Annotated in this window: 58 protein-coding genes and 2 pseudogenes (1 of these 60 only partly in view); 40 read left to right on the top strand and 20 right to left on the bottom strand. The window is 54.4% G+C overall.

Annotation, left to right across the window (positions count from 1 at the left end):
- The 14 genes and pseudogenes from B2U47_RS14265 to B2U47_RS14330 form a co-directional block, all read left to right on the top strand.
- A partial coding sequence (locus tag B2U47_RS14265) for a COR domain-containing protein (RefSeq protein ID WP_296678211.1) occupies positions 1-2,150 on the top strand: 2,150 nt, incomplete at its 5' end.
- Between the two features lie 16 nt (positions 2,151-2,166).
- Entirely contained in the window at positions 2,167-2,583 is a 417-nt protein-coding gene (locus B2U47_RS14270; protein WP_296678214.1) for a hypothetical protein, read from the top strand.
- A gap of 15 nt (positions 2,584-2,598) precedes the next feature.
- A complete protein-coding gene (locus B2U47_RS14275; protein ID WP_296678215.1) occupies positions 2,599-3,435 on the top strand; it encodes an MOSC domain-containing protein in 837 nt (278 codons plus the stop codon).
- Between the two features lie 227 nt (positions 3,436-3,662).
- Positions 3,663-3,941: pseudogene (locus tag B2U47_RS14280) on the top strand (fatty acid desaturase); the annotation flags it as partial.
- A gap of 14 nt (positions 3,942-3,955) precedes the next feature.
- Positions 3,956-4,345 (top strand): thiol-disulfide oxidoreductase DCC family protein, encoded by a 390-nt coding sequence (locus tag B2U47_RS14285; protein ID WP_296678219.1) that lies wholly within the window; start codon positions 3,956-3,958, stop codon positions 4,343-4,345.
- A 2-nt stretch (positions 4,346-4,347) separates the two neighbouring features.
- Positions 4,348-5,172, top strand: coding sequence for a hypothetical protein (locus tag B2U47_RS14290; RefSeq protein ID WP_296678221.1), 825 nt, complete (start codon positions 4,348-4,350; stop codon positions 5,170-5,172).
- Positions 5,173-5,297: 125 nt separating this feature from the next.
- Positions 5,298-5,663, top strand: a complete 366-nt coding sequence (locus B2U47_RS14295) for a DUF2809 domain-containing protein (protein WP_296678224.1) — start codon at positions 5,298-5,300, stop codon at positions 5,661-5,663.
- A gap of 19 nt (positions 5,664-5,682) precedes the next feature.
- A complete protein-coding gene (locus tag B2U47_RS14300) occupies positions 5,683-6,528 on the top strand; it encodes a CvfB family protein (RefSeq protein WP_296678227.1) in 846 nt (281 codons plus the stop codon).
- Positions 6,525-6,998, top strand: a complete 474-nt coding sequence (gene ybaK / locus B2U47_RS14305) for a Cys-tRNA(Pro) deacylase (RefSeq protein WP_296678230.1) — start codon at positions 6,525-6,527, stop codon at positions 6,996-6,998. The genes B2U47_RS14300 and ybaK overlap by 4 nt, the downstream gene beginning before the upstream one ends.
- A gap of 17 nt (positions 6,999-7,015) precedes the next feature.
- Complete coding sequence (locus tag B2U47_RS14310) at positions 7,016-7,699, top strand: alpha/beta fold hydrolase (RefSeq protein WP_296688427.1); 684 nt, start codon at positions 7,016-7,018, stop codon at positions 7,697-7,699.
- Between the two features lie 86 nt (positions 7,700-7,785).
- Positions 7,786-8,289 carry a hypothetical protein gene (locus tag B2U47_RS14315; RefSeq protein WP_296678235.1) on the top strand — a complete coding sequence of 168 codons (504 nt, stop codon included), beginning with the start codon at positions 7,786-7,788 and terminating at the stop codon, positions 8,287-8,289.
- Between the two features lie 13 nt (positions 8,290-8,302).
- Positions 8,303-8,482 carry a hypothetical protein gene (locus B2U47_RS14320; RefSeq protein ID WP_296683801.1) on the top strand — a complete coding sequence of 60 codons (180 nt, stop codon included), beginning with the start codon at positions 8,303-8,305 and terminating at the stop codon, positions 8,480-8,482.
- Between the two features lie 2 nt (positions 8,483-8,484).
- Positions 8,485-8,796 (top strand): hypothetical protein, encoded by a 312-nt coding sequence (locus tag B2U47_RS14325; RefSeq protein ID WP_296683799.1) that lies wholly within the window; start codon positions 8,485-8,487, stop codon positions 8,794-8,796.
- Positions 8,793-9,236: a YdcF family protein gene (locus tag B2U47_RS14330; RefSeq protein WP_296678239.1), complete on the top strand. Its 444-nt coding sequence runs from the start codon at positions 8,793-8,795 to the stop codon at positions 9,234-9,236. The genes B2U47_RS14325 and B2U47_RS14330 overlap by 4 nt, the downstream gene beginning before the upstream one ends.
- Here the strand turns inward: B2U47_RS14330 and B2U47_RS14335 are convergent.
- Positions 9,209-10,318 carry an ISAs1 family transposase gene (locus B2U47_RS14335; RefSeq protein ID WP_296678241.1) on the bottom strand — a complete coding sequence of 370 codons (1,110 nt, stop codon included), beginning with the start codon at positions 10,316-10,318 and terminating at the stop codon, positions 9,209-9,211. The two genes, B2U47_RS14330 and B2U47_RS14335, sit on opposite strands and share 28 nt — an antisense overlap.
- Before the next feature lie 293 nt (positions 10,319-10,611).
- Here B2U47_RS14335 and B2U47_RS14340 point away from each other — a divergent pair, with 293 nt between their 5' ends.
- From B2U47_RS14340 to B2U47_RS14355, 4 genes are all read left to right on the top strand, one after another.
- Positions 10,612-10,914, top strand: coding sequence for a hypothetical protein (locus B2U47_RS14340; protein WP_296678243.1), 303 nt, complete (start codon positions 10,612-10,614; stop codon positions 10,912-10,914).
- A gap of 1 nt (position 10,915) precedes the next feature.
- Positions 10,916-11,194 carry a VOC family protein gene (locus B2U47_RS14345; RefSeq protein ID WP_296678245.1) on the top strand — a complete coding sequence of 93 codons (279 nt, stop codon included), beginning with the start codon at positions 10,916-10,918 and terminating at the stop codon, positions 11,192-11,194.
- 126 nt (positions 11,195-11,320) lie between these two features.
- Positions 11,321-11,443 (top strand): hypothetical protein, encoded by a 123-nt coding sequence (locus tag B2U47_RS14350; protein WP_296678247.1) that lies wholly within the window; start codon positions 11,321-11,323, stop codon positions 11,441-11,443.
- A gap of 67 nt (positions 11,444-11,510) precedes the next feature.
- Positions 11,511-12,173 carry a hypothetical protein gene (locus B2U47_RS14355; protein WP_296688429.1) on the top strand — a complete coding sequence of 221 codons (663 nt, stop codon included), beginning with the start codon at positions 11,511-11,513 and terminating at the stop codon, positions 12,171-12,173.
- Between the two features lie 19 nt (positions 12,174-12,192).
- Here B2U47_RS14355 and B2U47_RS14360 read toward each other — a convergent pair whose 3' ends face one another.
- Positions 12,193-13,134 carry a tRNA-dihydrouridine synthase gene (locus tag B2U47_RS14360; protein ID WP_296678251.1) on the bottom strand — a complete coding sequence of 314 codons (942 nt, stop codon included), beginning with the start codon at positions 13,132-13,134 and terminating at the stop codon, positions 12,193-12,195.
- Positions 13,135-13,319: 185 nt separating this feature from the next.
- Here B2U47_RS14360 and B2U47_RS14365 point away from each other — a divergent pair, with 185 nt between their 5' ends.
- Entirely contained in the window at positions 13,320-14,066 is a 747-nt protein-coding gene (locus B2U47_RS14365) for a tetratricopeptide repeat protein (RefSeq protein WP_296678253.1), read from the top strand.
- 27 nt (positions 14,067-14,093) lie between these two features.
- Here the strand turns inward: B2U47_RS14365 and B2U47_RS14370 are convergent, their stop codons facing one another.
- The gene (locus B2U47_RS14370) at positions 14,094-14,561 is read right to left on the bottom strand and encodes a Dps family protein (protein ID WP_296678255.1); all 468 of its coding nucleotides are present in this window, start codon (positions 14,559-14,561) and stop codon (positions 14,094-14,096) included.
- 181 nt (positions 14,562-14,742) lie between these two features.
- Here B2U47_RS14370 and asd point away from each other — a divergent pair, with 181 nt between their 5' ends.
- The 4 genes and pseudogenes from asd to B2U47_RS17295 all read left to right on the top strand — a co-directional run bounded on the left by asd (position 14,743) and on the right by B2U47_RS17295 (position 18,218).
- A complete protein-coding gene (asd, locus tag B2U47_RS14375) occupies positions 14,743-15,870 on the top strand; it encodes an aspartate-semialdehyde dehydrogenase (RefSeq protein ID WP_296678257.1) in 1,128 nt (375 codons plus the stop codon).
- A gap of 73 nt (positions 15,871-15,943) precedes the next feature.
- The gene (locus B2U47_RS14380; protein WP_296678259.1) at positions 15,944-16,867 is read left to right on the top strand and encodes a restriction endonuclease; all 924 of its coding nucleotides are present in this window, start codon (positions 15,944-15,946) and stop codon (positions 16,865-16,867) included.
- Positions 16,864-17,064, top strand: coding sequence for a helix-turn-helix domain-containing protein (locus B2U47_RS14385; RefSeq protein ID WP_296678261.1), 201 nt, complete (start codon positions 16,864-16,866; stop codon positions 17,062-17,064). The genes B2U47_RS14380 and B2U47_RS14385 overlap by 4 nt, the downstream gene beginning before the upstream one ends.
- A 217-nt stretch (positions 17,065-17,281) precedes the next feature.
- Positions 17,282-18,218 (top strand): annotated as a pseudogene (locus tag B2U47_RS17295) (IS1595 family transposase).
- 45 nt (positions 18,219-18,263) lie between these two features.
- On the opposite strand, the gene clpB reads toward B2U47_RS17295, so the two are convergent.
- On the bottom strand, positions 18,264-20,873 hold the full coding sequence (clpB, locus tag B2U47_RS14400) for an ATP-dependent chaperone ClpB (RefSeq protein WP_296678265.1): 2,610 nt from the start codon (positions 20,871-20,873) through the stop codon (positions 18,264-18,266).
- A gap of 153 nt (positions 20,874-21,026) precedes the next feature.
- Here clpB and B2U47_RS14405 point away from each other — a divergent pair, with 153 nt between their 5' ends.
- Both B2U47_RS14405 and B2U47_RS14410 read left to right on the top strand, forming a co-directional pair.
- Positions 21,027-21,623, top strand: coding sequence for a GNAT family N-acetyltransferase (locus B2U47_RS14405; protein WP_296678267.1), 597 nt, complete (start codon positions 21,027-21,029; stop codon positions 21,621-21,623).
- Positions 21,620-22,483: a carbon-nitrogen hydrolase family protein gene (locus B2U47_RS14410; protein ID WP_296678269.1), complete on the top strand. Its 864-nt coding sequence runs from the start codon at positions 21,620-21,622 to the stop codon at positions 22,481-22,483. The genes B2U47_RS14405 and B2U47_RS14410 overlap by 4 nt, the downstream gene beginning before the upstream one ends.
- Here the strand turns inward: B2U47_RS14410 and B2U47_RS14415 are convergent.
- From B2U47_RS14415 to B2U47_RS14435, 5 genes are all read right to left on the bottom strand, one after another.
- Positions 22,465-24,141 (bottom strand): AMP-binding protein, encoded by a 1,677-nt coding sequence (locus B2U47_RS14415; RefSeq protein ID WP_296678271.1) that lies wholly within the window; start codon positions 24,139-24,141, stop codon positions 22,465-22,467. The two genes, B2U47_RS14410 and B2U47_RS14415, sit on opposite strands and share 19 nt — an antisense overlap.
- A 131-nt stretch (positions 24,142-24,272) precedes the next feature.
- Entirely contained in the window at positions 24,273-25,091 is an 819-nt protein-coding gene (locus B2U47_RS14420; protein ID WP_296678273.1) for an SDR family oxidoreductase, read from the bottom strand.
- A gap of 2 nt (positions 25,092-25,093) precedes the next feature.
- Positions 25,094-27,520, bottom strand: coding sequence for a 3-hydroxyacyl-CoA dehydrogenase/enoyl-CoA hydratase family protein (locus tag B2U47_RS14425; protein ID WP_296678275.1), 2,427 nt, complete (start codon positions 27,518-27,520; stop codon positions 25,094-25,096).
- A complete protein-coding gene (locus B2U47_RS14430) occupies positions 27,517-28,644 on the bottom strand; it encodes a thiolase family protein (RefSeq protein WP_296678277.1) in 1,128 nt (375 codons plus the stop codon). Before B2U47_RS14430 ends, B2U47_RS14425 begins: the two co-directional genes overlap by 4 nt.
- 70 nt (positions 28,645-28,714) lie before the next feature.
- Positions 28,715-29,158, bottom strand: a complete 444-nt coding sequence (locus B2U47_RS14435) for a MerR family transcriptional regulator (RefSeq protein WP_296678279.1) — start codon at positions 29,156-29,158, stop codon at positions 28,715-28,717.
- Positions 29,159-29,283: 125 nt separating this feature from the next.
- On the opposite strand from B2U47_RS14435, the gene B2U47_RS14440 reads away from it, so the two are divergent.
- Genes B2U47_RS14440 through B2U47_RS14450 form a run of 3 tightly spaced genes read left to right on the top strand, consistent with a single transcriptional unit; the run spans position 29,284 to position 33,622 of the window.
- On the top strand, positions 29,284-31,482 hold the full coding sequence (locus B2U47_RS14440; protein WP_296678281.1) for a CHASE2 domain-containing protein: 2,199 nt from the start codon (positions 29,284-29,286) through the stop codon (positions 31,480-31,482).
- Between the two features lie 17 nt (positions 31,483-31,499).
- The gene (locus B2U47_RS14445) at positions 31,500-32,315 is read left to right on the top strand and encodes an RnfABCDGE type electron transport complex subunit D (RefSeq protein WP_296678284.1); all 816 of its coding nucleotides are present in this window, start codon (positions 31,500-31,502) and stop codon (positions 32,313-32,315) included.
- Positions 32,312-33,622, top strand: a complete 1,311-nt coding sequence (locus B2U47_RS14450) for a DUF2330 domain-containing protein (RefSeq protein WP_296678286.1) — start codon at positions 32,312-32,314, stop codon at positions 33,620-33,622. The genes B2U47_RS14445 and B2U47_RS14450 overlap by 4 nt, the downstream gene beginning before the upstream one ends.
- A 49-nt stretch (positions 33,623-33,671) precedes the next feature.
- Here the strand turns inward: B2U47_RS14450 and lysA are convergent, their stop codons facing one another.
- Together lysA and lptM are read right to left on the bottom strand one after the other, a co-directional pair.
- Positions 33,672-34,919 carry a diaminopimelate decarboxylase gene (gene lysA, locus B2U47_RS14455; protein ID WP_296678288.1) on the bottom strand — a complete coding sequence of 416 codons (1,248 nt, stop codon included), beginning with the start codon at positions 34,917-34,919 and terminating at the stop codon, positions 33,672-33,674.
- A gap of 12 nt (positions 34,920-34,931) precedes the next feature.
- Positions 34,932-35,048 (bottom strand): LPS translocon maturation chaperone LptM, encoded by a 117-nt coding sequence (gene lptM, locus B2U47_RS14460; RefSeq protein ID WP_296678290.1) that lies wholly within the window; start codon positions 35,046-35,048, stop codon positions 34,932-34,934.
- Between the two features lie 132 nt (positions 35,049-35,180).
- Here lptM and B2U47_RS14465 point away from each other — a divergent pair, with 132 nt between their 5' ends.
- The 7 genes from B2U47_RS14465 to B2U47_RS14495 are packed head-to-tail and all read left to right on the top strand — an operon-like array spanning position 35,181 to position 42,619.
- Positions 35,181-36,563: an SIR2 family protein gene (locus B2U47_RS14465; protein ID WP_296678292.1), complete on the top strand. Its 1,383-nt coding sequence runs from the start codon at positions 35,181-35,183 to the stop codon at positions 36,561-36,563.
- Positions 36,560-39,052, top strand: coding sequence for a HEAT repeat domain-containing protein (locus tag B2U47_RS14470; protein WP_296678294.1), 2,493 nt, complete (start codon positions 36,560-36,562; stop codon positions 39,050-39,052). Before B2U47_RS14465 ends, B2U47_RS14470 begins: the two co-directional genes overlap by 4 nt.
- 10 nt (positions 39,053-39,062) lie before the next feature.
- Positions 39,063-40,604: a HEAT repeat domain-containing protein gene (locus B2U47_RS14475; protein WP_296683793.1), complete on the top strand. Its 1,542-nt coding sequence runs from the start codon at positions 39,063-39,065 to the stop codon at positions 40,602-40,604.
- A gap of 50 nt (positions 40,605-40,654) precedes the next feature.
- Entirely contained in the window at positions 40,655-40,993 is a 339-nt protein-coding gene (locus B2U47_RS14480) for a UPF0175 family protein (protein WP_296678299.1), read from the top strand.
- Positions 40,990-41,475 (top strand): hypothetical protein, encoded by a 486-nt coding sequence (locus B2U47_RS14485; protein WP_296678301.1) that lies wholly within the window; start codon positions 40,990-40,992, stop codon positions 41,473-41,475. Before B2U47_RS14480 ends, B2U47_RS14485 begins: the two co-directional genes overlap by 4 nt.
- A gap of 30 nt (positions 41,476-41,505) precedes the next feature.
- Entirely contained in the window at positions 41,506-41,820 is a 315-nt protein-coding gene (locus B2U47_RS14490; RefSeq protein WP_296678303.1) for a CU044_2847 family protein, read from the top strand.
- A complete protein-coding gene (locus B2U47_RS14495; protein WP_296678305.1) occupies positions 41,813-42,619 on the top strand; it encodes a trypsin-like peptidase domain-containing protein in 807 nt (268 codons plus the stop codon). The genes B2U47_RS14490 and B2U47_RS14495 overlap by 8 nt, the downstream gene beginning before the upstream one ends.
- Before the next feature lie 22 nt (positions 42,620-42,641).
- On the opposite strand, the gene nadC is transcribed toward B2U47_RS14495, so the two are convergent.
- Entirely contained in the window at positions 42,642-43,475 is an 834-nt protein-coding gene (gene nadC / locus B2U47_RS14500; protein WP_296678307.1) for a carboxylating nicotinate-nucleotide diphosphorylase, read from the bottom strand.
- Positions 43,476-43,548: 73 nt separating this feature from the next.
- A complete protein-coding gene (locus B2U47_RS14505) occupies positions 43,549-44,820 on the bottom strand; it encodes an NAD(P)/FAD-dependent oxidoreductase (RefSeq protein ID WP_296678308.1) in 1,272 nt (423 codons plus the stop codon).
- A gap of 199 nt (positions 44,821-45,019) precedes the next feature.
- Here B2U47_RS14505 and B2U47_RS14510 point away from each other — a divergent pair, with 199 nt between their 5' ends.
- Genes B2U47_RS14510 through B2U47_RS14530 form a run of 5 tightly spaced genes read left to right on the top strand, consistent with a single transcriptional unit; the run spans position 45,020 to position 49,782 of the window.
- Positions 45,020-46,273, top strand: coding sequence for a multifunctional CCA addition/repair protein (locus tag B2U47_RS14510; protein ID WP_349675739.1), 1,254 nt, complete (start codon positions 45,020-45,022; stop codon positions 46,271-46,273).
- Between the two features lie 59 nt (positions 46,274-46,332).
- On the top strand, positions 46,333-46,656 hold the full coding sequence (gene hspQ, locus B2U47_RS14515; protein ID WP_296678310.1) for a heat shock protein HspQ: 324 nt from the start codon (positions 46,333-46,335) through the stop codon (positions 46,654-46,656).
- Entirely contained in the window at positions 46,656-47,351 is a 696-nt protein-coding gene (locus B2U47_RS14520; RefSeq protein WP_296678312.1) for a sulfite exporter TauE/SafE family protein, read from the top strand. The genes hspQ and B2U47_RS14520 overlap by 1 nt, the downstream gene beginning before the upstream one ends.
- Entirely contained in the window at positions 47,333-48,277 is a 945-nt protein-coding gene (locus tag B2U47_RS14525) for an alpha/beta hydrolase (RefSeq protein ID WP_296678314.1), read from the top strand. Before B2U47_RS14520 ends, B2U47_RS14525 begins: the two co-directional genes overlap by 19 nt.
- Positions 48,274-49,782 carry an FAD-binding domain-containing protein gene (locus B2U47_RS14530; protein ID WP_296678316.1) on the top strand — a complete coding sequence of 503 codons (1,509 nt, stop codon included), beginning with the start codon at positions 48,274-48,276 and terminating at the stop codon, positions 49,780-49,782. The genes B2U47_RS14525 and B2U47_RS14530 overlap by 4 nt, the downstream gene beginning before the upstream one ends.
- Positions 49,783-49,793: 11 nt before the next feature.
- Here the strand turns inward: B2U47_RS14530 and B2U47_RS14535 are convergent, their stop codons facing one another.
- The 7 genes from B2U47_RS14535 to B2U47_RS14565 all read right to left on the bottom strand — a co-directional run.
- A complete protein-coding gene (locus tag B2U47_RS14535) occupies positions 49,794-50,600 on the bottom strand; it encodes a TatD family hydrolase (RefSeq protein ID WP_296678319.1) in 807 nt (268 codons plus the stop codon).
- 136 nt (positions 50,601-50,736) lie between these two features.
- Complete coding sequence (locus tag B2U47_RS14540; RefSeq protein ID WP_296678321.1) at positions 50,737-51,813, bottom strand: hypothetical protein; 1,077 nt, start codon at positions 51,811-51,813, stop codon at positions 50,737-50,739.
- 350 nt (positions 51,814-52,163) lie between these two features.
- Positions 52,164-53,180, bottom strand: coding sequence for an FAD:protein FMN transferase (locus tag B2U47_RS14545; protein ID WP_296678322.1), 1,017 nt, complete (start codon positions 53,178-53,180; stop codon positions 52,164-52,166).
- Between the two features lie 19 nt (positions 53,181-53,199).
- Complete coding sequence (locus B2U47_RS14550; RefSeq protein ID WP_296678324.1) at positions 53,200-54,654, bottom strand: dynamin family protein; 1,455 nt, start codon at positions 54,652-54,654, stop codon at positions 53,200-53,202.
- A gap of 5 nt (positions 54,655-54,659) precedes the next feature.
- Positions 54,660-55,478: a hypothetical protein gene (locus B2U47_RS14555; protein WP_296678326.1), complete on the bottom strand. Its 819-nt coding sequence runs from the start codon at positions 55,476-55,478 to the stop codon at positions 54,660-54,662.
- A 246-nt stretch (positions 55,479-55,724) separates the two neighbouring features.
- Positions 55,725-56,408 (bottom strand): tetratricopeptide repeat protein, encoded by a 684-nt coding sequence (locus B2U47_RS14560; RefSeq protein ID WP_296678328.1) that lies wholly within the window; start codon positions 56,406-56,408, stop codon positions 55,725-55,727.
- Positions 56,409-56,454: 46 nt separating this feature from the next.
- On the bottom strand, positions 56,455-56,469 hold the 3' end of the coding sequence (locus B2U47_RS14565) for an AAA family ATPase (protein WP_296678330.1). 609 nt of this gene lie beyond the right edge of the window; the window shows 15 of its 624 coding nt (coding positions 610-624); its start codon lies beyond the right edge, outside the window; it ends in the stop codon at positions 56,455-56,457.

Consider the following 56,469-nt stretch of genomic DNA (forward strand, 5'->3'; position numbering starts at 1 on the left):
TGCGCGACTTGCCCGCGTTGCAAAAACTTACTTGTGGAGCTAATGAGGTCAATGACCTTTCTGTTATTGATGACTTGCTGTTGTCGGGGCAGCTACAAGAGTTTTCTTTTCATGATAGCCCTAAATCCGGTATTCCATCCGCATTGTTAGGTAGTTATCACGGTGATAACTGTCTCGAAAATATTAAACATTACCGCCAAGCTATCCTCTCACACGGCTCGGTGACGCAAAAGCAGCTTAAAATCCAGCTAGTCGGTAACGGTCGGGTTGGCAAAACCACGCTGGCAATTGCGTTGGAAACGGGCAAATCCGTTGAAGAGGATTGTGCCTCAACACACGGCATTACCATTAAAACCATTCCCTTTCCGATGGACAATGGCGACACCATCAACCTGAATGTATGGGATTTTGGTGGGCAAGAAATCTATCACGCCACTCACCGCTTGTTCTTGTCATCAGATTGCCTGTATCTGTTGCTATGGGCTGAGGAAACCGCAGAAAACGATCAAGAGATTCGTCATTCCGTCAATTACTGGCTGGAGGCGATTCACGATCTGGGGAAAAACAGCCCCGTGATTATCGTCAAAAATCAAATGGATCGTGCCAAAAACAAGTCACCAGTACCGCCTGAGTTAGCGATGCATGAGCTTGACCAAGATTATGAATTTGTCGGTATATCAGCCAAAAAGTATCAAGGAATCCGTAAACTGCGCGGCGTTATCGAGGAGTTCTTGGATAACCCAAAACTGCAAGTCCGTGTCGAATTGCCAAACACATGGGTGGCTGCTCAGGAGCAACTGGAAGCACTGAAAACCACCGAAAAGAGCATCGTTTTTTCTCGTTTCCGTGACCTGTGCATAGCGGCAGGTATTGATTACGTGGATTGGTTTGTCGATTACCTGCATAAAATTGGCGTACTGTTTTATCAAAAAAACACCTTCCAGGATCAGGTGATCCTTGACCAAAACTGGGTGATTGATGCGGCTTACCGCGTGTTTGACCCCAATGGCTTCCGTGAAGATATTCAAGACAAGCATGGTAAATTCAAAGGCAAATTTACCCGCTTTATTTGGTCAGAGGTGGATGATGTCGAGCGGCAAATTTACCTCGATTTCATGCGCAAGTGTGACATTTGTTATCAGCCACAGTATCGCGATAATCAAAACAAAGAGATTCCCTTTGCCGAACGTGAATTTATTATCCCCGCGTTATTGCCAGCGGAGAGCAAAACGCAAAAAGCACGGCGTGAACAGTCACAACCGGATGATTGGTTACTGGTGGTGGACTATCCTTTTCTTCACCGTAGCATTATTGAACGCTTGATTGTGCGTTTGGGGGAAACTTACGACAGTGAGGTCTGGCGTACTGGTGTTTTCTGCGAAACAGAATTCGGGGAGGTGTTATTGCACTGTGAGCCAACAGCACCGAATTGCAAGACTTCCAACGCGGGGCAATTGCAGTTTCACATCCGCGCGAATCAGCAACCCCACAAGTTTGTTCAGGTGCTGCGCAAGTTGGTGAAGGAAACCAGCCCGCAACCACCACGTTACAAGGAATACTTACAGCAAGGGCAAAAAGTACGCGATGAACTCCCGCCATTTGCTGACGAGGAAGCGGATACAATCCGTTCGCACCTCGATGTCATTGAACCTGACACAACCGTCAAGCTCTTCATTTCTTATTCACGCAAGGATTATGAACATAAGCTCACCTTGGAAAAACACCTGCGCCTGATCCAGTCCGCGCTCAGGCAGCGGGTTAAACTCGAAGTCTGGAGTGATAACAGAATGCAGGCAGGTGACAGTGTAAATGAACAAATCCTGCCCGAATTGCGCCGTGCCGATTTGATTGTGTTGTTGGTCAGCCCTGATTTTCTCGACCCGGAGCGTTACAGCCGTCGTGTTGAGCTACCGATTGCTCTGGAACGCCACGAGCAAGAAGGTATTCCCGTTATCCCCGTGCTTATCCGTCATACGGCTTATTGGCACGAAACCTTGGGAAATTTAACCGTTGCTACCCACGAAAATGCGGACTCCTTGGAAGATTGGTCTTCCCCCGGCAAATTCTGGGGCAGCGTCGAAATAGGCATCCGCAAGCAAGTCGAAAAGCTGGGAAAACCCCAAGATATGTTACCGTGCGTTGTCACCTGAAAGAGGAAATGAATCCATGCGTTATCTGCCCATGACCACCCTGAGTGCGGTATTGCTGGGAGGCTGTACACCATCAACGCCGTTGCCCGATCCCACCGTTCCCTTGTACGGAAAATGGGGTGGTGTCGGCGTGGAGCTTGACCTGAATCCAGCGGAAAGTAGTCTGCGTTTCGATTGCGCGGCAGGTACGATCACAGAAGCCATCAAACCCAATGCCAACGGCAATTTCACTGCCAAAGGCACATACACCCCTCGCGTGGGACTGCCCATTCTGGATGGGAAGCACCCTACCCCTGAACCGGCAACGTACAGTGGACAACTGTGGGGCAATTCCTTGAATTTGCGAATCCGTAATGCCCAAGGTGAAAACTTCGTAAACTATTACCTATACCTAGAACACGGCAAACCCGCTACCCTGCACCGCTGTTTGTAATCTTATGGAGAAGCCATGCCCACCATCAGCAGCCTGCACGTTTACCCGGTCAAATCCCTACAAGGAATCAGCCTGGATGCCGCCACCCTGACCACCCAAGGGCTGGCATTTGACCGCCAGTGGATGCTGGTGGATGCCAGCGGACAATTCGTCACCCAGCGGCAAATGCCCGCGCTGGCGCGTATCAGCACACGCCTGACGGCAGATACCCTGTTGCTGGAACACGCAGGGTTGCCCCCCCTGACCGTTCCGCTTACACCGTTACCCACGCAGCGTTGCACGGTGGTCGTGTGGCGCGATACCTGTAGCGGTTGCGAGGAAGGTAGCGCAGCATCACGCTGGCTGACACAGGCAGTAGGGCAATGGCAAGGCAGCGATTTGCGGCTGGTACGCTTTGCCCCCGACAGCGTGCGCCCGGTTGACCCCGCATATATGGATGGCGACAGCGCAGATACCGCCTTTTCCGATGGCTACCCGTTTTTGATTGTGTCGGAAGCATCCCTAGAGGCACTGAACACCCAACTGCTTGCCAACGGTGCAGATGCTGTACCAATGGAACGTTTCCGCCCGAATATTGTTCTCAGCGACATCAGCGCATGGGGTGAAAATGACTGCAAAAACCTGAGTGCCAGTGATGGCAGCTATACCCTTGCCATCCGCAAGCCCTGCCAACGCTGCAAAACCACCACGGTTGATCAGCGCAGCGGGGTGATTGCTGACCCCAAAGAGCCATTGCGTACCCTGACAGCGATGAACCCTTACCCGCAATTGAACGGCGCATATTTTGGGCAGAATGCCACCCTGACGGTAGGGAATGGCAGAGTAATCAGGGTTGGCGACCGGCTGGTTTGAAACAGCTTTACCAAAAGTATTCCCGAATGATCAAACCGGAGGTTTCCTGCCCGGCAACACGCTATGTTCCCTGCAAATCCAGCGCAATAACAGGTGAACAATGGTGACAACTTTGCAGTCCTCGGTGCAGTGGCGCGATCTGATGCAATACCAGCCTTGGGAGATCCTCAAGGAACTGAGCTTGCCGTTGCCATGGCTAGTGCTGGAACTGGTCTGCATTTTGGGGCTGGTCAGACAGCGCGGCATTGCAAGGTCACAGTCTGCTGATGCTGGCGGCTTATTGCTTCTCTGCGTTTTTCGCCGTGTGGACAGTGCATCATGATTGCGACCATGACGGCTGGAACAGTGCCCGCACGCTGCGTTCTCCGTGGAAAAGCCTGCTGTTTTACAACATGTTTTTCCACATTGAACATCATTTGTTCCCGGCTGTACCGACCTGCCATTTACCGGAACTGGCGCGACGGCTGGATAAGGCTGGTTACAAGGAACATCATTGGGTGATTTGAATGAGGAGTGCTTCATGCAGAAACCAATAACGCCGATTACCTGTTATCACGATGGTGATTGCCCATTGTGCCGTTTGGAAATACGTGCCATGCAGCGGCTGGATGTGCATCAGGCGATTCACTGGGTTGATATTTCCCAGGATCGGGATGCCCTTGAACAAGCAGGATTGAGTTATGAGCAAACCATGCGGCAGTTGCACGTTGTGGATGGTGGGCAGCAACTACAAACGGGTGTTTACGGCTTTCTCACCCTTTGGGAACAGTTGCCTTATTACCGACGGATGGCAGTAGTCGTGCGTAAAACACCCGGTCTGTTACCCGCGCTCGCTTGGGGTTATCGCCTCTTTGCCAGACACCGTTTGTGGCTGACCGGGCGCACAACCAAGGGTATGCAAGGAGTGTGATTATGCGTTTGTGGTTGGGATTATTCGGTGTTACGAGCTTGATAGCCGCCGGTTTCTGGCTGGATGTGCAAACGGAATTGTCAGAAAACCAGTTGCAGGTTGCGTTTCACGTCAGCAGCATTACAGGTGTTTTGTTCATACTGATGTCACTGTTGGCGGGGCTGCGAATGCGTTGGCAGCAGGTACTAGCTGTGTGTCTGGCTTACGCTATCTGGCGGGTCGCCTATTTTCCGGCATTGGTATTGGCGGGCTACGCCGCTGGTTGGTGGGAAGCATTACACCTTGCGTTGACAGGCAATAGCAGCATTTACCCCGCGTTTCTAGCCTTCATGGCGGGGTTGAATGCACTTGCGATGAGTTTCGGCGGCTGGGTTTTGCTGCGGGTGTTAGGGGTCAGGCCAGTCCAGTTGGGCTGGAAAAACGGTTCGCTGGCATTCAGCAGTCTTTTATTGGGTGTATTGGCAGTTACCGTAGCGTTTTCCCACCCGATGGATTGGCATTCGATTCCTGATACTTCTGCGATTGATGACAAACCATTGCCATCACCTACCCTGCCCGAGATTAACCCGTATGAAACGGCAGCACAGGAAACGGGGTTAAACTGGCGACAACGGACTTTATTCAGGGCGGCAGCATTGACCTATGATTTGGTTCCAGCAAATACGCAATGGTCACGGGTGGTCAAGGGTACGATGGAACAGGAATTTATTGGTACTCGCGATACCAGCACGGCGTTTTGCACCAAAATTCATTACCGTGCTTTCCGGGTAGCGCAACCGTTCGTTAATGGTCAGCAACACACTGCCGTACTGAAGGACTTGCGATGAACCGTACAAGCTGATTATCCTCTCGTTGATTTCCACAAAATCCGCAGAAGTTGCAACAAGCCTGCAAACTTCCTGCAAACCCTTCAGGGATAATGCCCCAAGAACAATAACCCGAAGGAACCGCGATGCGCCTGAACCTGCCAATGCTGATTGCTGCCATCATCCTGTTTGTAGTGGAAGTGATCATTGCCACCAAACTCAACCATTACCACTTTATCCGCGCCTATTTCGGCGATTTTCTGGTGGTGATTTTGGTGTATTGTGCAGTGAAAGCCTTCTGGAAGGTGGAGGCAACGCGGCTCGCAATCGGTGTGTTCGTCTTCGCTGTGGCGGTGGAATTGGCACAATTATTCCGCGTGGCAGATACACTGCAACTGACCGGCTGGGCACGGGTAGTGGTAGGGACAAGTTTCAGCTTTCACGACATCCTGATGTATGCTGCTGGGTGTCTGGTCATCTGGTGGCTGGATACCCGCTTGCGAAACAGTTGACCAACCAAAGGACTATCTCATGTTAAAACCTGGCAAATTCAACCTGCTGCGCGTCACCAAAACTACCAGCTTCGGGGTGTATCTGGATGGCGGAAGTTACGGCGAAATTTTACTCCCCAAACGCTACGTACCTAAAGATTGCCAGGTCGATAGCAAGTTAAACGTTTTCATTTATCTGGATTCGGAAGACCGCCTGATTGCGACGACCGAAACGCCACTGGCACAAGTGAACGAAGTCGCCTGTTTGCAAGTGGTGGCGGTGAACCGCTTTGGCGCGTTTCTGGATTGGGGTTTGCCGAAAGATTTGCTCGTACCGCGCAAGGAACAAGCCATACCGATGCAGGAAGGCCAATCCTACGTGGTATGCGTGTACTTTGATGAGCGCACCGAAACCATTGCCGCTTCCTCGCGTCTGGAGTTGTTTCTCCACGAAATCAACAGCAGCTTCACCCCGCATCAGCCGGTGGAATTGATGATTTACGAACGCACCGAGCTAGGCTTCAAAGCCGTCATTGAGGCAACACACATTGGCTTGCTGTATGCCAATGAGGTGTTCCAGCCGCTGCGAATCGGGCAACGGGTAAAGGGTTATATCAAAGCCATCCGCCCCGACCGGAAAATCGACCTGACCCTGCAACTACCCAGCCCGGTAGTACAGGATGCTTTGGCACAGAAAATTCTCGATCACCTACACGCACGCGGCGGCACATCAACCTTTACTGACAAAAGCTCCCCCGATGACATTTACCGTGAATTTCAGGTGAGCAAGGCACATTTCAAACGTGCCATCGGCTTGCTATACAAGCAGCAACAGATTGTGATGGGCAAAGACCTGATCCGCCTAGTGGAAAAGGCAAAGCCGTGACCCCAGCCATCAACCTCGCCAAAAAAGCCAAAATCGCCTTCAAGGTACACGAATACACCCACGACCCCGACAACGCCGCCTACGGTTTGGAAGCCGCCGAAAAACTAGGGCTTCCCCCCACGCAAGTCTTCAAAACGCTGGTGGTAAACCTGGATGGTAAAGAACTTGCCGTTGGTATCGTGCCGGTCGCCGCGATGCTCAGCATGAAACACCTCGCCAAAGCCGCCCACGCCAAAAAAGCCGACATGGCAGACAAAGCCTTGGTTGCTCGCACCACGGGTTACGTGCTCGGCGGGGTTAGTCCGCTGGGGCAAAAAAAGCTGCTGAAAACCTTCATCGACGAGTCTGCGTTGCAATTTTCCACGATTTACGTGAGTGCCGGGCGGCGCGGGCTGGAAATCGAGCTTGCCCCGCAGGATTTGCAAAGCCTGACTCGGGCGGTGTTCACGCCATTGATACACACCGAGTAACGTTTTGTGGGGGGTGAATGATGGCAATAAAACTCGTCCTTCTCCCCGGTCTTGATGGCACTGGCTTGCTGTTTCAGCCATTACTGGAAGCGTTGGGGGCAGCATTTCCGGTTCAGGTCATTTGTTACCCGCTCGATCAATGCCTGTCGGTGGAAGCACTGGCGGCACAAGTTCGTTCACAAGTGGCGTTCGACACCGACACGGTATTGCTGGCGGAATCGTTTTCCGGCTTGATTGCGGTGGAATTATTGCGGCAAGGTATTCCGCTACACAGCGTCATTTTTTGCGCGTCGTTTGCCAGCGCACCGCATCCGTGGCTGTTGAAACTGGCGATGCATTTGCCGCTGGAGCGTTGGTGGCGGTTGCCATTACCTGAGTCATTGCTGCGATTGTTGGGTATTGATGCACGCTTACAAGCCTTGCTAAAACCTGTGCGGGAGCAAGTGCTGCCCGGCGTGGCGGCGTACCGCTTGCGGCTGATTGCAGCAGCACGCCCGTTTGCCTTGGCGCAACGCTGGGAAATCCCCTGTCATTATTTGCGGGCAGTCAATGATCGGGCAGTGCCGGAGCGGTGTGCAGATGAGTTACGGCGGTACTTTGCCCATGTGGAAATCACCCGCATTGCGCAGTCTGGGCATTTTTTGCTGCAAACCCAACCTGCGGCGTGTGCGGCGGTGTTAAAACGGTTGGTTCTCCACTAAAAATCCGCGTTATTTCCTGAACTGCTACAAAATCGCTGCATGTCTGCACCGGATAATCCTCGCTATCTGAACCACTGATGAGGCGCATGGCAGAGATGGATTTTTCAGCCGAAAACGGTTGGCGCGAACGCTTGATGCGCTGGTTGGTAAAAACACTCCACGGCTTGTATCGCCTTGTTCATTATCGCCATGTAACGGCATGGGATGTAACGCTTGAAGATTTACAACAGCTACCTGCTACCAGCACGGGGCGGGCGTTGGCGGTGTTTTTACAGCAGCACGGTTTCGCGTTAATGCCCAAATTTGAAAGCCATGATTTGTTTCATGTATTACTCGGCTATGGCGTGACGGTGGTTGATGAGGTGCGGATGCAATGTTGTCTGGCTGGCAGCGGGCGACGTACTGCACCGACATTGGTGGTGATTGCGGTTGGTTTGGTGTTTTACCCGGAATACGGCAGGGATTTTTGGCGGCATTATCAGCGTGGAAAAAGCATGGTGAATTTTTCAGGCTGGGATTTTAAGGCGATGTTGCTTGAACCGATAGCGGTTTCGCAGGCTCGAATACACTATCACGGCTCTCAACAATGATGGAGGAATTACCATGAAACACCACGGAAAACACTTATTGCTTTGGCTATGCCTGTTGGGGCTGAATGCTTGTGCTACGGCACACCCCGATTGCGAAAAGGCGGATGCGTTTGGGCATTGCCAGCAGTGGAAAGGGGTTGAGCCGAGTTGTGCCAAACCAGACTTTCTGGGCTTTTGCCCACCGAGCCGATGATTATGGAAACATTACTGGTTTTACTTTTTGTACTGATTTTGGTGGCAATAGGTTCACTCCCCAGCCTGCTGTTCTGGTGGTTGACGTGGAAGCTATTGCCCAAAACGTATTCATTACCACCTTACCGAATGACGTTGTTATGTATCGCGTTGTCCTTTCTGATCGTTATGGTGCTTAATCCTGAACTGGAAGGTGGTGGGCTTTCCATCATGACGTTTATGCTGGTTTTGACGCTGATATGGTCATGCATACTCCTGCCTGCCAGCATTCTGGTGAAGTATTTTTTCGGCAAAAGCAAAAGTAAGACACAATGAAAAAATTACGAAAAATCATTTCATTATTGGTTTTGTTGTATTTCTTAGGTATCGCCGCCATTTGGCTTGACGGCGCAACCACTGGCTATAAAAAATCAGAATACGCCGTGGTACTAGGCAATCAAGTCTACCCTTCCGGCGAACCATCCGAACGCCTGAAAGCACGGCTGGAACGCGCTGCGGAATTATTCCGCGACGGCACTGTGCAAACGATCATCGTCAGCGGCGGCTTAGGTAAGGAAGGTCACGACGAAGCGGTGGTGATGAAGCAGTATCTGGAAACACAAGGCATTCCCGCTGTGGCGGTGATAGCAGATTCTTACGGCAACAATACCCACCTAACTGCATTGAATGCCCACCGATGGGTACAACTCGATCAGCCTGTCATTGCAGGGCGACCGCATATAAATTCTCACGCAAATAAGACCTTGGCGCGGTAGGTATCATCCCACGCGGCTTTGTTTTGCTTTTTTGGCAAACTGAGTTTGGAGCCTTCGTGTTCAAAGAGGTTGATGCACAGGTGGCGGATGCTGGTCATCATGGCGGGGCCATTTCCCTTACGGATACGGCTGGCATCTTCCGAGAAGGTCACATCCAGCCGCCAGTGCAGGGTGTTCTCAATCCCCCAATGCCCACGGACTGCCTTGGCGAACAGTTTGGCATCAGCGGGGATGGAGGCGATGAAGAAACGCTGTTCTACCGTGGTCGTGTCACCTTGTGTGCATTCCCGCTCAACCATGCCGATGCTACGTAACCCTGTCCACACCTCAATATTGGGCAGGGTGGTGAGGTCTTCGGTGATCCAGTAACGGCGGATTTCCAACCTGCCATGATCCTTGTCGAGTTCTTCTGTGTAAGTATGGGGGACAGCATTGAAAGCGTGTTCCCGTGCGGTGGTGAAGTAATCGTCCACCGCTTCATGCAGGTTGCTTTGGTTGCCTTTCAGCCCCATCACGTAATCACCTTGCTGTTCCTTAATCTGTTCGGCAATGGTGCGTTGGCAGCCCATCGCGTCCAGCGTCACAATGCAGCCTTTCAGTTCCAACAGCTCAAGCAGCTTGGGGATAGCGGTGATTTCATTGGATTTCTCATCGGTTGCCTCTTGTGCCAATACCAGACGGTTTTCACACGCCCAGGCCGTCACCATGTGCAAAGGCTTGCCGCCATTGGCGCGGTCACGTGAACCTCTGGCGGTTTTGCCATCAACCGCGATAACCTCTTGAACTTCGCGTTTGACCGCCTGCGTCCAATTCATGAAGCACTCCCGGAATTTGACGGGCGACAGACGGGTCATCACATATTCAATGCAGTCGTGGGAAGGAACTCCATTCGCCAGCGGCACGTACTGGCGTAGCCAATCCAGCTTGGTGTGTCCAAAATCTTCTATTGCTTCCCAACCTTTGGCATTACTGCATACCGCACTGACCACCAGTACCAGTATGTCCAACAGCGCGTGGCGTTTGTTACGCTCTATCCGGGGATCTTCCAATGGCGAAAAATGATCTATCAGGCTGGCACTCATGGTTTTTCCGTAGCGGCTAAAACCGGTAGTGTCGCTAACTGCATTGTTTCAATGCAAATTTATATGCGCTCGCCCTGCCTGTCATTGTCGTTTCGCAGCTTTATCATCTTTCCCGTAGTAAAATGGCGTTTAGGAAAGAGGGTTTTGTTAATATCGGGGCGGCATATCCCCATTATTTTGAATGGCGTGATGTCTACGCATCATTACGCGAATTGCCTGCATGGTTGGATTATTGTTTCAGAATAAGTTAGGAGCTTGAGTAATTCTCAGCATTTATCAAAGGAATAAAAGCTATGTCAGATTTGTCATCTAGGTTTTGCGTGTTTTTCAAAAATGAGGAGTTTGTTGTTTTATATGGAGAAGATATGTGGGCGGATAAAAAGGTATTTTATGATTTCCACCACAGAATACTTGAGGAATTATGCCAAAAAGTAGAGTCATACGGCTTTCCGCTTGAAGTGGAGGATCGGCACGAGAAAACGTTTATCACCTTGCACAATGAAATGACTTTAAATCAATGGTTTAAAAAATATCATCCGATTGAGTCTTGTGTTCATTTACGCGAAAAGCAAGAACGGCTGAAAAAGTTAATTTAAGATGCAGCAAACACACCCACAATTGAATTTATTGGTATTGCGCTGTCGTGACATTGAACTCACCCGTTTGTTTTACGAGGGACTGAACCTCCACTTTATCTCGGAACAGCACGGTAACGGTTTAAGGCACTATGCTGCTGTGATGGACAACGGGTTGGTTTTGGAACTCTACCCCGCCAAGGGTGAGCCGGATAACACCCGTCTGGGCTTTCATTTCGGTGGGAAAAGCCAGCGTGTCTTGCAAGATCCTGACGGGCGATACGTGGAGGTATGGCAATGAAAACGAATATTTCATCCTGTGTCGCGTCCCTTATGCTCATATCCCCTTAAAGAGCTACCCGCTGTTCAAGGCACGGCATATCCTCGAGGCGAGGTTATCAGCACATAGATACCCGACGGAGCGTACATGAAACTACACCCAGAAGCACTCACAACCCCCAAATTACGGGCAGAAATCAAGGCATCGTCCCTGACCCAAAAGGCGCTGGCCGAGCAATACAATGTCAGCCGTCTGACAGTCCGCAAGTAGCAGAAATTACGACGTAAAGTAGCGCAAGGTACGACTTAATAGACTGATGTTTTCTATGAAGTTGTGTGTGATGCATGATGTTGCCATCGTCAATCAAGCCAACACCGGGGTTTCCATGCGCCATTTACTGCATTACCTGCTCATTGCCATGCTGAGCCTTGCCTCAGTCGGCTGTGCTACCCATGCCTTGCATTCCAGCAAAAACGCCAGCACCGAAAAAATCAACAGTTTCCTGATCACCCCGGACAAAGCCACGCTGGTGGTGGCGGGTGAACAACACCATTTCATTTTCCCGCTAAGTGAGCCGCTGAAATCGGTATTGCAATGGAGTGGACGCACCAAACTTACCCCGGCTTTTGACAAATTCACTGTGAATGCAGGGCAAAACGTCAGCGGTAGCTACACCTTGCAGGCTGACGTAGGCAAACTCACGGTGGAAGAGCATCAATTCCTGACTCAGCGTGGTTTCCGCCAACAGGGCAATACCTTGGCTTACAGTGCCAGCATCCAGGGCACACGTTATCTGGCAGGCAATGTACGAGTGCCGCAAACCGCGTTCTTCCGCCAGCCATATGAATTGACCGTGGTTGAGCCGGATGGTGTAGCCAATACCGCTGCAAAAATTGCCCTGACCCCGCTGACGCTGGCAGCAGATGGTGCGACCGCCGTGCTGGGCGGGATTGTGCTTGCGCCGTTCTTTGGTTTGCTGATGGTGTCCGGCGGGCTGTAAGGCTACGACAGGCTGGTTGCTACCCGCGATGCAATGCGGGCTTGATGGCATCCAACGCAGGCATCCGCTTGATGTGCTGGAACAGGTTATCCGCCTGCGGGTATTGGCGGCGCAAATAGGTAAACCACTGCTTGACGAAACTGGCGGCGTATTTGGGGGCGCGTGTTTCCAGATGGCTGGCGTATTCGACCACCAGCGGCAGCACCTCTGCCCATGCCAGCGGGGTGTAGTCTGCCCTCGTGTGCTGGGCGTGGATAGCGCGGGCAAGATCGGGGAAACTCAACGCGCCACGCCCCAACATCAGGTCGGTGCAGCCACTTTCCGCTTGGGCTTGACGTGCATTCGCTGCCGACCAGATTTCACCGTTGGCAATCACCGGCAGGCTCAGTTTGGGTTTGATCTTGCCGATTTCCTCCCAATAGGCTGGGGGTAAATAGCCGTGCTGTTTGGTGCGGGCGTGAATGCACAGTTCGGTCGCCCCGGCAGCTTCCACCCCTAGCGCAATGTCTTCCAGCAGGCTGCTGTCCTTGAAGCCGAGGCGGATTTTGGCGGTAACGGGGATGTGCGGGCTGACCGCTGCCCGCACCGCCTTGACGATGGCGTGTACTCGTTCCGGTTCGCGCAGCAGCACCGAGCCGCCGTCGCTCTTGTTGACGGTTTTGGAGGGGCAGCCGAAATTGAGGTCAATGCCGGGGACTGCAAGCTGTTCCAGCACCTGCGCATTCAGCGCCATACAGTCGGGGTCGCCGCCCAGCAATTGTACGTACACCGGGGTTCCGGCGGGGGTTTTCCCACCTGTCAGCAGTTCGGGGCAGGCGCGGTAAAACACCCGTGCGGGCAAGCGCCGGTCTACCACGCGCACGAATTCGGTCACGCAGCGGTCATAGCCGCCAACGCGGGTGAGCAGGTCGCGCATGGTGTGATCCATCACGCCTTCCATCGGGGCGAGGATCAGGCGCATGGGGTGGAATGTTGGCTGGTCATGCCGCAGAACTCTAGCGGGAATGAGGTCTGTTGGCTAGCGGGAATGGCTTTTTACCTGTAATCGCCAGCACCCACCCGTAGAATTTACAAGCGCGAACCCGTGACATCTCCATCGAACTTGCGCAATAATGTGCTGTATAATAATCATTTCAGGAGATAATCATGCCGGTTCTTGGTGGACTTGTCCTTTTGATCCAGATTGCCTTTGCCATCCACGTCGTGCGTACCGGGCGTGAAACATTCTGGATTTACATCATCGCCTTTCTCCCCGGTATTGGCTGTGCCGTATACTTTTTCACGCAGGTCTTGCCAGAAATGCGCCACAGCCGCACCGTGCGCTCTGCCAGCAACCGCCTGCTGAAAGCCATCGACCCGGAACGTGAATTGCGCCGCCGCAAAGACGAACTGGAAATTGCCGATACGGTTGCCAACCGCGTCAAACTGGCGGCGGAATGTATCGAAGCCGGGTTTCATGACGATGCCATTGCCTTGCTGCAACGTTGCCAGCAAAACGGGCACGATGACCCGGACATCCTGCTGAAACTGGCACAAGCACAATTCGGTGCAGGACAATTCCAAAGCAGCGTAGCGACACTGGATACGCTGATTCAAGCTAACCCCAATTTCCGCTCACATGACGGGCATTTGTTGTACGCTCGCAGCCTCGAAGCCTTGGGCAAGATTCCACAAGCACTGGAAGAATTTCAGGCACTAGCAGCTACCTACCCCGGCGAAGAAGCCCGTTGGCACTACGCCCAGCTTTTGCAACAAAGCGGGCAAACTGGACGCGCCCGCCAAGTACTGGAAGATATTCAGCTACGTGCCCGCCGTGCTCCCAAATATTACCGCCGTAAGGAACAGGAATGGATCAAGCAGGCAGAACAGATGCTGAAAACCCTGCAAACCTGAACCGGCAAAGCACCCCAATACCCCTGCTTATTCCAACATGCTGCGCAACATCCACGCATTTTTTTCATGGATTTGCATCCGCTGGGTGAGCAAATCGGCAGTCGGTTCATCACCTGCCTCATCCACCACCGGGAAAATGCTGCGGGCAGTACGCACCACTGCTTCCTGACCTTCCACCAGATTACGGATCATGTCCTGTGCTTTCGGTACACCCTCTTCTTCCGGGATGGAAGACAAACGGCTGTAAGCGGCATAAGTACCGGGAGCGACATGCCCCAACGCACGGATGCGTTCGGCAATCAAATCCACCGCCAGTGCCAGCTCGTTGTATTGCGTCTCGAACATGAGGTGCAAGGTGTTGAACATCGGCCCGGTCACGTTCCAGTGGTAATTGTGGGTCTTGAGATACAAGGTGTAAGTATCCGCCAGCAAGCGGGAAAGCCCGTCTGCAATCGCCTGACGTTGTTCTGTCTGAATGCCGATATTGATGTCCATGTTTGTTTCTCCGTGTTTGTTTTGTGTGTCGATGAAGTCAGTATAAGCAGCCACCGATAGACAGTAAAACAGTATGTTTTTATCGTTTCATTCTATTAAATCGCACAATGAAAGGATTGTTTTGCTCTACCCGCCACAGTGTTAAAATCATGCGTTTACTCGGTTTTTGTCGGAGTTTGTAATGCTCAAAGTAGGTTTTGTCGGTTGGCGCGGCATGGTTGGCTCGGTTCTGATGGAGCGGATGCAGGCCGAAAACGATTTTCAGGGCTTTGAACCTGTGTTTTTCACCACTTCACAATCCGGCAAGGCTGGCCCGGATGTCGGTTTCGGCGCCAAACCGCTGGAAGACGCGATGAATATCGACAAGCTGGCGGAAATGGACATCATCGTTTCCTGCCAGGGCGGCGATTACACCACCGCCGTCTACGAACCGCTGCGTGCCCGCTGGAATGGCTACTGGATTGACGCCGCTTCCACCCTGCGCATGAAAGACGATGCCATCATCGTGCTCGATCCGGTGAACCGCAATGTGATTGATGCTGGCCTGCAAAACGGCATCAGGAACTACATCGGCGGCAACTGCACCGTTTCCCTGATGCTGATGGCACTGGGCGGCCTGTTTGAAAAAGGGCTGGTGGAATGGATCACTTCCATGACCTATCAGGCTGCTTCCGGGGCGGGTGCGAAAAACATGCGCGAACTGCTGACCCAGATGGGCGAGCTGAATGCCGAAGTGGGCGATTTGCTGGCAAACCCGGCTTCCGCCATCCTCGACATTGATACCAAAGTCACTGCCAAACTGAATGACGGCACGCTTTCCACCGCCAATTTCGGCGCACCCCTAGCTGGCAGCCTGATCCCGTGGATCGACAAAGCCTGGGAAAACGGTCAGACCAAGGAAGAGTGGAAAGGCATTGCTGAAACCAACAAGATTCTGGGCAAAACCGCAGGCAACATCATTCCGGTAGACGGCCAGTGCGTGCGTATCGGCGCCATGCGTTGCCACTCGCAGGGTTTCACCATCAAGCTGAAAGAAAACCTGCCACTGGACGAAATCGAAGCCATTATCGCCAGCCACAACGAGTGGGTGAAAGTCATCCCGAATGACAAGGAATCCACCCTGCACGGCCTGACCCCGGTACAGGCTTCCGGCACACTGACCATCCCGGTCGGACGTATCCGCAAGATGAACCTAGGGCCGGAATACATCACCGCATTTACCGTCGGCGACCAGTTGCTGTGGGGTGCGGCAGAACCCGTGCGCCGTATGCTGAAAATTGCCCTAGAGCATGTCGGGGCAGGTCAGTAACCATCCTCCGCTGGCACGGGGATACAGACCCCGTTGCCAGCAACTCTTCCCACTTGCCCTAGGCAATAACCCCATGCCAATCCCCGACTACCAGACCCTGATGCGCCCCCTGCTGCAACTGGCAGCCGACCAGCAGGAACACAAGCTGCGGGATGCGGTTGAAACACTCGCCAACCACTATCAGCTCAATGAAACCGAACGCAGCGAAATCCTGCCCAGTGGCACGCAAACCGTGTTCAGCAACCGGGTTGGCTGGGCGCGTTCCTACCTGAAACAGGCAGGCGCGTTGCGTTCACCCCGGCGCGGGCATTTCGTCATTACCGATCGTGGGCTGCACTTACTGCAAGGCAACCCAGACAACATCCGCATCAGCACGCTGGAACAGTTTCCTGAATTCCAGGAATTCAAGAATCGCCGCCGCCCACTCAAACCCAGCGGAATGCCCACCCTGAACATGGATTCCGAGGTGATTTTCGACGACACCCCGGAAGACATCCTTGCCTCCGCCTACCGCCTGCTTCGCCAAAACCTTGAACAGGAAGTGCTGGAAACCGTCAAGGAAGCCTCACCCGTGTTCTTTGAAAAACTGGTGGTCGATTTGCTGGTGAAAATGGGCTACGGCGGCAACCGCCAGGATGCAGGCCGCGCCATTGGCAAAAGCGGTGACGGCGGCATCGACGGCATCATTAACGAAGACCGCCTCGGCCTCGACGTAATTTACATGCAAGCCAAACGCTGGGAAGCTACCGTAGGTCGCCCCGAAATCCAGAAATTTGCCGGAGCCTTGCAGGGGCAACGGGCAAAGAAGGGCATTTTCATCACCACCTCCGGCTTTTCCCGCGAAGCCCGCGACTATGCCCGCATTATTGACACCCGCATCATCCTGATTGACGGCGAAAAGCTGGCAGCCCTGATGGTGGAATACAACGTAGGCATATCAGTGGTTGAGCGCTATGAGGTGAAGAAGGTGGATACAGATTATTTTGAGGGTGGGTGAAACGCTACAATACTGCCAAAAACGTTCGTGCCAAAGTAGGCATGACCCAAGTGGAATTTGCAGCAACGTTTGGCATCAGTGTCAGCACCTTGCGCCATTGGGAACGCGGGGATCGCACCCCGCACGGTGCTGCACGGGTATTGCTGCATGTAGTGGCGAAAGAGCCGCAAGCAGTGTTGCGGGCATTGGCTCATTAACCGAAACAGTTATCTGTGAACTTAACCATGCCCAAGGAAATAAACCTTGAGTCAACAACTGCTTATCCGCCTCCTTCTGATTAGAAAACGCCGCTTTAAATAGGCGGCGTTTTTGTTTCTGGCTCAATATGTGTTTCAGGGTCTTGCTATCCCAGTGTTGCAAACGCAGGGTATTGATCTAAAATCAATCATTTCCCAGTAGCCAAGGAAAGGCATTATGAACCTGCTAATCAGTATTTCCAGCCTGACCAGTGAAGCAGCCTGTTTCGAGCAAGTCCGCGCCCGGCGTTGGGCTGATGGGGTTGTTTGCCCACATTGTAAGTCACACGAAACCATCCGCCGTGGCAAGGATGACACCCAAACAGAACGCCAGCGTTACCAGTGCAAGGGTTGCGAAAAGCGTTTTGATGACCTGACGGGAACGGTGTTTGAAGGTCATCACCAGCCACTGAAGGTTTGGGTGTTGTGCCTTTACCTGATGTCATTGAACCTGTCGAACCAACAAATTGCCCGTGAACTGGGGTTGAACAAGGACGATGCGCAGGCGATGACGGAACAGTTGCGGCAAGGCATCGAGAAAAAAAACACCTGTAAGCCTGTCTGGGAGTGTTGAGTTTGACGAGGCTTACACCAAGGCTGGGCATAAGGGAAACCCTGATGCGGTGGCGGATGCAGGGCGTGAAGGTCGCCGCCGCGCCCTGAAAGGTGCGCCGGGACGTGGTACGCTGGAGAAGGAGAAGCCGCCCATTTTCGGCATGATCCAGCGTTCTGGGGAGGTCGTGATCCGTATGCTGGAAAATGTGAAACAGGCGACAATCAAGCCGTTGATCTTGGAAACGGTGGCAGCGGGTACGTTGGTGTACACCGATGAGTACAACATCTACGACCGATTGGAAGAATGGGGATACCTCCACAAAACAGTCAATCATGGCGCAGGTGAATATGCCCGTGATGAGGATGGGGACGGTTTCCATGAAGTCCATGTGAACACGATGGAGGGCTTTTGGTCATTGCTGCGCTCTTGGTTACGTCCTCATCGGGGGATTTCACAGGAAAAGTTGCCTTGCTACCTCGCCTTCTTTGAGTGCTTGCACAACATCAGAAAACGCGGGAAAGCGGCACTTCATTCCTTGCTTTCACTGCTACTGGGATAAGACCCTGAAACACATATTGAGCCTTGTTTCTTACCAAATTCTAACTTAAACCTCCTGCGCTTCGACCAACGCTGTAAACGTCAGCCTGCCCTCTTCCACCCCCACCGCAATCGTATCCCCCGGCATGAACTTGCCGCCAAGAATTTGCTGTGCCAGCGGATTCTCAACCTGCTGCTGGATAGCGCGTTTGAGCGGACGTGCGCCGTACACAGGGTCGAAGCCTGCTTCCGCCAGTAAATCGAGTGCTGCATCAGTGATCTGGATACCCAGTTCCCGCGCTGCCAGCCGCTTGCGCAGATTGTTGAGCTGAATATCCGCAATCTGGCGAATCTCTGCCTGATCCAGCGGATGGAATACCACCGTTTCGTCAATCCGGTTGATGAATTCCGGGCGGAAATGATGCCCGACCACGTCCATCACTGCTGCTTTCATGCGCTCATAGTTTTCTTCACCCGCCATCTCCTGAATCAGGTGCGAACCGAGGTTGGAGGTCATGATAATCACGGTGTTACGGAAATCCACCGTGCGCCCTTGCCCATCGGTCAAACGCCCGTCGTCCAGCACTTGCAGCAGCACGTTGAAGACATCGGCGTGGGCTTTTTCCACCTCGTCCAGCAGGATCACGGAATACGGGCGGCGGCGCACCGCTTCGGTCAAATAGCCGCCTTCTTCATAGCCGACGTAGCCGGGAGGCGCACCGATCAGGCGAGCGACGGAATGTTTTTCCATGAATTCGGACATATCAATCCGCACCATCGCGTCGTCGGTATCGAACAAAAACGTCGCCAGTGCCTTGGTGAGTTCGGTTTTACCCACACCCGTTGGCCCCAGGAACAGGAACGAACCGCTGGGGCGATTAGGGTCGGAAAGCCCCGCCCGCGCACGGCGGATGGCATTGGAAACAGCTACCACCGCTTCGGTTTGCCCGATCACACGCTTGGCAAGCACGTCTTCCATTTTCAGCAGCTTGTCCTTTTCGCCTTCGAGCATTTTGCTGACGGGGATACCTGTCCAGCGTGACACGATGTCGGCAATTTCGTCTTCCGTCACTTTGGTTTTCAGCAACTTGGGCGCTTTGGCTTCGTGGCTATCCACAGTGGCATCCGCTTTGGCGAGCTGCTGTTCGAGTTCGGGGATGCGCCCGTATTGTAACTCCGCCATACGTTGCAAATTGCCCGCACGTCGGGCGGTTTCAAATTCGAGCCGTGCTTGATCAAGGGCTTCCTTGATGTGGGATGTGCCTTGCACGTCGGCTTTTTCGCTTTTCCAGATTTCTTCCAGATCGGCAGATTCTTTTTCCAGACGGTCGATTTCAGCCTGCAAGTCGGCAAGGCGTTTTTTGGAGGCGTCGTCGGATTCCTTTTTCAAGGCTTCGCGTTCGATCTTGAGCTGGATCAGGCGGCGGTCGAGCTTGTCGATCACTTCCGGTTTGGAGTCGATTTCGACACGGATGCGTGACGCAGCTTCGTCGATCAGGTCGATGGCTTTGTCGGGCAACTGGCGGTCAGTGATGTAACGGTGCGATAACGTGGCGGCTGCGACCAGCGCGGGGTCGGTGATTTCCACGCCGTGATGCACTTCGTATTTTTCCTGCAAGCCGCGCAGGATGGCGATGGTGTCTTCCACGGTCGGCTCATCCACCAGCACTTTCTGGAAACGGCGTTCGAGCGCGGCATCCTTTTCAATGTACTGGCGGTATTCGTCGAGGGTGGTCGCACCTAGGCAATGCAGTTCACCGCGTGCGAGGGCGGGCTTGAGCATATTGCCTGCATCCATTGCGCCTTCCGCTTTGCCTGCACCGACCATCGTGTGCAATTCGTCGATGAACAGGATGATGTTGCCTTCGGCTTTGGCGATGTCGTTGAGCACGGCTTTGAGGCGTTCTTCAAAGTCGCCCCGGTATTTGCTACCCGCCAGCAATGCGCCGAGGTCGAGCGACAGCAGGCGTTTGCCTTTCATGCCTTCGGAAACTTCGCCGTTGACGATGCGTTGCGCCAAGCCTTCAACCAGCGCGGTTTTACCTACGCCGGGTTCGCCGATCAGTACCGGGTTGTTTTTGGTACGGCGTTGCAGGATTTGCACCATGCGGCGGATTTCTTCGTCACGCCCGATGATGGGGTCGATTTTGCCCTGTTCGGCGCGTTCGGTGAGGTCGATGGTGTATTTTTCCAAGGCTTGGCGTTGGTCTTCGGCATTGGGGTCGTTGACGGTTTGTCCGCCGCGCATTCCTTCGATGGCTTTTTCAACAGCACCTTTGGTCGCACCCGTTTCACGCAGCAAATTGCCGAGCGTGCCTTTGTCTTCCAGCGCTGCCAGCACGAATAGTTCGGAGGAAATGTACTGATCCTTGCGCTGCTGGGCGATTTTATCAGTGACATTCAGCAGCTTGCTGAGGTCGTTGGAAACATGCACGCTACCGGCATCACCGCCGGAAACGGTCGGCAGACGGTCGAGCGCTTCACCCAGTTTGGAGCGCAACTGGTTGGCGTTGACATCGGCTTTGGTCAGCAAACCGCGTGTGGAACCGCCTTCCTGATCCAGCAAGGCGATCATCAGGTGAGCGGGTTCGATAAATTGATGATCACGCCCTAACGCGAGCGACTGCGCGTCTTGCAGGGCGAGCTGGAACTTGCTGGTGAGTTTGTCCATTCTCATGTGGGCTACCTTTCAAATTTGGGTTGGACGCGAAAGCGTCAGATGAGGCAAATCTGGGGTAGCGGGTGAGGAATTCAAGGTGGGGTTGTGGATAAGTTTTGATGTAGGTCAGGGTTCTTGCGGACGGTCTGTTACCTGCCTATGATCCTGTTCATGAACAAAACATGCTATAACCTGCACCTTTCCGGCTCTGCCATCGCCCCCTACCTGCCAGCCCTCGCCCATTTGCGCATTAGCGTATTCCGTGAGTTCCCCTATCTCTACGATGGGTCGGTGGAATACGAAGCCCGTTACCTGCAAACCTACGTCAACTCCCCGGACAGCATTGCCGTGCTGCTACTCGATGGCGATCGGGTGGTGGGTGCTTCCACCGGCCTGCCGATGGCACACGAGGAAGACGAGTTTCAGCAGCCGTTCCTGCAACAGGGCTACGATCCAGACACGCTGTTTTATTGTGCGGAATCGGTCTTGTTACCGGAATATCGCGGGCGCGGTGTCTACAAAAGCTTTTTCCTCGGGCGAGAGAACCATGCAAGGCAACTGGGTGGCTTTACCCACGCCACCTTTTGCGGGGTGCAACGCCCGGTGGATCACCCCATGCGCCCGGCGGGCTACCTGCCGCTGGATAGCATCTGGCAGCATTTCGGCTACACGCCACATCCTGAATTGTTGACGACCTATACCTGGAAAGACCTCGGTGAAACAGAAGCATCACCCAAACCCATGCAATTCTGGATGAAAACCTTATGAAATTCCGGTTGGCAACGGCACAGTATGACATCAGTTTCCTGCACAACTGGGAGGATTACACGACAAAAATTTACCGCTGGGTCAACGAAGCCCGTACCCACGACGCCAAACTGTTGCTGTTCCCCGAATACTTCAGCATGGAACTGGCATCACTGTTTCCACCAGCGGTGTATCAGGATCTGGGAAGGCAACTGGTAGCCTTGCAAAGCCTGCACGACGCTTTCCTGCAACTGTTCAGCGGTCTGGCACAGCAACAGGGCGTCACGATTGTGGCGGGTACGTTCCCCGTCCGGCAGGAAGATGGGCGTTACACCAACCGTGCCTGGCTGTTCCGCCCGGATGGCAGCCGTGCCTTTCAGGACAAGCAGAAAATGACCCGCTTTGAACAGGAGCATTGGCACATCAGTCCGGGACGGGAGTTGCAAGCACTGGATAGCGATGTTGGCAAGCTGGGCATTTGTACCTGTTACGACAGTGAATTTCCCCTGCTGGCACGGGAACTGGTAAGGCAAGGGGCAAACCTGATCCTCGTACCAAGCTGCACTGACGGGCTGGCGGGTTATAACCGTGTGCGCATCGGCTGTCAGGCGCGGGCGCTAGAAAACCAGTGCTACGTCGCACAAGCCGCACTGGTCGGAGAAGCAGCATGGTCAGAAGCAGTGGATGTCAACATGGGAGCCGCCGCCGTCTATACTCCGGTTGATTACGGGTATCCCGTTGATGGTATCCTGTCAATCGGCACGCTGAACCAACCACAATGGGTTTATGCCGACCTTGATCTGGCTGGGCTGCAACAGGTGCGTGAACATGGGCAAGTGCGCAATTACCGGGACTGGTCAGATTACCCGTTACCGAACTGACGCAGCTCCTTACGCAGAATCTTGCCGACATTGCTTTTTGGCAGTGAGTCGACAAACACAACCTGTTTCGGGCATTTGTAAGCAGAAAGCTCTGCGCGGCAGTAGGTTTTCACCTCATCCACCGTCAGGCTGCCATCCTTTTTGACGATGAAAGCCTTGACGATTTCGCCGGAATGCTCGTCAGGCACTCCAATCACGCCCGCTTCGAGGATTTTGGGGTTGGCTGCCAGCACATCTTCCACCTCATTGGGGTAAACGTTGAAACCGGACACCAGTACCATGTCCTTGAGGCGATCGACCAATTTGACGTAACCTTGTGCGTTAATAATGGCAACATCGCCGGTGCGCAACCAGCCATCACCCGGCATCACCTTGGCGGTTTCATCCGGGCGTTGCCAGTAACCTTGCATCACCTGCGGGCCACGTACCCACAATTCGCCCGCTTCACCCACCCCCAGTTCCCGGTCATTCACATCACGGATCGACACCTCGGTGGAAGGGATCGGCAAGCCGATCATGCCGTTGTAATCCTGCAAGGTGACGGGGTTGATGCACACTGCCGGGGAGGTTTCAGTCAAGCCGTAGGCTTCCAGCAGCACCGAGCCAGTCAGGGCTTTCCAGCGTTCGGCGACGGATTTTTGCACTGCCATACCACCGCCCAAGCCAATTTTCAAGTGGGAAAAATCCACCTTGCCGATCTCGGCGTGATTCAGTAGGGCGTTGTACAGGGTGTTGACGCCGGTCATGAAGGTGAAGGGTTCCTTGCACAAATCCTTGATGAACGCGGGCAAGTCACGCGGATTGGTGATCAGTACATTTTTCGCGCCCATTTCCATTGCAAACAGGGCATTGGCGGTGAGGGCAAACACATGGTACAGGGGCAGGGCGGTGATGAATATTTCCTTGCCGTGTTGCAGATAGCCCTTCGTCCAGGCATCGGCTTGCAGCATGTTGGCCAGCAGGTTGCGGTGAGTCAGCACCGCACCCTTGGCCACCCCGGTCGTGCCGCCGGTGTATTGCAGGAACGCGGTATCTGCATGGTTCAAGTCGGCATCCTGATAACGCTGGGCGTATTGCTTACCCAGCCGCAGTGCCTGATTGAAACCGATCGCTTCCGGCAACTGGTAGGCAGGAACCATCTTTTTCACATACTTGACCACTGCATTCACCAGCAGGGATTTGGGGAAGCCCAGCAAGTCGCCGATTTCGGTAGTGATGATGGTTTTGATGCCGACCTCATCCATCACCTTTTCCAGCGTGTGGGCGAAATTGGCGAGGATGACAATGGCTTTTGCCCCGGAATCCTTCAACTGGTGTTCGAGTTCGCGGTCGGTGTAAAGGGGATTGGTATTGACCACCACCAGCCCGGCACGCAGGGCAGCGAACAGCGCAATCGGGTATTGCAGCAGGTTGGGCATCATGATGGCGATGCGGTCGCCGCGCTGCAAACCCGCCCCGTGGGTCAGGTACGCGGCAAACTGGCGGGTCAGCTCATCGACTTCGGCATAAGTCAGCACCTTGCCGAGATTGCTGTAGGCAGGCAGCGCCCGGTACTTGGCAACACTGTGGTGGAACAAATCCGCCAGCGAACGGTACTGGCTCAGGTCAATCTCTGCCGGGACGCTGGGTGGGTAGCTTTGCAGCCATAGCTTGTCCATTTCCTCCTCCTTTAACTTAAGAACCCCTCACCCCCCAGCCCCCTCTCCCTCAAGGGGCGAGGGGGTGCAAGAAGGTTTTTTTCTTAAGCCCCTCGCCCCTTGAGGGAGAGGGGTTGGGGTGAGGGGTAATATTACCCCAGAAACAAATCAGTCAGTAAGGTTGTGCCGGGGCTGATGGCGTACTGGTCAAAGTCATTGACCCCGGCTGCCCGCAGCACCTCTTCGTCGATGTAAAAATTGCCGGTGTGTTGGCGTGCATCCTGTTTGAGGATCAGGCAAGCCGCATCCGCCACGATCTCCGGCTTGCGGCACATGTCCGGCTTCACCTGATCACCCAGCATCTGCACCGCAGCGGTCAGGATGACGGTGCGCGGCCACAGCGCATTCACCGCCACCTTGCCCCGAAACTCTGCCGCCATCCCCAGCACGCACATGCTCATGCCGTATTTCGCCAGCGTGTAGGCCAGATGGTGTTTGAACCATTTCGGTTGCATCGACAGTGGCGGCGACAGGGTGAGGATGTGCGGGTTGGGTGCTTGCAGCAGGTGTGGCAGGCAGGCTTGCGACACCGCAAACGTGCCCCGCGCATTGACTTGCTGCATCAGGTCGAAACGCTTCATCGGTGTTGCCAGTGTGGGTGTCAGGCTGATGGCACTGGCGTTGTTAACCAGCATGTCGATGCCGCCGAAGGTGGCAACGGCCTGTTGTACCGCCTCGGCAATTTGCACCTCGTCGCGGATGTCGACTTGCAAGGGTAATGCCTTGCCGCCAGCGGCTTCAATCTCGGCAGCGGCGGTGTAGATCGTGCCGGGCAGTTTCGGGTGTGGTTCGGTAGTCTTGGCGGCGATGACGATGTTTGCACCTTCGCTGGCGGCTTTCAGCGCAATCGCTTGCCCGATGCCGCGACTGCCGCCAGTGATGAACAGGGTTTTGCCGTGCAACGTTTCCATGTTCAGTTCCTCAGCGGTTTGCCGGTTTCCAGCATGTGTTGCACGCGGGCAATGGTGTCCGGGTGCTTGACCAGTTGCATGAACTGGCGGTGTTCCAGTGCCAGAATGTCGGCTTCATTCAACGGGGTGGTGATGTCGGTGTCGCCGCCGCTGAGGACTTCGGCGAGTGCCGTGGCTACCACTGCGTCGTGCGGGGTGGCTTTGCCTTGCAGGCGGAAATCACTCACCGCCATCTGCATGGCAATCCGCGCGGTTGCACCGGGCAGGCGTAGTTCTTGTGCAACCGGCGACTGGTAGCCTTCCACCATCGCCAGTGCCCGTGCTTTGGCATCTGCCAGCAGACGGTCGCGGTTCATGCTGATGCCGTCAGCAGGGCGTAGGTAGAGGTGGTCTTTGGCTTCAAATGCTGATTTGGACACGGTTACCAGACTGATGATTTCAAACGCTTTCAGTACCGGCGGCAAGGGGCCGCGTGGCAGTTTGGGGAAGCTGCTCCAGCGTTGCAGCATTTCCTTGCAGCCGCCCCAGCCGGGGATCAGGCCGACGCCGGTTTCCACCAGCCCCATGTAGGTTTCGGCATGAGCCTGGATGGCAGCGCAATGCAGCAATACTTCGCAGCCGCCACCGAGGGCAAGGCCGGAAGGTGCGCCGACCACCGGGAACGGGGCGTGTTTGAGCTTGTGGTAAGTGGTTTGGCCTTGCGTGACGATTGCGGCGATTTCATCCCAGCCACCGAGGCTGGCGGCGAATACCAGCAGGCCGAGGTTGGCTCCGGCGGAAAAGTTTTCGCCTTCGTTGTAGATCACCATCGCCTTGCCGTTGGTTGCCACCCAGTCGAGGCTGTCGCTGAGCATTTCAAGAGTCTGCCCGTCGATGCTGTTCATCTTGCTATGGAATTCGAGGCAGGCTACGCCATCGCCAATGTCCCACAGGCTGGCGGCATCGTTGCTGAGCAGCGGTTCGGCGTGGCGTTTGAGGTCGGCGAGCAGCAGGATGCCGGGGGGGCGTTGCAGGGGGCGGTAGGAGCCGTCGGGTTGGAGGTAGTGGGTTTCGCCGGGTTCGTGGCGATAGAAACCGTAAGCCCGCGCCATTTCCAGCAGTGGAGGAATCCCCCCCCTCCCTAACCCTCCCCCCACAAGGGGTGGAGGGGACAAGACACCATCTTCGCTCCCTTCCCCCCCTGCGGGGGAAGGGCTGGGGATGGGGGGTAATACGGCAGCATCCGCTTCCAGCCGCTGCGCCAACGCATCCGCCCCCAACTGGTCGATCAGCTCAAACGGCCCGTATTTCCAGTTGTAACCCAGCTTCATGGCGGTGTTGACGGCGCAAATGTCGTCGGCAATTTCCGGCACGAGTGCGGCGGCATAGCGCAGGGTCTGCGACAACACCCGCCACGCATATTGCCCCCCCTTGTCGGGGTGGGAAACCAGCGCCTGTAGGCCGCCGTGTTTGGCGGCTTGCAAGCTCCCCAATGAGGCAGCTTGTGATGGCGCATAGTCGCCGGTTTGCAGGTTGATGGATTCCTTGACCTTCTGCCCGCCGTCACGGTTGATGCGGTAGAAACCACCCTTGCCCTTGCGCCCGGTGTAGCCATCATCAATCATGCGCTGGATAAGCGGCGGGATGCTGGCTTTTTCCAGCAAGGCATCACCGGCTGGCAAACTGCGGTTCATGCTGCGCATCAGGTGCGGCATCAGGTCGATCCCCACCAGATCGGAGAGGCCGAACACGCCGGTTTTGGGAATGCCCATCGGCCTGCCGATCACGGCGTCGGCTTCTTCCACCGTCAACCCCATTTCGATGGCTTCCTGAATCGCGGTCTGTATCCAGAAAATGCCGATGCGGTTGGCGATGAATCCGGGGGTATCCTTGCAATCGACCACGCCCTTGCCCAGCTTGAGGTCGGCGTATTCGCGGATTTTGCGGGCAGCGTCCTGATCGGTTTGCGCACTGGTAACGATTTCCAGCAGACGCATGTAACGTGGCGGGTTGAAGAAATGGGTGATCATGAAATGCGCGGCGAAGTCGTCCGGCAAGCCTGCCACCAGTTCGTGCAGCGGGATGGAGGAGGTGTTGGAGGAAATGATTGCGTCGGCTTTGCGCACGCTGGCCAGCTTGCGGTACAGGTCTTGCTTGATGGCTAGGCGTTCGACCACTGCTTCGATGATCCAGTCGCAGTCGGCGAGTTGGGGCAAATCGTCTTCGATATTGCCGGGGGTGACGAGGCGGGCGTTACGGCTGTGCATCAGGGGAGCAGGGTCGGCCTTGAGCAGCTTGTCGAGGGCGGCTTTGGCAATCTGGCTGCGATCGGTGGCATCTGGCGGCACGATGTCGAGCAACAGCACGGGGGTTCCGGCGTTGGCGATGTGGGCGGCAATGCCAGCACCCATCACGCCCGCGCCGATCACTGCGACTTGGTGGATGTTCATGACACGGCCTCCAGAATGGTGGCGATGCCTTGCCCGCCGCCGATGCACTGGGTGGCAAGGGCAAACTGTTTGCCTTCGCGCTTGAGCAGGGCGGCGGCTTTGCCGGTGATACGTGCGCCAGTCGCGCCCAAGGGATGGCCCAAGGCAATCGCACCGCCATCCAGATTGATCTTGCTGGCATCCAGCCCAAGGTCGCGGATGCAGGCAATGGATTGGGAAGCAAACGCTTCGTTGAGTTCGATAATGTCGAGGTCGGCGACACTCAGCCGGGCGCGTTGCAAGGCTTTCTGGCTGGCAAGGATCGGCCCCAGCCCCATGGTTTCGGGGGCGCAGCCGGAAATGGCGATGCTGCGGATGCGGGCAAGCATGGGCAGGCCGTGCGCTTTGGCGAATTCCTCGCTGCATACCAGGGTGGCGGAAGCGCCGTCGGTCAAGGGAGACGCCGTGCCAGCCGTGACCGTGCCGTGTGCGTCGAAGGCCAGTTTCAGGCCAGCCAGTGCTTCCAGCGAGGTGTCGGGGCGGATACAGCCGTCTTGCGTCACGCCACCTACCGGGATGATTTCATCCGCCAGTTTGCCTGCGGCTTGCGCGGCGGCAGCTTTTTGCTGGCTGGCAACGGCGAAGGCTTCCTGTTCTTGACGGGAAATGGCGTAACGTTGTGCCACGATTTCAGCCGTTTGCCCCATGCTGATGTAGGCGGTGGGCAGCTTTGCATACAGGTGTGGATTGGGCGAAGGGTTGAAACCAGTCATGGGGATGCGGGTCATCGATTCCACCCCGGCGCAGAGGAAAGCATTTCCGGCATTCATCTGGATGGCTCCGGCGGCCTGATGGATGGCCTGCATGGAGGAGCCGCAGAAGCGGTTGACAGTAACGCCACCGACGGCTTGCGGCAAGCCTGCCATCAGTACTACCAGCCGCGCCATGTTGAAACCTTGTTCGCCTTCAGGGAAGGCGCAACCGAGGATCAGGTCTTCGATGTCTGTGCCAGCCACGCCGGTTTTCGCCAGCAGGCCGAGGACGGCGGCAGTCGCCAGATCGTCGGGGCGGACTTTGGCGAACACGCCCTTGTTGGCGAGGGTGAACGGGGTGCGGGCGTACCCGGCGATTACTACGCTCTTCATAAGCCTCCTCCTAGGTGGTTTGTACCCCTCACCCCAACCCCTCTCCCTCAAGGGGAGAGGGGCTAAGAGATCAGCATTTTTGTTCCCCCTCTCCCCTTGAGGGAGAGGGGGTTAGGGGGTGAGGGGTAATTTCGGAGTCGGGCAGATGACTAAGGCATTCCGTTTCAATCCGCGTCAGTTCCTGCAAGGTCAGCGCCAAATCCTCCTGTTGCTGGCGCAGAGCCTGAACTTTTGCTTGTACCTTGTCCAGCAGGTAACGCAACTGGCTGGTGTGGGCAGGGTCGCATTCGGCGTGGTAGAGGGAGAGGAATTCGCCGATGTCTTCCAGCGAAAACCCCAGCCGTTTGCCACGCAGGATCAGCGTCAGGCGTGCTTTGTCCTTGTAGTTGTAGACGCGGTTGGAACCCGCCCGCTGGGGCTGGAGTAACCCCTTGTCTTCGTAAAACCGGATAGCGCGGGTGGTGATACCACACTCATCAGCCAGTTCGGAGATGCTCCAAAGTTTCTGCTCCATAGTCACTCCTTTGGGCTGATACTAGAGCTGGTTAACGTTAACGTCAAATACATGACGTTTTGTGTTGTTATCGCCTAAAATCTGACATCGCCGTTTATCGAAAAATGTGCCACATTCATAGGACGATGTGGCACAAGTACCGACAACATACCCCTGAAATCCTGCTCGGCCTGCTGATCAGTTTGCTGCTGGCAATGGTGCTGGTTTCCCCGACCAACCCGCTCAGTAGCCTGTTGAGCCGCGCTGAAATGGCTTTATATGACCTGCGAATCCGGCTGGGAGAGGGTTTTACGCCCACAGAAAACGAGCCACCCATCATCATCGTCGACATCGACGACCGCAGCCAAGTACAGGAAGGCCGCTGGCCTTGGCCCCGCCAGCGGGTTGCCGAGCTGATCCAGAAAATTGGCACACAGGAACCTGCCCTGATCGTGCTGGACATTCTGTTCGGTGCAACCGAACCAGTCAAACACCCCCCGGCTTCAGCAAGTTGCAGCGCCGAAGTGTGTGCCATTCCACTACGCCCTTCGGTATCCACCAGTGAAGCTGACCGGCAACTGGCAGCCGCACTAGAACAGCATGATATCGTCACCGGTTTTCTGTTTCATGAGGAATATCTGCTCAACGGTACATTACCGGACAGCCCCAAACCCGTAGCCACCAACGTGTTGCCGACCTGGGAACCGCTGGGGCATTCCACCAGCCTACCGGTCATCCAGCGTGCGGTCAAAGCGCAAGGCTACATGAATGCGCTGATGGCAAGTGATGGAACCATCCGGCGGATGCCGCTGTTCCTGCAATACAACGGCTACCTGTACCCTTCCCTGACCCTAGCTGCCGCACAACGCTTCCTGCTGGAAAACGAATGGCAAGCACAAATCGCCCGTATCGGTACGCAGGAAGTCTATGCCGGTTTAGGGCTGGGAGCGCGATTCGTTCCCACCGACATGCATGGCAGCGTACTGATTCCCTACGCTGCCCGTCAGCCGCATTTCCCGTCTGTATCCGCCACTGACCTGATGCGCGGAGCCATTTCAGGCAAAACGCTGGAAGGCGCAATTGTGATGGTGGGTACATCAGCGCAATTGCTGGGGGATCTGAAACCAACCCCGGTGCAGGCTTCCTTGCCCGGTGTCGTCATCCATGCGCATACCCTGCAAGGCTTGTTGCACCCGGAAATCCTCCTGCACGAGCCAGCTTGGGGGCTGACCATCGAGCTGATCGGGCTGGCGGCACTGACACTGTTGATGCTGATGTTGTATCCGCTGTGCGGGCCGCGTGTGCTGTTGCTGACCGCTACCACCCTATTGCTGATTGTCATCGCCGCCAATGTGTGGATGTGGCACGCGGAACACATCCGTCTTGACCTGTTGCCTTCCCTGCTGCTGGTGTTTGCCGTCACTGGCATCTTTGCCACTTACGACATGTTGCGGGAAAACCGCGAACGCAAGCATTTGCAGCACCTGTTCGGGCAATACGTGCCACCCGAACACATCCAGCAGCTCATGACTACGCCCGCTAACGCCAGCCTTGCCGGGGAAAAGCGCGACATGACGGTATTGTTTGCCGACTTGCACGACTTCACGGCACTGGCAGAACAACTGGATACCCAAACCCTGAAAAACCTGCTCAACCGTTATCTGGATGCGGCAACCGGCATCATTTTCCAGCACAACGGCACGGTCGACAAATACATTGGCGACATGGTGATGGCATTCTGGAATGCGCCGCTGACGGAACCCGAACATGCGCGGCAAGCTGTCCTGACGGCACTGAGCCTACGGCACATGTTGCAGGAAAATGCCGAAAATTACCGTAAACAGGGCATCACGCCCTTGCACCTGGGCATCGGCATCAACAGCGGGGAAATGAATGTCGGCGACATGGGTTCCAGTTACCGGCGTGCTTACACCGTCATCGGTGATGCGGTCAATCTGGCAGCACGGCTTGAATCCCTGACCCGTCATTACGGCGTGGATATTCTGGTCAGCGAACACACCCGCCAACACTGCAAGGGCGTAGTATTCCGCACGGTTGACCGGGTACAAGTCAAAGGCAAACAGGAAAATGTGTTGCTGTACCATCCGCTGGGGCTGGGGGAAGAAATTACTCCCCACATCCGCCAACTTTACCAGCTACACGAACAGGCCATGCAACATTACTGGCAAGGCAACTGGCAAGCGGCAGCGAAACAGTTTGCGCATGTCCTGATGCATACACCGCATGACCCACTGGCAGCACTTTATTTACGGCGTATTGCGCAGTTGTCGCAAAGCGATCTACCCAAGGCGTGGAATGGGGTTTATGCTCACCAGCATAAGTAACAACCAATCACTGCCTTATGTCGTATTCCAGCAGACTTGACCCGCGTCATTACCAACTCACGGTACAAACCAGCCTGCTGTTGTGGGGCATCTGGGTGTTGGAATTTCCGGTTACAGGGCTACAAATCGCTGCCGTTATTGGCACTGCCTTGCTGACCCAGATGCTGTTTTGCCATCTGTTCAAACTTCCCTACCTGTTATTGAGCACCCTCAACACCAGTTTGTCCGTACTGTTACTGTTACATGCTCAAGGCGAGCTGTGGTTGGCAATCGCAGTAGGCTTGAGTATTGCCAGTAAATTCTTGCTGCGGGTGGATGGCAAGCATGTGTTCAACCCGTCCAACTTCGGCATCGTTGCGGTACTGCTGCTTACCCATGACGCATGGGCAGCACCGGGGCAATGGGGTCATGGTTTGTGGCTATTCCTGTTGCTGGCGGGTAGTGGCTTAGTGGGCTTGGTGGGCTGGCGCACCATGTTGACCAGCGTGAGTTTTTTACTGACCTATGCCGTATTATTATTCCTGAAAGCCACTTGGCTAGGCGACCCGTGGTCTATTCCGCAACATCAATTGCAAAATGGCTCCTTGTTATTGTTCAGCTTTTTCATGCTGTCTGACCCGAAAACCACCCCCGCGCATCCTGTTGGGCGCATCCTGTTCGGGATGAGTGTTGCCCTGCTGGCGGTGTGGTTGCAATTCCGTCTATTCCTGCCGAACGCATTTTTGTATGCCCTGTTAGCCTTGTCACCCAGTGTGTTTTTGTTCAACCGCTGGTTGAATTACCCCGCATTTGAATGGTCAAAACCGACAACCAAACCAGAGGAAACCCCATGAAAAAAATAATCAGTGCCGCCGCCTTACTGACAGTGAGTTTACTGCCAACCCAAGTATCCGCCTTTTGCGGCTTTTACGTTGCCAAAGCCGACACTGGCTTGTTCAATGAATCCTCCCAAGTGGTGTATACACGCGATGCCGACCGCAGCATTGTCACTATGGGCAGCGATTTCAAAGGCGATGTGAAAGAGTTTGCGATGGTCGTACCCGTACCCGTTGTCGTGCAGAAAGAGCAGGTCAAACTGGTCAACAACAGCACCATCAAGCATCTGGATGCCTACACCGCTCCGCGTCTGGTGGAATATTTCGACGACGACCCGTGTGCACATATCATGTATGAAAAAGCCATGCCCGCCCCGGCAATGGCTCCCAAACCCGCCCCAGCAGCCCGCGCCAGGGAACTGGGCGTCAAGATCGAAGCGCAATACACCCTGGGTGAATACGACATCATGGTATTGTCAGGTCAAGAAAGCAGCGGCCTGATCACCTGGCTGACCGAAAATGGCTACAAAATCCCGCAAGGTGCTGAGCCGGTAGTCAACAGTTACCTCAAGCAGAACATGAAATTCTTCATCGCCAAGGTCAACCTCAAGGAATACTCTAAAACCGGCTTCACCCAGTTGCGCCCGATTCAAGTCAATTACCGCGAAAAACGTTTTATGCTGCCGATCCGTCTCGGCACGGTGAATGCCAACGGTAAGCAGGACTTGTTCATTTATGCCCTGACCCGTAACGGACGGGTGGAAACCACCAACTACCGCACCGTCAAACTGCCAAGCGATCTGGAAATTCCCGCATACGTCAAGGACAAACAGCAGTTTGCCAATTTCTACCGTGACATGTTCCGCAATCAGGTGGAAAAGGAAGGTGGCGCAGTCTTCCTCGAATACGCCTGGGACATGAGCTGGTGCGACCCCTGCGCGGCTGACCCGCTTTCCAGTAAGGAATTGCAGGAACTCGGCGCATTCTGGGTGAAACCGGAAACCAACAACATGGGCAGTGGCGCAGCGGATGCTTACGTCACCCGCCTGCATGTACGTTACGACCGCGAAACCTTCCCGGAAGATCTGATGTTCCAGTCGACAGGCAACACCGAAAACTACCAAGGACGCTATATCATTCGCCACCCTTGGCAAGGTGAAGCCTCTTGTCCGGCAGCCCGTGACTACCTGAACAGGACTGCACCAAAACAGCAGGAGGAAGCCGCCAAGAATCTGGCAAAAATGACCGGATGGGATATTAACGAAATCCGCAAGCAGTTGCCAAAGCTGAAGAAATCAGCAAGTACAACGCCTTGGCAGGAATAGTTTTCATGCACATCAGCGCCTCCCTGACGAGGCGCTGACACTTGATGCCTCAGGGCAGTACGCTTTCCCCGCGCAACAGATCGTCCAGCGTCTCGCGGTTGCGCACCACGTGAACTGCATCACCATCCACCATCACTTCCACCGCACGCGGACGGGTGTTGTAGTTGGACGACATGGTGAAACCATACGCACCGGATGAACGTACCGCCAGCAAATCCCCCGGCTGGATAGTGAGATCACGTTCCTTGCCGAGAAAATCCCCCGTTTCGCACACCGGCCCCACGATGTCGTAAGTGCTGGTTTCACCCTCACGCGGAATCACCGGAATGATTTCCTGCCACGCACTGTACAAGGCGGGGCGGATCAGGTCGTTCATTGCCGCATCCACCACCGCGAAATTCTTGTATTCCGCCAGTTTGAGGAATTCGACTTCTGTCACCAGAATCCCGGCATTGGCAGCAATCGCCCTGCCCGGCTCAACGAAAATCTCGTACTGGCGCAAACGTTCATCGGTGAACAGTTGCGCCATATAATCCGCTGGGCTGGGCGCTTCCTGCCCTTCGCGGTAACGCACACCCAAACCACCACCGATGTCGAGGTGATGCACGTGGATGCCTTGCGCCGCCAGCCGTTCCGCCAATGCCAACACCCGTTGCAGCGCATCCATGAAAGGTGAAAGCGTCAGCAATTGCGAGCCGATATGACAATCAATTCCCACCACATTCAGGTGCGGCATCGCGGCGGCTTTCACATAAACGGTTTCGGCACGGTCAATTTCAATCCCGAACTTGTTTTCTTTCAGACCCGTGGAAATGTAGGGGTGGGTTTGTGCATCCACATCCGGGTTAACGCGCAGGGAAATTGGCGCGATTTTACCCATGTCGCCCGCTACTGCATTGATGCGGTCAAGCTCAGCTTCGGATTCGACATTGAAACAGCGGATACCAACTTCTAAGGCTTTACGGATTTCTGCGGCTTTTTTGCCTACGCCTGAAAACACCACCTTGCTGGGGTCGCCGCCTGCACGTAATACCCGCTCCAATTCCCCGGCTGACACAATGTCAAAGCCCGAACCCAAACGGGCAAACAGATTGAGGATGGCGATATTCGAGTTGGCTTTGACCGCGTAACACACTAGATGCGGTTGTGTGCCAAAGGCATCGTTGAAAGCGTGCCAGTGCCGTTCCAACGTGGCGCGGGAATAAATGTAGCACGGTGTGCCGTGGGCGCGAGCAATGTCGGTGACAGCCACGTTTTCGGCGTAGAGCTGCCCGTTGCGGTATTCAAAATGATCCATGTATGTAAGCCTTTATTTCGCCTGTTCCTGTTTTTGTTTCGCCTCATCCGGCATGTAGAGCGGCCCCTTGTTGCCGCAGCCTGCCAGTAACGCCAGTACGATAGCCAATCCTAAGTATTTTTGCAGCATTGTTTATTATCCCGTTTTTTGGTCAGTGCAGTGCAGGATAACGGCTGACAACGCGATAATAAAGAAAGGTTTGCAGCCCTGTCTGAATTGTTATACAAGAAATGCTGACATTCACCCCCAAAGGCTTCCCCGATGATGGATAGCACCCAAACCTTACACGAGCGGCTGACCCGTTTGCAGCAGCAATACGACCTCGAAACCCGTGTGGAAGAACAGATGCGGCTGGAAGCCCTGATAGCCGACACGCGCCAGCATTTGTTGCAACGCTTGCAACAGGAAGCCCATCGTCGCAAAGGTAATGGTGCTTACTGTGAAGCCATGGATGTCTGGCACGAGATATTGCAGCACCAGCCCAACGACAGCGTTGCCACCCAAGCCCTTGCGGAACTGGAACAAATGCTGGCGCAAACCACCCAAGTTACCGAACTGGTTAAAGTGTTGTCACGCATCAAGGCAATCCGCCCGCTGTTCAAGGAACTCAGCACCGCCCTCAAACAGCCCAGCCATACCGCCGAATACCAAACCTTGTGGGAACAAGTACGGTTTTTTCTGGATACCGCCGAGCCGGATGTGGAAGGTTTCATGCTGTGGTGGGAAGAGGAACGCCCGTGTAGCCAGACCTCGGTGCAAAACGTCGATAGTGCGCGGCTCGCGGCACGGGTACAGCGTGGGGAAATGGTGCTATTCCTCGGTTCGGGGATTGCCAGCAATTACGCCGACACAGGGCAGCACGAAAGCGAATGGGTGCAGCAATTGGCGCGGCATATCGGTTACGAGACTTTCAACGGCACGTTATCGTCCATCGCGGAGTATTACCAGTTGCGCCCGGACTTTGGGCAATCGGCATTGCTGGAAAACTTGCGCACCCAATTGCCGGATAATGTGCGCCAAGTGCTGCTGTATCAAGCCTTGGCGAAGGTTTCCGCCCCGCTGATTCTGATTTCGGCGGCTTATGACACGCTGCTGGAGCAAAGTTTGCGCGAGGCGGGCAAGCGGTTTGTGGAATTTGCTTCCATCGTGCGCCGCAGTGAGGATTACGACATCGGGCACGTCCTTGTGAGTTTTTCGGACAATAGCCAACCGCCACAAGTGTACCCGGAAGAAGCTTTGTCACGGCTGCGGCTGCTGGAAAACGGCTATTCCATCGTCTACAAAATTCGCGGCACTTGTGGGGTGGCAGACAGCGAACAGGAGGATGTGCGGCGTGACGCGCTCACCCTGTCGGAAAGCAATTACTTCAGCTTTGCACGGTATGCGGACAAGATGATTCCGGGGTATCTGGCGCGGCAATTGCGCAACCGGGGTTTTTTGTTTGTCGGCTATCGCCCGCGTGAGTGGGAAGACCGCTTGCTGGCGAGTGCCTTGCTGGAAAAACGCTCTTCGCAAGAGCCGTGTTATGTCATTGGCGAAACACCAGAGCCGCTGGAAGCGGTGTATTGGGAGTCACGTAACGTGAAACAGTATCGGATTGGGATACGGGAACTGGATCGGTATTTGTTGGAGGTGGGAGCATGAGTACAGCACCGTATCCGGGATTACGCCCTTATCGGGAAGAGGAACAGGGCAAATTCTTTGGGCGCGAAGCCGACGCGGAAATCCTGATTGATAAGGTATTAAGCAACCGTTTGACTTTGTTGTTTGCCGCCAGCGGTGTGGGCAAGAGTTCGTTGTTACAGGCGGCGGTGATCCCGCGTTTGAAATCGCCGACCGGGGAAAACCTGTCGGTGGTGTACCACATGGATTGGGTAAGCGAACCTGTCAGCAGTGTCCGCACGGCGGTGTTACAGGCATTGGCAACGGCATTGCCGGACGATGCGGCAGACGACGCGGGGCAAACACTGGCGGAAGTGCTGGAATTTTGCAGCTTGTTTGTGCGCCCGCCGCTGGTGTTGATCCTTGACCAGTTTGAGGAGTTTTTCCGTTACCAGCGGGCGAGTACCCATTTCCAGCCCTTTATTGAGCAATTGACCGCTGTCATCACCAACCCGGCACTAGCCGTGAGTTTGGTGCTGTCGATGCGGGAGGATTTCGCGCTGGAATTGAATGCGTTCAAGCCGCGCTTGCCGACGATTTTGTTTGAGAATTTTTATCGGCTGGAAAAGCTGGGGCGGGAAGGCGCACGCGAAGCGATTGTGACACCAGCGGCGCAAGTCGGTTTCCGCTATGAGCCTGCGTTACTGGACGTGTTGTTGAATGATTTGCTCAGCCGTGAGCTTGACCGTGTGCCCAATTCCCCCGCCGTGGAATGGTTGGAAACGGTCGAACCACCGTATTTGCAAATCGTGTGTGCGCAGTTGTGGGCGTTGAACCAAGCCGACCCGGAGCAATTGCTACGCTTGACGACTTACGAAAAGGCGGGGAAGGCGAAAGGCATTTTGGGCAACTACCTGAACGGGGTGTTGCAAGGTTTTACGCTGGCGGAAAAACAGCTTGCTTCCAAAGCCTTCGATCATCTGGCGAGCCAGCGCGGGGTGAAAATGGCTTACACCGCACAGGCGTTGGCGGAAACGCTGCGGGTGGATGAAACTGCGTTGAGTAATGTGTTGGGTGAATTGGCGGCGGTGCGGATTTTGCGTACCCAGCAGCGCGGTGAAACAACGTGGTATGAACTGTTCCACGATATGTTTTCCGGCAGTATCGCAAGCTGGAATGGCGAGTGGAAAGACCGGATGCGGCGACGCAAGTTTGCACAGGTGGCGGCAGCGGGTTTTGTCAGCATCGCGGCGGTGTTTGCGGGGTGGGATTATTACCTCAATGCTACGAACTACCATTTGCGCATGAGTCCGAAGCAGGGGATTTCCGACCAAGTGGAACTGTGGCAGGGCAAGCCGGGGAGTATTGACCTGTTCCACCAGCAGCATTACCTCGCGGAAACGGATACCACTCGCCATCAGCTTGAGCCGGATAAGCAATTTAATCAACACCCGGTTGCGGATTATGCCAACTTGCAAACGGAGTTAGTCGGTAGTCAGCCCATTGACCAGCGCATTACCGCTTATGCCGAGAGTGGGCAGTATCAGGAAGCGGTGGCACTGGCGAAAAAGGCTATTGTTCCAGAGAATGTGGAGCTAGCGAAACGGGCGTTGCCGCATCTTGGACGTATGCCAGTGCCGGAAGCGGCGCGGGCGGTTTATGCCATTTTGCGGCACTCGACCAGTGATGCGATTAAAAAAGAAATTGCTGGTTCAGGTTATAAAGCCAATGCGGTTGGATCAAGTGTTGGTGTGTTGTTGATACAAGACGATCCTGCGATCAAGAGCGTGGAAGGTAGAGAAAAGGAGTTCTGGCAAGAGCAGTTAGGGGCACAGGTTGTGACACGCCTTGCTCGTGACCAACTTATTGCATCGGATATAAGAAACGTTAGCGATTTTACTAACACACCTGATGTTTCTCAGGTTATTCCTTACGCCTTGGGTTTGCTCAAGGATGAGAATTTTAGTGTCCGCTGGAGGGCTGCGGAAGTGTTGGGCAATATGCAAGTGCCGGAAGCCATTCCTTCGCTGCTAGATTCTCTCAAGAATATGGAGGGTGATAGTTTACGCAGGGAGGCTGTGGATGTGTTGTGTAAGATGCAAGTACAAGCTGCTGTCCCCGCACTGCTGGATTTGCTTAAAGATGAGGACGGGCTCATCCGCAGAAGGGCGGTGATAGCGTTGGGTGCTATGCAAGCGCAAACCGCTCTTCCCGCGCTGTTGGATTTGCTCAGGGATGGTGATGTGGATGTCCGCATGAGTGCTGGGCAGGTGTTGGGTGCTATGCAAGCGCAAACCGCTCTTCCCGCGCTGTTAGATTTACTCAAGGATGGCGATGTGGGTGTCCGCATGAGTGCTGTGGACGTGTTGGGTGCTATGCAAGCGCAAACCGCCATTCCCGCGCTGTTGGATTTGCTCAAGGATGATGATGTGCATATACGCATAAATGCAGCACGAGCGTTGGGTAAGATGCAAGTACAAGCTGCTGTCCCCGCGCTGCTGGATTTGCTTAAAGCTGCTGGATTTGCTTAAAGATGAGGACGTGCTCACCCGCAGAAGGGCGGTGGTAGCGTTGGGTGCTATGCAAGCACAAACCGCCATTCCCGCGCTGTTGGATTTGCTCAAGGATGGTGATGTGAGTGTCCGCATGAGTGCTGTGAACGCGTTGGGTGCTATGCAAGCGCAAGCCGCCATTCCCGCGCTGTTGGATTTGCTCAAGGATGGTGATGTGAGTGTCCGCAGGAGTGTTGTGGACGTGTTGGGTGCTATGCAAGCGCAAGCCGCCATTCCCGCGCTGTTGGATTTGCTCAAGGATGGTGATGTGAGTGTCCGCATAAATGCGGTACGAGTGTTGGGTAATATGCAAGTGCAAGTCGCCATTCCTGCGCTGTTGGATTTGCTTAATGATGGCAATGTGAGTGTCCGCATAAATGCGGTACGAGTGTTGGGTAATATGCAAGTGCAAGTCGCCATTCCCGCGCTGTTGGGATTGCTTAAGGATGAGGATAGTTTAGTTCACAGTACAACGGCGGCGGCGTTGGGTGATATGCAAGTGCCGGATGCCGTTCCCGGACTGCTAGGCTTGCTCAAGGAAACGTATGGCGGCTCTGCAGCGGCGGAAGCGTTAGGGAGGATGCAAGCAAAGGAAGCACTTCCTGCATCACGGCGAGAGAGCAATGATCTTGGGGATGAAGTGAACAATGTATTACGTCAGACAGAATTGCTGTTCCGTCATTTGAAAAACGGTGATCCTGAGGTTCGTGAAAAGGCTACCATCGACGCGCTGCACATGGAACAGGACGGCAATTTAAGCGAAGTGCAAAAACGCTTGTTGCGCAAAGCCTTGTCGCTAGTTGACCAACGAACCCGCGATAAAGCCACCAAACAACTGGCAGAAGAAGCCGAAGCAAAAGCCCGTCAATTGCCCGTCAACCAACCGGGATTGGAAGAAAAACCGCTGACGCTGAATGAGCTGAAAGCCAAGCTGGACGTATTCGACCAAGCCTACGCCGATTGGCGCGAACGCCGCGACGCTGCACCCAACGACACCACCACTGATATCCCACCCACTGACAGCGATAGCAATCCACTCGCTGACCCCGCCCCCTTCGTCTACGAATACGCCTACGCCATTGCCACGATGGACGAAGCCGAAGGCATCAAGCTACTCAGCCATAACCTCTACAAAGTCCGCGAAGCCGCCGCCCGTGGTCTCGCCAACAGCCCATTCCTCGGCACACCCCTGCTGCAAAAACTGGAACAACAATGGCTGGCAACCGATAACCCCATCACCCGCCAAGCCCTGTTCCACGCCATTGACGTATGCCTGTTAGCGACGGAAGGCGTTGGCGTAGACAAGGAACTCGAAGCCCTAAAAGTCTACGAACCCACCCTGGCCAATGCACGTTCCGCCGCTTCCATCAAACCGCGCGTTGAATGGGCACGCATCCAAATCCAATGGCGCGTCAATGCCATCAAGGAATTGCAAGAACTGGCAGCCCAACAACTACCGGGGATGCTGAAAGACCATTGCCTCAACCCCGACGGCACGGATATGAAGCCGGAGGAATGCACCATCCAGTAAAATGCGCTATTATCTTCTGTACCTGCACAACGTAGCACAAAGGTAAACCCATGCACGCTATCGCTATCCGTGAATTGCGCAACAATCCCGCCAGCTTGACCCATTCGCTGGAGCAGAATGAGTACGTCTTCATCACCAAACACGGCAAACCCATTGGGGTTGCTGTTCCGCTGACCGATGAAAACCTGTGCATTGGGCTGACGCGGGCAACGGCTTTGCAGGCGTGGCGCAACGGCGACATTTCACTGGGCAAAATGGCTGAGCTTTTGCACATGGACAAACAGAATTTGCGTCACTTGCTCACGCTGATGAACCTGCCGATCATTGATTACCCCGCTGACGACGTGTCCGCTGAAATGGATTTTCTGCTGGCAGCCGAAACAGCATGAAGGGGTTGGTCGTCGCTGACAGTTCCCCCTTGATTGCGCTCCTGAATATCGGGCAATTACATCTGCTGGAAAAACTGTTCACCCACGTTATTGTGCCGCCGATGGTTGCCACCGAAGTGGGGCGCGGTGAACCCTCAAGCTCCTGCTGGTTTACCCTGCAAGCATCCGGTTTTATCCGCACGGAGACATTGCAACCCGATCCCCGTTTGGCGATCCTGCTGTTACAGGTTGACCCCGGCGAGTCAGAAGCGATCCTGCTTGCTGCCCAACGTCAGTTACCACTACTGATTGATGAAAAAGCAGGGCGTAAAATGGCGCAGATGATGGGATTAAAAATTACCGGGCTGGTGGGTATTTTAGGGGCACTCAGAGAAAAGGGGGAAATTTCCGCCCAGCAGATGCCAGATAGGGTGGCAGCACTGGAAAAGGTAGGATTCCGCCTGAGTGACAGCTTAAAATGCCGCCTACTTAAACAGTGCTGATACCCCCTAAACTTTGACCCGGACACCACCATGACTAAACACCTCATCGAATACACCCTAGCAAACGGCGAAACCCTCTACGTCGAAGCCGAAACCAACGAAGACGAGCTTTCGCGCATCAGCAACAGCGATGGCAAGGAAATCTCGGCGCAAAAATTTGAGGATGCCCTCAATAAATCCGAACCTGCACTTGCCGCCGTTGCCAAGCTGGTAAAACGCTTGCAACCCGCTGAAGCGCAAGTGGAAGTCGGTTTTAAGTTTTCCGCCAAAGCTGGGGTGATTCTCGCCTCGGCGGATAGCGAAGCCACCTTCAAAGTGACCTTGAAATGGAAAGCCGATGCCTGAAGCCTTCAACCACGCCATTGCCCAGTTCCTCAACACAGACGGTAGCCGCGCCATTGGCACAGGTTTTGCCGTCACATCGCGCCATGTACTGACTTGCACCCACGTTATCGCCGCTGTGTTGGGGCAAGATGCGCGTTTGCCAATTCCTAGCGGCACGGTTTTGACCGTCCATTTTCCGCTTAACCCGCAGTTACCGCCGCTGACCTTGCGCGTCCACACCACGTTTCCCTGTGTTGACCAGCCCAATATCCACACGCTCGAAGACATCAGTTTGTTGGAAGTGGAGGGTATCACCACCATGCCCCACGCCCCGCGTCAAGTGTTGCCGGATAGCGGGCATCACGGGCAAGTTTTCCACACTTACGGCTTTAACCGTCAGGGTGGCAGTTGGTTCAATGGGCAATGCGCAGGCGTGGTGGCGGAAGGCTGGATTCAGTTGCAAGTCGATAATGCCAGCGATGAGAGCCTCAACGGTCTGAGCGGCGCACCGGTGTGGAACACGCAAGCCAACGCCATTACCGGAATGTTGGTGGCAAAGCGGCGGGGTAATTTGCGCAGTTACATGATCCCAATGGCACGGCTGATTCGTGCGTTGCCACTGTTGGCGGAAGAACAATCCCCCTCACTTCCCCTTTTACAACGGGGGTTATCGGACAACCCTCGTTACAAACTCCTCAAAACCAAACTGGAACGCCTGCAAGCCCAGTACGATTTAGAAACCCGCGTCGAAGAACGAATGCGCATGGAAAAGCTCATCGCCGATACCCAAGCCAGCCTCGCGCAACTCGAACAGGGCTGAATCCGGCATAATCCCGTCACTGTCACTCCGCTTTAAACCTCATCGACAAATCCACCGCCCGCACATGTTTGGTAATGCTGCCGATGGAAACAAAATCCACCCCCGTTTCCGCAATCGCTACCACGGTTTCCGGGTTGACGCTGCCGGAGGCTTCCAGCGGAATTTTTCCGGCAACCAGCCGCACGGCTTCGCGCATGTCTGCCAGACTGTATTCATCCAGCATAATGATGTCGGCTGATGCTGCCACTGCTTCCGCCAGTTCCTGCAAGTTTTCGGTTTCGACCTCGACCAAAATACCGGGGTGCAACTTGCGAGCCTGCTGGATAGCAGCAGTAATCGAGCCTGCTGCCATGATGTGGTTTTCCTTGATCAGCACCCGGTCATACAGGCCGATGCGGTGATTGGTTCCGCCGCCACACAATACCGCATATTTCTGTGCAATGCGTAATCCGGGCAAGGTTTTGCGGGTATCCAGAATCCTGCAACGGGTATGCGCCACCAGATCGACATAACGACGGGTGGCGGTGGCTGTTGCCGACAAGGTTTGCAGGAAATTAAGCGCAGCCCGTTCGCCTGACAGGATCGAACGCGCACTGCCCGTCAGCGTACACAGCAAGGTACCCGCTGTGACCTTATCACCATCCTGATGCTCCCAGACAACCTGTACCTGAGAGTCAAGCTGGCGAAACACTTCGTCAAACCATCCCGTACCACACAGCACAGCCTCATCCCGGCTAATCACCGTTGCACTGGCGTGCTTTTCTGCGGGAATCAACCCGGCGGTTACATCGCCCGTGCCAATGTCTTCTGCCAAAGCGCGGCGCACTGTTTCCTGAATGTCGTTGGGTAATTGCATGAAAACCTCGAAAATAAAAATGGGAGGCTGTTACACCTCCCATCACTTTGCCCCTGACTCCTCGTCAGATTCTCTAGATACGGGTGATACCCATCATCTTCAAAATGGACTTTTCATAGAACGGCTCGGAGCTGCCTTTCTTCATCTTGCGGATGAAGTACTTCTCGAACGCGATCTTGGCCATGTGTACCCACTTGCCTTTCTTGAACCAGGCAACGTTGCGCGGTGGGATCTGTGGCAGTGCCACGAACGCCGCGCCAGTGTCACCCATGTCTGCCAGGCAGATGGCGTTCCATGTGCCGGTGGTGTGTGGTTCCTTGCCAGCCAGTTCATCAGCGATGTTGTGAACCAGTGACGTTACCATCGACTCGATCATGTAGCCGGTCTTGGGTGCGCCGGTTGGAACCGGAGTGGCCTCGACGGGCGGGATGGCAATACAGACACCGGCAGAGTAGATGTTCTTGTATTTCGGGCTGCGATGCAGCTCGTCAACGATGACGAAACCACGCGGGTTGCACAAGCCTTCCACAGCGGCAACTGCATCAACACCCTTGAACGCTGGCAGCATCATGGCGAAATCGAACGCGACTTCGTGTTCTTTTTCCACTTCGCCTTTGCTGTTCATTTCCGTCACGGACATTTTGCCCGCTTCAACCTTGGTGGTTTTGGCATTGACGATCCAGTTCATATGGTGGTTGCGCAGTTCGGATTCCAGCATACCTTTGGAATCGCCTACCCCACCCAAACCCAGATGACCGATGTATGGCTCGGAAGACACATAGGTCATCTTGAACTTGTTGCGTACACCGCGCTTGCGCAGGTCAGCGTCAACGATGAAAGCAAATTCGTAAGCAGGGCCAAAGCAGCTTGCAAACGGCATTGCCCCGACCACGATGTGACCGGAACCTTTTGCCAGCAACTTCTGGTAGTCTTCGTAAGCCTTTTCCGCGTGGGTCACGTCGCAGACGGAATGAGTGTGACCACCGTGCGGGCCTGCACCTTCCACTTCCTGGAAGAACAGCTTCGGGCCAGTAGCAATCACCAGATAGTCGTATTTGACTGTCTGACCGTTGTCAAGATGCAGGGTGCTGCCTTCGGCATCAATCTTCTCGCAGCGGGCAGCGATGAACTTGATGTCTTTCTTGGCAAGGTATTTTTCAATGGGGAAAGTGATGTCGGCACGGGTACGCCAGCCTACCGCAACCCAAGGGTTGGATGGCACAAACTGGAAGTAATCACGTTCATTGATAACGGTGACTTCGTGTGCTTTACCGAGCATATCTTTCATTTCATAAGCGGCGGGCATTCCTCCTGTCCCGGCGCCGAGAATAACAACATGAGCCATTAGCGCGAACTCCTAACTTCTAGATAACAAGGGATTAATGTAATTATCAGACTAACACTTACCAGCATTTCCCTAAGCACCTCCATCTGACCACAAATCGCTTTACAGGTCAATCGCAGCCCATACCAGCACCAGATCACACTTCCGCTGATACTCAAACAAAAAGATATACTTCAATCATTCTGACAGACCATAATCCATGCGTATGAATGAACTGAAAACCTATCTGGTCGGCGGTGCTGTCCGTGACCAACTGCTGGGCTTGCCGGTCAAGGATCGTGACTGGGTAGTAACCGGCGCTACCCCGGCTGACCTGCTACAACGGGGTTTCAAACCTGTCGGCAACGATTTTCCGGTATTCCTGCATCCTCAAACATCTGAGGAATACGCACTGGCACGTACCGAGCGCAAGACTGCCAAGGGCTATCACGGCTTCCAGTTCCATACCGCGCCAGAAGTAACGCTGACAGAGGATCTTGCCCGCCGTGACCTGACCATTAATGCACTGGCACAGGATGCTGACGGGCAAGTGATTGATCCTTTCGGCGGGCAAGCCGATTTGCAAGCCAGAGTGCTGCGGCATGTTTCCCCGGCTTTCAGCGAAGACCCGGTACGCATCCTGCGGGTCGCACGTTTCGCCGCACGTTTTGCCACATTGGGCTTCACGGTGGCAGATGAAACCCGGCAACTGATGCAGACCATGGTAGCCGCAGGCGAAGTGGATGCTCTGGTTCCTGAGCGGGTCTGGCAAGAAACCGGGCGGGCACTGAGCGAACCAGTACCAGCACGTTTTTTTGAAGTATTACGCGAATGTGGCGCCTTGCGCATCTTGTTCCCGGAACTGGATCGCCTGTTTGGTGTACCGCAACCGCCGCAACATCACCCGGAAATCGACTGTGGCATCCATACCCTGCTGGTATTGCAACAGGCGGTACAACTAAGTACTGACCCGGAAGTACGCTTTGCTGCGCTGTGTCATGATTTCGGCAAGGGGCTAACCCCTCCAGACATTTTACCCAGCCACCACGGGCATGAACCAGTTAGCCGCCAATTGACGACAGAACTGTGTCAGCGTTTGCGCGTGCCCAACCGTTTCCGTGAACTGGCGGAACATGTGGCGGAATACCATGGTCATATCCACAAAGCACGGGAATTGCGCCCGCAAACCATCCTGAAAGTGCTGGAGGCCACCGATGCATTCCGCAAACCGGCGCGTTTCGCCCAGTTGCTGTTGGCCTGCGAGGCCGATTCGCGCGGGCGTAGCGGGTTTGAAAACCGCCCTTACCCGCAAGCGGACATTTTCCGTCAAGCATTGGCAGCTTGCCTGCAAGTGGATGTAACCACCATCGTGCAACAGGGTTTCAAGGGTATGCAGATTAGGGAAGAAACCCACCGGCAACGTGTACATGCCATTAAACAGGCAGTAGGGTGTCTTGATATTGGCGGGCAATAGCCGCATATTGCAGACAAGAGATCATTAGTGAGTTGTATAGAGGAAATAGAGGAATAAGCATGTTTGGAGAAAAGGTTGCCTCCTTTGGTATTGGTCAGGTTATCCACCACCGCCAGTTCAACTACCGGGGCGTCATCTTTGACGTTGACCCTGACTTTCAGGGCACTGACGAATGGTTCCAGAAAAATCATGAAGTGGGCAACCCCAGCCGGGACGAGCCTTGGTATCACGTGCTGATCGACCAGGACGGGCGCGTTGCCTATGTCGCGGAATGCAATCTGGAAGTTGATGATGCCACCATCCCGGTGGAGCACCCGTTGCTGGAAAACTTCTTCACGGGCTTCAACGGTGATCATTACCAGGCTCGGCAGACCCTTAACTGATGACATGGGAGCTGCTGACCCATTCTGGATACCTTGCCGCCTTTTTGGTGGGGTTGCTGGGCGGTATCCATTGTCTCGGCATGTGCGGCGGCATTGTCAGCGCCCTGACGTTTAGCCTGCCTGCGACACAACGCAATTCCCTTGGCAACCTCTTACCCATGCTGCTGGCTTACAATACCGGGCGGATCAGCGGTTATGTGCTGGCTGGCGGGCTGGCAGGTGGTTTGGGGGCTGCATTTTTATCATTTGCCGGGCTGGAAAGCCTGCGCCATTTCCTGCAAATCTTTGCCGCCTTGTTCATGATTGCGTTAGGGCTTTACCTGGCAGGCATCTGGATGGGTGTTGCCCGTATTGAAAATGCCGGGCGGCGCTTGTGGCGGCATGTGGAACCAATGGGGCGGCGTTTCATGCCACTGGACTCGCCCGGCAAAGCATTACCGCTGGGCTTTATCTGGGGCTGGCTGCCTTGCGGGCTGGTTTACAGCGTGTTGATCTGGTCACTATCGGCTGCCAGTATCACCGAAGGTGCGTTGCTGATGCTGGCTTTCGGGCTGGGTACACTGCCCAACCTGTTGCTGATGGGTGCAGCAGCGGCAAAACTGGCAAAGTTTACCCGCAATCCACTGGTAAAACGCATTGCCGGATTACTGGTGGTTACACTGGGCTTGCTGCTGTTATGGCAAGCCGTGCGCTAGCCCTCATTCCCCCCCTGCTGGCCTGTCTGGCACTATCAGGTTGCTCTCCCGCCAGTATGCCCGTCAGTAAAACCATTACAGCCCCGACCATCGTGCAACAACCGCAGTTGCTTGCCAGTGATGGCACACAACTGGTCATGACACAATGGTTGCCACCACCCGCCACCCGCACGGCTGCCACGGTGCTGCTGATCCACGGTTTCAATGAATATGCTGGGGCATTTGCCGACGTGGGGGAAGCGCTTGCCCAACAGGGCATTGCTGTTTGGGCTTATGACCAGCGTGGTTTCGGGCGTTCGCCCTATCGCGGTCTGTGGTCAAGTGGTGAGCGCATGGCAGCCGATGTGCGGGAAGCTGCCAGCTTGTTACGCCAGACCAACCCGCAACGCCCCTTGTATGTGCTAGGTTTTTCGATGGGTGGAGCTGTCACCCTGTTGGCAGCAGAAGCAGGCAAGCTGGATGCGGATGGTATTATTCTCGCCGCACCAGCAGTGTGGACGCGCCCTACCCAGCCGTTTTACCAGCGCTGGGCACATGAGCTTGCCCTCAAACTGATTCCAGGCTGGAAACCCACAGGTGAAAGTCTCAACCTGCGCCCCACGGACAACCGCGCCATGCTGCGCCGCATCTGGCAAAGCCCGTGGATGCTCAAGGGCGCACGCATGGATACCCTCAACGGCCTGACCGACCTGATGGATAAAGGCTACGCGGCAGCCAGCACGCTCAAGGTTCCGGTACTGCTGCTGTACGGCGACAAGGATCAGATCATCCCCGCCAAACCCATCCAGCTATTGTGGGAACACCTGCCCAAGCAGGGCAAAACCCGTTTCATCCGTTATCCGCAGGGTTGGCACATGCTGGGGCGCGATCTGAATGGCAAGGAAGTGATAGCTGACATGGTGCAATGGATTAACAGCCAGCCATGAAAGAACGTATCCATATTGTCTGGTTCAAGCGTGACCTGCGCACCCACGACCACGCACCGCTGCATGTCGCCAACAGCCGTGGCAAGGTGCTACCGCTGTACGTGGTGGAAATAGATTATTGGCAACTACCGGATGCTTCCGCCCGCCACTGGCGTTTCATCCGCCAGTCCTTGCATGAACTCAACACAGCCCTGTCGCGCCTTGGTCAACCACTGGTGAAAATGCACGGCGATATGCTGACGGTGCTGGCTACCCTGCATGAGCGTTTCGACATCGCCGGTTTGTATTCGCATCAGGAAACCGGCAATCGGTGGATACGTACCAGAGACTATAACGTGGCACAGTGGTGCGCCCAGCACGGCATCGAATGGCAGGAATTCCAACCGTTTGGGGTGGTACGGCGTGGTCAGAATCAGGATGGCGGGGTAAACCTGTGGGAACAGTTCACGCAACAGGAATGTCTGCCTGCTCCCGCCCGCCTGCCGCCCCTGCAAACCCGAATTCCTCAGAGTGGCCTACCCGATAGCCTGAGTACGACACTGGCACAGACCGAAAGCCGCCATTGCCAAACGGGAGGCCGCAGCGAAGCCCTCAAGCTGCTTGGCAGCTTCCTGCGTGAACGAGGGCAGCATTACCAACACGACATGGCGACGCCGCAGGCTGCCATCAACCATGGTTCACGGCTTGGCTCACACTTAGCTTATGGCACACTCTCCTTACGCGAAGTCACCCACAAAGTGCGCACCACCTCAGCACAAATGGAAGGGGATACAGACTGGCAGCGTTCCTTGCGTGCCTTTGATGCCCGTTTGCGCTGGCACTGCCAATCCATTCAGCAATTGGAAAATACGCCGCAAATTGAGACAGATAACGTGCAAGCGGTATTTGATGGCTGGCGTGAACCCGATTTCAACCCTGCGTATTTTGCGGCATGGCGCGATGGCATGACCGGCTTTCCGCTGATCGACGCGGCCATGCGTGCGCTGCGACACTGCGGCTGGCTGAGTTTCCGCCTACGGGCGCTGCTGGTATCATTCGCTGCCAACCAGTTGTGGCTGCACTGGCAGCAACCGGCCTGGCATCTGGCGCAATGTTTCACCGATTACGAGCCAGGTATTCACTACCTGCAAGTGCAGATGCACGCGGGCACAGCAGCACTCAATACCTTACGCATTTATCACCCGGTCAGGCAATCACTTGAGCTTGATCCGCAAGGTGCATTCATCCGCCACTGGCTGCCAGAACTGGCGGATGTGCCTGGGCAGTATCTGCACGAACCGTGGGCAATGCCTTATTCCATGCAACAGCAAGCCGCGTGTGTACTGGGTGTCGACTACCCGGAACCCGTCATTGACCCCAAGGCAACAGCACGACAGGCACGGGCAAAATTCAGGGAACTGCGCCGTTGCCATCCCGAGCTTTGGGCGCAGGTTGGCGGCTTGGGCAGGAAACACACCAAGCAACCATCAACATCCGCAGATACAACGCAGATCAACCTGTTCTGACAGGCAACCTACTACACCCCCGCCCAAAACACCCGCAGACTGTTTTGCCACACCTGCGGCAAAAGCGTTTCCACCGAGATACCTTTAACCTGTGCGACCTGTTCGGCAATGAATGGCAGGTATTTCGGCTCGTTTTTATGTCCGCGATACGGCACTGGGGTCAGATAAGGTGCGTCGGTCTCCAGCAGAATTTGTTCCAGCGGGGTCAAAGCAATAACTTCGCGCACATTGTCGGCTGCCTTGAAGGTGCTGATACCGTTAAAACCAATGCAAAAACCTTCCCCCAGACAGTATTCCGCCAGCTCGCGGCTGGAGGTAAAGCTGTGGATCACGCCGCGTTTACGCATTTGCCCGACGAAATTACCGAGAATGGCCTGAGTATCTGCATCCGCCTCACGGGTATGCACCACGATGGGCAAATCCAGCTCAATGGCAATCTGCAACTGGCGCTCAAAAGCATCACGCTGCTTGGCTCGATCGGAATAGTCATAATGGTAATCCAGACCAATTTCACCAACCGCGACAATTTTGTCATGCAATGCATTAGCGCGGATTTGTGCATCCACCAGATCACTGTAATCGTTGGCATCGTGCGGATGGATACCTTGCGTACCCCATACCTGCGGGTGTTGTTGCACCAGCGTCATCACCGTTGCCAGATTGTCAGGGGACACGCCGATGGTAATAATGCGCTCGACATTGACCCGCTGTGCCGCCTGCAAAACCGCAGCCAAGGCATCACCTTCCAAATAGTCCAGATGGCAATGAGTTTCGATGATCGGATGGTTGAATACGGGGATGTCACGCTTTTTGCTCATGGGAGTGTTTGCCTGATTCAGAAGATGGAAATTCTGGGTTGCTTGCCTGCGGAATGCAAGACGTGCGGACATCAAACAAACGAAAGGGGTTCAGGTATACGTCTGAACCCCTTTTTTATCGCATATCAGCAGCAGCTTAGTCTGCGATCAGGCGAATCCGTACCAGTGACCCTGCTGGAGCAGCAACCATTGGCCAAGTCTGGATTGAACGGTCACTCGTTACCAGGAAATTCGCTGCAACAGGCGTGCCGGAGTGAGAACGGGAAGAAGAAATAAACGGCGCGTCGTACAAGGCGGAGGTAACACCTACACTGAAACTCATGTCATTAAATAACGCAGTATCAATGGCGGGATCAGCACTAGCACTGTAATTGGTAATACCTGTTGCGGCACCTGCTTCAGGAAATCTGCCAGTACCAGAATCACGCCCGGTAGTTGTACCGGAAGTACCCACCAGTTCTTCAATGGTCGGCAGACGCCAGGTCTTTTTGCCACACATCCCCTGACCAGCATTAGCCGCATTCATGTAAGCCGTGTAGGTATCCGTGTCGCAGTTACTGATTCCACCGCAAGGATAATTACCACCTGCGGGTGAAATACCACCAGAACCCAACACATACAACCATTCCTTGTCGCGTGCGTCGCTGTTACTGGTACGGATTTCCCATACCTTGCCGGAAGGAGCACGCACGCAAGACCAAGAAGCTGCACCTGTTGCGGCCACAAAACCATCGGCATTCAGTTTGGTGTAGCTACCACCACCTGAGCCACTACCATCAGTGGGATCCTGCTCATCCATCGTGCCATCGCTGTCTGAATCCTTGATACTGGATTCAAGGGCATCTATCTTGCCATCGTTATCGGTATCGTTTGGTTTGGTAATATCAGGCCCAACCTCGGTCTTGTCGTTTTTACCATCACCATCCGTGTCAGCTTTCAGTGGATCAGTTCCCAATACCGCCTCTTCCGCGTCAGTCAAGCCATCACCGTCATCATCCTTATCAGTGGAATCCGGCTCGCCATCGTTGTCGGTATCTGTTGCCACAGTCCCCCCTGTAGAAGCAGTCGGGCTACCGCTGCTACTATCACAGGCAGTCAGCAAGGAAGCCAATAAAATGGCAGCCACGACCATACCCATTGAGCGGACTTTTTCAGATTGCGCACCATCCGGCAGAGCATCCTGCTTTTCTACAGAAACATTTTTCTTAGACATAGGTAATTCCACCATTCTATAAAATTAACTGATATAGTGAATGCAAATTAATGCTTAAGCATCTTATAGCACAATGAAAACACCCCAGAAGACTTCAGACATAGCCATCCAAAAAAATCCGAAAAATCATGGGAATTTATTTAAAAAAATCAATATTATGATTGAAAACAACCACTAATTAGAATTTTCCTATGAAATAAATAAAATAAATTTATTGTAAAAAATAAAATGAAGAATATTATCAAAAACCTACGAGCAATAGGTTCATCAAGCCATATACCCAGAAAAACACACCGACAATCCATTTATTTTTGTAATTAAAAAATTAAACCCAGATCACTACCGCCCGATCAAAATACACGCGCAAACGCTTCGGTAGCATAGGTTTGCAAACCATCGCCTTCCCGCCAAATGAAATAGGCGGCCAAACCGTGTTGCTCAGCAAACACTTTGCCTTTCACCTCCCCCAGTGACATCAGCAAAGTGGCATAAGCATCTGCCATTGTGCCATTTTCCGCCAGCACGGATACGGATGCGAGTTGATGTGCCACCGGAAAACCCGTCTGCGGATCAAGCGTGTGGGAATAGCGTTTGCCGCCCTGCATGAAGAAATTGCGGTAATCGCCGGACGTTGCCAGCGCCGCATTCTGCAATTTGATGCCTTGCTGTACTGCCCGTTCGTTACCCAACGGTTTTTCGATGGCAATACGCCAGGGATCACCGCGTGGGCTAAGACCACGGGTACGGATTTCGCCTGCAATTTCAACCATATAATTATGGATACCGACAGACTCCAGATATTCGCCTGCCATGTCGGTGGCGAAACCATCTGCCATCGAAGCCAGGTCAACAGATACATCGGCACGCGACTTGCGCAGTGCGGGTGGGTCAAGTCTTGCCTGCAATTTTTGATAGCCCACTTTAGCGCGAACAGCATCAACCTCAGCCTGGGCAGGAACCTGATCTTTTACCTGTTCCGCACTAAAGCCCCACAATTTGATCAGTGGCCCGACCGTGACATCGTAGGAGCCGCCACTTTGCTCACTGAGCTGCAAGGCAGTGCTGACGAGTTGCGCCAATAGGGGGGAAACCGGGAACCAGTCCGTGCCCTCGTGCTGATTAAAGCGGGAAATTTCCGAGGTTTTGTCCCAGCCAGCCAGCAATTGGCTGGAATTGGCAAATGCAGTCGAAATCCCTGCTTGCAGGGTGGCGGCCTCTAGGCCATCGGGTACATCCGTTAGAGTGACATGCCAAGAAGCGGTGCCTTGCATACCCGCCAGCCGCAAACCCTCAGACTGACCACAACCCGCCAACAGCAGACTCACCATAAAAAATGCCAACCCAAGGGCTGGCATGAGTGATTTCATTATTCCCCGCAACATCGGCTCAGGCTACCGTTTCAGCAGCGCCCTTGCCCTTGTTCCCGGAAGGGCTGGTAAACCGGTCATTCAGATGCTGGACAAAGCGGTCAGTGGCATCACGAATGCTATCCAGACGGCTGCGGGTACGTTTGCTCCACCCGGCAGGTGAAGTCTGGAAGATACTGCGCCAGAAACGGGTACTTTTGAGGAACGCGGGTGCAAGGTTGCCGTAGGCTTCTGGCTTGTTCAGCCGCTCTGCCATGCGTTTCGCCAGCTTGTTGCGGATCAGGAAATGCAGGCTAACTGCCAGCAGTACGGGGATCAGGATGGCAATAACTGTCGCAAGCATGTTGCCCGCCAGTGATGCCAGCCAAGGAGGATTGAACAACAGCCCTTCCCAGTAGCCAAACTCGATACTCATCCCCAGCAGCGTAATTGCCAGCAGACCAAACACAAAAACATCCGTCATCAGCACCTGTTTTTTCCAGCTTTTCAGCGCTTCACGCAAACGTGGCACTGCCTGCTGCTCAATCTGGTTGGCCTGAGATTCCATTGAACCGATGATGCGGTAGGCACGCTCGATATTCACCCCTTCCACCCGCGTCATGATGCGCTGGTAATCAGCCTCACGCTTGGCGACATAACGCGCCCATACATTGGCATCGGCCACCGGGGTTGCCAGCTTGTCGTTGAACAGGATATGGAAGCTGCCCGCTGACAAACCCTGCTGCACCAACGATTTCTGCCAAGCAGATACGATGTCTTCCAGATTGTCTTCCCGTGCCGAGGTATCAATCTGGTTGAGGATAAACAGGAACTTACTGCTGTCGTTGCGGCGCATCGCCCCTTTGACCAGGTGTTCCAGCGTATCCTGCATCGCCCCCGGTTCGGGGTGGCGGGCATCAAAAAACACCAGCACCAGATCAGAAAGCTCGATAATGTGGTCGGTAATCCGCAAGGTGGATTTGCGTTGTTCATCCGCATCAAACCCAGGGGAGTCAATCAGGATTCTGCCACGCAGTTTTTCGCTGGGTGCTACCTTCATTTGCAGGTAGTTATCAATTTTCGCTCCTTCCCCTGCCGATACGTTCTCGATTTCCTCGCTGATCTGGTAGAAAGGGAAACGGGGGTCACCATCCAGCGCCAACCCAGGCAGGGTACGTACCTGCCCATCCGGGCTAAAGGTAATAACGGTAAAGCGGTCGTCAACGGCCTGATTGCCGGTACGTTGCAGGTTTACATCCAGATAGCTATTGATAAAGCTGGATTTACCTGCCGAGAAAGTGCCCAGAATTGACACCAGCGGCCACCATGAGATTTGGGTAGCATAAGACTCACCAGCATCCAGCAGACCAAGTTTCTGGGCAACGGCATCCAGTTCACGGTATTGGTTCACGGCTTCGACCAAAACCGGATTCTCCCGTTTCAGATGTTCCTGCAACCGTTTAAGGCGTTGCTCCATGCGCTTGGCTGGTGTCATTCTTTTTATCCTTTGGTCATGCTGGCAAGTATTTGTTGCTGCCGCAATGGGTCATCAATAGCACTATGCCCGTCTTTGGCCGTTGCAGCACCCTCAGGTGCTGGAATAACGTTTCCAGAGGCAGGCGGTGCCTCCTGAACAACCGCCTCAGGTGCAGTCCCACTGGTTGGAGGCACTATTGGCGGAGAAGATAATGTGGTTGCGGGTATCGACTGTGTACTGACAGGTGCTTGTTGTTGCGGTGTGGCCGTTGCCTGAGGCCATCCGTAATAACCATTATAGTAAGGCGTTGCACCCACGACAGGTGGTGGTACAACATACGGAGTTGTCTTGTCGCTGCCGAAGGGACTGAACTTGTTGAACATTTTCATAGGCCCGGAAATATTCTTGTTCATCGACCACATATCACGCTGCATGTTGTAGGTAGAAACAGCCATGTTCTGAGTAGAGGCATTCATCTGCTGGATGTTGCCCGCCATATCCTGCGTGCTATCGGTCATGATGCCTGTGGACTGGACAAGGTTGCCCATCTGATCGTTCATGGTCGTCATGGTTCCGGTCATCGTTACCATGCTGGTACTAACCGACTGGTTCATATCAGCAATGGTTTGCGTCAATCTGTGCACGTCAGTAGTTAACGACTGAACCAAATAAAAACCATAAGCAGACAAGATAATGAAAGCCACCATAGCTGGATAGACGATCATCTGTAGAGTTCGCGTCACATTAACCTGACGTTGCTCGAAATCTTGCAACTCATCCTCTACACCATGCAATTCGTGCTCGATTTCATCAAGCTCGGATGTTTTGCCACTCTTTACCATCGGTTCCTGTCCTCTCATCCGGTTCTACCCAACATCCCTTGTCAGCCGACACCGGTACTGTGAATGCGTTTACGCTGTTTCCAAGGCGCTGCTCATCGTTATCTTCCGTCCTTTCCTTTGGTAGTAGCAACCGTGTAACCCGGTTTTGCTTTTCTTGATAATCTTGTTATCTGTACGACAATAAAGCCAGTGTGGAGTCGTGTCAAACGCCACACCGGCTTTTTCACAGATGTTGCCGAAAAATGATTATTTCAGGGCTGCATCAATTTTTTTGGCTAATTCAGGGTTAACCATGTCGACATACAACTTCATGTTGAATGCTTCACCGGTACGCCCCTGGGCAGCCAGTTGCGGAGCGATGTCCGCAAACAGTTCAGCCGCCTTGCTGGCATTACCCTGCTTCCAGAACACATTGGCAAGCTCGCCTTTGTAATCCAGTGAATCAGGTTTTTGCTCCAGCAATTTGCCATAGAACTCGGCAGCACGCTCCAGTTCATTGCTCCAGTAGGCTTCACGGGCAGCACGCAACAGATCCTGTTCGCTTGCTGCCGGAGCAGCATTGGCATCAGCCGCAACGGGAGCTGGAACTGCGCCAGCTTGCTCGGCAACAGGCGCAACAGCAGGGGCTGCAACGGCTGGTGCTTGCTCAGCAGGAACAGCGGCAACCGCAGGTACTTGTTCAGCAACCACAACGGCTGGTGCTGCTACAGCTTGCCCGGCAACAGGAGCCGCATCCTTACCATGTGCTGAAACAGCTTGCTTGCCAGCATCGACAGGATGAGCCGGAGCACTATGTGTGTCTTTTGCATGATCACCCTTGCCCGCCTTATCCCCTGCGCCACCCATGCCGAAATTCAGCAAAATGGCCAACACCGCCAGCAACCATGCCAGCAAAATAGGATGTTTCATTAACCAACGTAGAATATGCATCTGAATCTCCTTTTCCCTAGACCCTAGATATTATTAAAAGAATGTATTAAACAGGATAAAG

Source organism: Thiothrix sp. UBA5583 (assembly GCA_002425225.1).
GTDB lineage: Bacteria > Pseudomonadota > Gammaproteobacteria > Thiotrichales > Thiotrichaceae > Thiothrix > Thiothrix moscowensis.

Excerpts from the sequence above, each read along its gene's own strand:
- B2U47_RS14270 (WP_296678214.1), top strand. The coding sequence starts at position 2,167 with ATGCGTTATCTGCCCATGACCACCCTGAGTGCGGTATTGCTGGGAGGC.
- B2U47_RS14275 (WP_296678215.1), top strand. The coding sequence starts at position 2,599 with ATGCCCACCATCAGCAGCCTGCACGTTTACCCGGTCAAATCCCTACAA.
- B2U47_RS14285 (WP_296678219.1), top strand. The coding sequence starts at position 3,956 with ATGCAGAAACCAATAACGCCGATTACCTGTTATCACGATGGTGATTGC.
- B2U47_RS14290 (WP_296678221.1), top strand. The coding sequence starts at position 4,348 with ATGCGTTTGTGGTTGGGATTATTCGGTGTTACGAGCTTGATAGCCGCC.
- B2U47_RS14295 (WP_296678224.1), top strand. The coding sequence starts at position 5,298 with ATGCGCCTGAACCTGCCAATGCTGATTGCTGCCATCATCCTGTTTGTA.
- B2U47_RS14300 (WP_296678227.1), top strand. The coding sequence starts at position 5,683 with ATGTTAAAACCTGGCAAATTCAACCTGCTGCGCGTCACCAAAACTACC.
- B2U47_RS14310 (WP_296688427.1), top strand. The coding sequence starts at position 7,016 with ATGATGGCAATAAAACTCGTCCTTCTCCCCGGTCTTGATGGCACTGGC.
- B2U47_RS14315 (WP_296678235.1), top strand. The coding sequence starts at position 7,786 with ATGGCAGAGATGGATTTTTCAGCCGAAAACGGTTGGCGCGAACGCTTG.
- B2U47_RS14320 (WP_296683801.1), top strand. The coding sequence starts at position 8,303 with ATGAAACACCACGGAAAACACTTATTGCTTTGGCTATGCCTGTTGGGG.
- B2U47_RS14325 (WP_296683799.1), top strand. The coding sequence starts at position 8,485 with ATGGAAACATTACTGGTTTTACTTTTTGTACTGATTTTGGTGGCAATA.
- B2U47_RS14330 (WP_296678239.1), top strand. The coding sequence starts at position 8,793 with ATGAAAAAATTACGAAAAATCATTTCATTATTGGTTTTGTTGTATTTC.
- B2U47_RS14335 (WP_296678241.1), bottom strand. The coding sequence starts at position 10,318 with ATGAGTGCCAGCCTGATAGATCATTTTTCGCCATTGGAAGATCCCCGG.
- B2U47_RS14340 (WP_296678243.1), top strand. The coding sequence starts at position 10,612 with ATGTCAGATTTGTCATCTAGGTTTTGCGTGTTTTTCAAAAATGAGGAG.
- B2U47_RS14345 (WP_296678245.1), top strand. The coding sequence starts at position 10,916 with ATGCAGCAAACACACCCACAATTGAATTTATTGGTATTGCGCTGTCGT.
- B2U47_RS14350 (WP_296678247.1), top strand. The coding sequence starts at position 11,321 with ATGAAACTACACCCAGAAGCACTCACAACCCCCAAATTACGGGCAGAA.
- B2U47_RS14360 (WP_296678251.1), bottom strand. The coding sequence starts at position 13,134 with ATGCGCCTGATCCTCGCCCCGATGGAAGGCGTGATGGATCACACCATG.
- B2U47_RS14365 (WP_296678253.1), top strand. The coding sequence starts at position 13,320 with ATGCCGGTTCTTGGTGGACTTGTCCTTTTGATCCAGATTGCCTTTGCC.
- B2U47_RS14370 (WP_296678255.1), bottom strand. The coding sequence starts at position 14,561 with ATGGACATCAATATCGGCATTCAGACAGAACAACGTCAGGCGATTGCA.
- asd (WP_296678257.1), top strand. The coding sequence starts at position 14,743 with ATGCTCAAAGTAGGTTTTGTCGGTTGGCGCGGCATGGTTGGCTCGGTT.
- B2U47_RS14380 (WP_296678259.1), top strand. The coding sequence starts at position 15,944 with ATGCCAATCCCCGACTACCAGACCCTGATGCGCCCCCTGCTGCAACTG.
- clpB (WP_296678265.1), bottom strand. The coding sequence starts at position 20,873 with ATGAGAATGGACAAACTCACCAGCAAGTTCCAGCTCGCCCTGCAAGAC.
- B2U47_RS14405 (WP_296678267.1), top strand. The coding sequence starts at position 21,027 with ATGAACAAAACATGCTATAACCTGCACCTTTCCGGCTCTGCCATCGCC.
- B2U47_RS14410 (WP_296678269.1), top strand. The coding sequence starts at position 21,620 with ATGAAATTCCGGTTGGCAACGGCACAGTATGACATCAGTTTCCTGCAC.
- B2U47_RS14415 (WP_296678271.1), bottom strand. The coding sequence starts at position 24,141 with ATGGACAAGCTATGGCTGCAAAGCTACCCACCCAGCGTCCCGGCAGAG.
- B2U47_RS14420 (WP_296678273.1), bottom strand. The coding sequence starts at position 25,091 with ATGGAAACGTTGCACGGCAAAACCCTGTTCATCACTGGCGGCAGTCGC.
- B2U47_RS14425 (WP_296678275.1), bottom strand. The coding sequence starts at position 27,520 with ATGAACATCCACCAAGTCGCAGTGATCGGCGCGGGCGTGATGGGTGCT.
- B2U47_RS14430 (WP_296678277.1), bottom strand. The coding sequence starts at position 28,644 with ATGAAGAGCGTAGTAATCGCCGGGTACGCCCGCACCCCGTTCACCCTC.
- B2U47_RS14435 (WP_296678279.1), bottom strand. The coding sequence starts at position 29,158 with ATGGAGCAGAAACTTTGGAGCATCTCCGAACTGGCTGATGAGTGTGGT.
- B2U47_RS14440 (WP_296678281.1), top strand. The coding sequence starts at position 29,284 with ATGTGGCACAAGTACCGACAACATACCCCTGAAATCCTGCTCGGCCTG.
- B2U47_RS14445 (WP_296678284.1), top strand. The coding sequence starts at position 31,500 with ATGTCGTATTCCAGCAGACTTGACCCGCGTCATTACCAACTCACGGTA.
- B2U47_RS14450 (WP_296678286.1), top strand. The coding sequence starts at position 32,312 with ATGAAAAAAATAATCAGTGCCGCCGCCTTACTGACAGTGAGTTTACTG.
- lysA (WP_296678288.1), bottom strand. The coding sequence starts at position 34,919 with ATGGATCATTTTGAATACCGCAACGGGCAGCTCTACGCCGAAAACGTG.
- lptM (WP_296678290.1), bottom strand. The coding sequence starts at position 35,048 with ATGCTGCAAAAATACTTAGGATTGGCTATCGTACTGGCGTTACTGGCA.
- B2U47_RS14465 (WP_296678292.1), top strand. The coding sequence starts at position 35,181 with ATGATGGATAGCACCCAAACCTTACACGAGCGGCTGACCCGTTTGCAG.
- B2U47_RS14470 (WP_296678294.1), top strand. The coding sequence starts at position 36,560 with ATGAGTACAGCACCGTATCCGGGATTACGCCCTTATCGGGAAGAGGAA.
- B2U47_RS14480 (WP_296678299.1), top strand. The coding sequence starts at position 40,655 with ATGCACGCTATCGCTATCCGTGAATTGCGCAACAATCCCGCCAGCTTG.
- B2U47_RS14485 (WP_296678301.1), top strand. The coding sequence starts at position 40,990 with ATGAAGGGGTTGGTCGTCGCTGACAGTTCCCCCTTGATTGCGCTCCTG.
- B2U47_RS14490 (WP_296678303.1), top strand. The coding sequence starts at position 41,506 with ATGACTAAACACCTCATCGAATACACCCTAGCAAACGGCGAAACCCTC.
- B2U47_RS14495 (WP_296678305.1), top strand. The coding sequence starts at position 41,813 with ATGCCTGAAGCCTTCAACCACGCCATTGCCCAGTTCCTCAACACAGAC.
- nadC (WP_296678307.1), bottom strand. The coding sequence starts at position 43,475 with ATGCAATTACCCAACGACATTCAGGAAACAGTGCGCCGCGCTTTGGCA.
- B2U47_RS14505 (WP_296678308.1), bottom strand. The coding sequence starts at position 44,820 with ATGGCTCATGTTGTTATTCTCGGCGCCGGGACAGGAGGAATGCCCGCC.
- B2U47_RS14510 (WP_349675739.1), top strand. The coding sequence starts at position 45,020 with ATGCGTATGAATGAACTGAAAACCTATCTGGTCGGCGGTGCTGTCCGT.
- hspQ (WP_296678310.1), top strand. The coding sequence starts at position 46,333 with ATGTTTGGAGAAAAGGTTGCCTCCTTTGGTATTGGTCAGGTTATCCAC.
- B2U47_RS14520 (WP_296678312.1), top strand. The coding sequence starts at position 46,656 with ATGACATGGGAGCTGCTGACCCATTCTGGATACCTTGCCGCCTTTTTG.
- B2U47_RS14525 (WP_296678314.1), top strand. The coding sequence starts at position 47,333 with ATGGCAAGCCGTGCGCTAGCCCTCATTCCCCCCCTGCTGGCCTGTCTG.
- B2U47_RS14530 (WP_296678316.1), top strand. The coding sequence starts at position 48,274 with ATGAAAGAACGTATCCATATTGTCTGGTTCAAGCGTGACCTGCGCACC.
- B2U47_RS14535 (WP_296678319.1), bottom strand. The coding sequence starts at position 50,600 with ATGAGCAAAAAGCGTGACATCCCCGTATTCAACCATCCGATCATCGAA.
- B2U47_RS14540 (WP_296678321.1), bottom strand. The coding sequence starts at position 51,813 with ATGTCTAAGAAAAATGTTTCTGTAGAAAAGCAGGATGCTCTGCCGGAT.
- B2U47_RS14545 (WP_296678322.1), bottom strand. The coding sequence starts at position 53,180 with ATGAAATCACTCATGCCAGCCCTTGGGTTGGCATTTTTTATGGTGAGT.
- B2U47_RS14550 (WP_296678324.1), bottom strand. The coding sequence starts at position 54,654 with ATGACACCAGCCAAGCGCATGGAGCAACGCCTTAAACGGTTGCAGGAA.
- B2U47_RS14555 (WP_296678326.1), bottom strand. The coding sequence starts at position 55,478 with ATGGTAAAGAGTGGCAAAACATCCGAGCTTGATGAAATCGAGCACGAA.
- B2U47_RS14560 (WP_296678328.1), bottom strand. The coding sequence starts at position 56,408 with ATGCATATTCTACGTTGGTTAATGAAACATCCTATTTTGCTGGCATGG.